Origin of the sequence: Paenibacillus sp. N3.4 (genome assembly GCF_008017805.1) — a bacterium.
GTDB lineage: Bacteria > Bacillota > Bacilli > Paenibacillales > NBRC-103111 > Paenibacillus_E.
The window spans coordinates 1-57,671 of record NZ_VRTT01000032.1; the positions used below are offsets into that span (position 1 = coordinate 1).

Annotated in this window: 51 protein-coding genes and 3 pseudogenes (1 of these 54 running past the window's edge); 19 read left to right on the plus strand and 35 right to left on the minus strand. The window is 45.8% G+C overall.

Translation table 11 applies throughout. The features are described from left to right. The coding region (locus FU659_RS17280; protein WP_147948718.1) for a U32 family peptidase at positions 1–2,227 on the minus strand (2,227 nt) is incomplete at its 3' end. Between the two features lie 242 nt (positions 2,228–2,469). On the opposite strand from FU659_RS17280, the gene FU659_RS17285 reads away from it, so the two are divergent. The 9 genes and pseudogenes from FU659_RS17285 (at position 2,470) to FU659_RS17320 (ending at position 10,488) form a co-directional block, all read left to right on the plus strand. Further along, complete coding sequence (locus tag FU659_RS17285) at positions 2,470–3,921, plus strand: FG-GAP repeat protein (RefSeq protein ID WP_147948719.1); 1,452 nt, start codon at positions 2,470–2,472, stop codon at positions 3,919–3,921. A 65-nt stretch (positions 3,922–3,986) separates the two neighbouring features. Continuing rightward, positions 3,987–4,121: pseudogene (locus tag FU659_RS38875) on the plus strand (FG-GAP repeat domain-containing protein); the annotation flags it as partial. 30 nt (positions 4,122–4,151) lie between these two features. Further along, positions 4,152–5,081: an FG-GAP repeat domain-containing protein gene (locus FU659_RS17290; protein ID WP_397355960.1), complete on the plus strand. Its 930-nt coding sequence runs from the start codon at positions 4,152–4,154 to the stop codon at positions 5,079–5,081. Positions 5,082–5,134: 53 nt separating this feature from the next. Continuing rightward, the gene (locus FU659_RS17295) at positions 5,135–5,698 is read left to right on the plus strand and encodes a hypothetical protein (protein WP_147948721.1); all 564 of its coding nucleotides are present in this window, start codon (positions 5,135–5,137) and stop codon (positions 5,696–5,698) included. Between the two features lie 53 nt (positions 5,699–5,751). Beyond that, a complete protein-coding gene (locus FU659_RS17300) occupies positions 5,752–6,009 on the plus strand; it encodes an acyl carrier protein (RefSeq protein ID WP_147948722.1) in 258 nt (85 codons plus the stop codon). 7 nt (positions 6,010–6,016) lie between these two features. Beyond that, positions 6,017–7,216: a hypothetical protein gene (locus FU659_RS17305; RefSeq protein ID WP_261807881.1), complete on the plus strand. Its 1,200-nt coding sequence runs from the start codon at positions 6,017–6,019 to the stop codon at positions 7,214–7,216. A 39-nt stretch (positions 7,217–7,255) separates the two neighbouring features. Further along, positions 7,256–8,167 carry a hypothetical protein gene (locus FU659_RS17310; RefSeq protein WP_315971333.1) on the plus strand — a complete coding sequence of 304 codons (912 nt, stop codon included), beginning with the start codon at positions 7,256–7,258 and terminating at the stop codon, positions 8,165–8,167. Positions 8,168–8,315: 148 nt separating this feature from the next. Further along, positions 8,316–9,470 (plus strand): MBOAT family O-acyltransferase, encoded by a 1,155-nt coding sequence (locus FU659_RS17315; protein ID WP_147948724.1) that lies wholly within the window; start codon positions 8,316–8,318, stop codon positions 9,468–9,470. Between the two features lie 49 nt (positions 9,471–9,519). After that, complete coding sequence (locus FU659_RS17320; protein WP_147948725.1) at positions 9,520–10,488, plus strand: sugar phosphate isomerase/epimerase family protein; 969 nt, start codon at positions 9,520–9,522, stop codon at positions 10,486–10,488. Between the two features lie 256 nt (positions 10,489–10,744). Here the strand turns inward: FU659_RS17320 and FU659_RS17325 are convergent, their stop codons facing one another. The 4 genes and pseudogenes from FU659_RS17325 to uvrB form a co-directional block, all read right to left on the minus strand. Then, positions 10,745–10,951 carry a hypothetical protein gene (locus FU659_RS17325; RefSeq protein WP_147948726.1) on the minus strand — a complete coding sequence of 69 codons (207 nt, stop codon included), beginning with the start codon at positions 10,949–10,951 and terminating at the stop codon, positions 10,745–10,747. 324 nt (positions 10,952–11,275) lie between these two features. Then, on the minus strand, positions 11,276–11,434 hold the full coding sequence (locus FU659_RS35570; RefSeq protein ID WP_187274208.1) for a hypothetical protein: 159 nt from the start codon (positions 11,432–11,434) through the stop codon (positions 11,276–11,278). Positions 11,435–11,717: 283 nt separating this feature from the next. Further along, a complete protein-coding gene (gene uvrA / locus FU659_RS17330; protein WP_147948727.1) occupies positions 11,718–14,600 on the minus strand; it encodes an excinuclease ABC subunit UvrA in 2,883 nt (960 codons plus the stop codon). A gap of 39 nt (positions 14,601–14,639) precedes the next feature. Continuing rightward, a pseudogene (gene uvrB / locus FU659_RS17335) lies at positions 14,640–16,636 on the minus strand (excinuclease ABC subunit UvrB). A gap of 372 nt (positions 16,637–17,008) precedes the next feature. Between uvrB and FU659_RS17340 the strand changes: the two are divergent. From FU659_RS17340 to FU659_RS17350, 3 genes are read left to right on the plus strand one after another with little or no spacing between them, the layout of a single operon-like run. Further along, positions 17,009–17,803, plus strand: coding sequence for a flagellar motor protein (locus FU659_RS17340; RefSeq protein WP_147948728.1), 795 nt, complete (start codon positions 17,009–17,011; stop codon positions 17,801–17,803). Continuing rightward, the gene (locus FU659_RS38350) at positions 17,787–17,945 is read left to right on the plus strand and encodes a flagellar motor protein MotB (protein WP_147948729.1); all 159 of its coding nucleotides are present in this window, start codon (positions 17,787–17,789) and stop codon (positions 17,943–17,945) included. The genes FU659_RS17340 and FU659_RS38350 overlap by 17 nt, the downstream gene beginning before the upstream one ends. Positions 17,946–17,947: 2 nt before the next feature. Next, complete coding sequence (locus FU659_RS17350) at positions 17,948–18,607, plus strand: OmpA/MotB family protein (RefSeq protein ID WP_187274209.1); 660 nt, start codon at positions 17,948–17,950, stop codon at positions 18,605–18,607. Positions 18,608–18,660: 53 nt separating this feature from the next. On the opposite strand, the gene FU659_RS17355 is transcribed toward FU659_RS17350, so the two are convergent. The 6 genes from FU659_RS17355 to FU659_RS17380 all read right to left on the minus strand — a co-directional run bounded on the left by FU659_RS17355 (position 18,661) and on the right by FU659_RS17380 (position 25,778). Further along, positions 18,661–19,944 carry a PDZ domain-containing protein gene (locus FU659_RS17355; RefSeq protein WP_147948731.1) on the minus strand — a complete coding sequence of 428 codons (1,284 nt, stop codon included), beginning with the start codon at positions 19,942–19,944 and terminating at the stop codon, positions 18,661–18,663. 123 nt (positions 19,945–20,067) lie between these two features. Next, positions 20,068–21,531: a S41 family peptidase gene (locus FU659_RS17360; RefSeq protein WP_147948732.1), complete on the minus strand. Its 1,464-nt coding sequence runs from the start codon at positions 21,529–21,531 to the stop codon at positions 20,068–20,070. Positions 21,532–21,622: 91 nt separating this feature from the next. Then, positions 21,623–22,813 (minus strand): murein hydrolase activator EnvC family protein, encoded by a 1,191-nt coding sequence (locus tag FU659_RS17365; protein ID WP_147948733.1) that lies wholly within the window; start codon positions 22,811–22,813, stop codon positions 21,623–21,625. Positions 22,814–22,877: 64 nt separating this feature from the next. Continuing rightward, entirely contained in the window at positions 22,878–23,795 is a 918-nt protein-coding gene (gene ftsX / locus FU659_RS17370) for a permease-like cell division protein FtsX (RefSeq protein ID WP_147948734.1), read from the minus strand. Then, positions 23,785–24,471 carry a cell division ATP-binding protein FtsE gene (ftsE, locus tag FU659_RS17375; protein ID WP_147948735.1) on the minus strand — a complete coding sequence of 229 codons (687 nt, stop codon included), beginning with the start codon at positions 24,469–24,471 and terminating at the stop codon, positions 23,785–23,787. Before ftsE ends, ftsX begins: the two co-directional genes overlap by 11 nt. A gap of 284 nt (positions 24,472–24,755) precedes the next feature. Continuing rightward, positions 24,756–25,778, minus strand: a complete 1,023-nt coding sequence (locus FU659_RS17380) for a LacI family DNA-binding transcriptional regulator (RefSeq protein WP_147948736.1) — start codon at positions 25,776–25,778, stop codon at positions 24,756–24,758. A gap of 367 nt (positions 25,779–26,145) precedes the next feature. Between FU659_RS17380 and FU659_RS17385 the strand changes: the two genes are divergently transcribed. From FU659_RS17385 to FU659_RS17415, 7 genes are all read left to right on the plus strand, one after another. Next, entirely contained in the window at positions 26,146–28,248 is a 2,103-nt protein-coding gene (locus tag FU659_RS17385; RefSeq protein ID WP_147948737.1) for an amylo-alpha-1,6-glucosidase, read from the plus strand. Positions 28,249–28,266: 18 nt separating this feature from the next. Then, the gene (locus tag FU659_RS17390; protein ID WP_147948738.1) at positions 28,267–29,562 is read left to right on the plus strand and encodes an ABC transporter substrate-binding protein; all 1,296 of its coding nucleotides are present in this window, start codon (positions 28,267–28,269) and stop codon (positions 29,560–29,562) included. A 75-nt stretch (positions 29,563–29,637) separates the two neighbouring features. After that, positions 29,638–30,540, plus strand: coding sequence for a carbohydrate ABC transporter permease (locus tag FU659_RS17395; RefSeq protein WP_147948739.1), 903 nt, complete (start codon positions 29,638–29,640; stop codon positions 30,538–30,540). 17 nt (positions 30,541–30,557) lie between these two features. Beyond that, positions 30,558–31,391, plus strand: a complete 834-nt coding sequence (locus FU659_RS17400) for a carbohydrate ABC transporter permease (RefSeq protein ID WP_147948740.1) — start codon at positions 30,558–30,560, stop codon at positions 31,389–31,391. 162 nt (positions 31,392–31,553) lie between these two features. Then, complete coding sequence (locus tag FU659_RS17405; RefSeq protein ID WP_147948741.1) at positions 31,554–33,017, plus strand: VanW family protein; 1,464 nt, start codon at positions 31,554–31,556, stop codon at positions 33,015–33,017. A 144-nt stretch (positions 33,018–33,161) separates the two neighbouring features. Further along, a complete protein-coding gene (locus FU659_RS17410; protein WP_147948742.1) occupies positions 33,162–33,878 on the plus strand; it encodes a DUF1700 domain-containing protein in 717 nt (238 codons plus the stop codon). 3 nt (positions 33,879–33,881) lie between these two features. Continuing rightward, positions 33,882–34,766, plus strand: a complete 885-nt coding sequence (locus tag FU659_RS17415) for a DUF4097 family beta strand repeat-containing protein (RefSeq protein WP_147948743.1) — start codon at positions 33,882–33,884, stop codon at positions 34,764–34,766. 235 nt (positions 34,767–35,001) lie between these two features. Here the strand turns inward: FU659_RS17415 and argH are convergent. From argH to flgK, 24 genes and pseudogenes are all read right to left on the minus strand, one after another. Beyond that, positions 35,002–36,416: pseudogene (argH, locus tag FU659_RS17420) on the minus strand (argininosuccinate lyase). A gap of 74 nt (positions 36,417–36,490) precedes the next feature. After that, complete coding sequence (locus tag FU659_RS17425) at positions 36,491–37,729, minus strand: argininosuccinate synthase (RefSeq protein ID WP_147948744.1); 1,239 nt, start codon at positions 37,727–37,729, stop codon at positions 36,491–36,493. Between the two features lie 24 nt (positions 37,730–37,753). Then, complete coding sequence (gene argF, locus FU659_RS17430; protein WP_147948745.1) at positions 37,754–38,713, minus strand: ornithine carbamoyltransferase; 960 nt, start codon at positions 38,711–38,713, stop codon at positions 37,754–37,756. Positions 38,714–38,738: 25 nt separating this feature from the next. Continuing rightward, positions 38,739–39,935 carry an acetylornithine transaminase gene (locus FU659_RS17435; protein WP_147948746.1) on the minus strand — a complete coding sequence of 399 codons (1,197 nt, stop codon included), beginning with the start codon at positions 39,933–39,935 and terminating at the stop codon, positions 38,739–38,741. A gap of 42 nt (positions 39,936–39,977) precedes the next feature. Beyond that, positions 39,978–40,268, minus strand: coding sequence for a hypothetical protein (locus tag FU659_RS17440; protein ID WP_147948747.1), 291 nt, complete (start codon positions 40,266–40,268; stop codon positions 39,978–39,980). A gap of 28 nt (positions 40,269–40,296) precedes the next feature. After that, positions 40,297–41,067: an acetylglutamate kinase gene (gene argB / locus FU659_RS17445; protein ID WP_147948781.1), complete on the minus strand. Its 771-nt coding sequence runs from the start codon at positions 41,065–41,067 to the stop codon at positions 40,297–40,299. A 45-nt stretch (positions 41,068–41,112) separates the two neighbouring features. Further along, a complete protein-coding gene (gene argJ / locus FU659_RS17450) occupies positions 41,113–42,354 on the minus strand; it encodes a bifunctional glutamate N-acetyltransferase/amino-acid acetyltransferase ArgJ (protein WP_147948748.1) in 1,242 nt (413 codons plus the stop codon). Between the two features lie 16 nt (positions 42,355–42,370). Further along, positions 42,371–43,420, minus strand: a complete 1,050-nt coding sequence (argC, locus tag FU659_RS17455; protein ID WP_147948749.1) for an N-acetyl-gamma-glutamyl-phosphate reductase — start codon at positions 43,418–43,420, stop codon at positions 42,371–42,373. 425 nt (positions 43,421–43,845) lie between these two features. After that, a complete protein-coding gene (locus FU659_RS17460) occupies positions 43,846–44,715 on the minus strand; it encodes a YitT family protein (RefSeq protein WP_147948750.1) in 870 nt (289 codons plus the stop codon). Positions 44,716–44,874: 159 nt separating this feature from the next. Next, positions 44,875–45,991, minus strand: a protein-coding gene (gene prfB, locus FU659_RS17465) for a peptide chain release factor 2 (RefSeq protein ID WP_147948751.1) whose coding sequence is annotated in 2 segments (ribosomal slippage) — positions 44,875–45,918 and positions 45,920–45,991 — 1,116 coding nt in all. Because the reading frame shifts where the segments join, the coding sequence is not laid out codon by codon here. A gap of 47 nt (positions 45,992–46,038) precedes the next feature. Next, complete coding sequence (gene secA / locus FU659_RS17470) at positions 46,039–48,555, minus strand: preprotein translocase subunit SecA (RefSeq protein WP_147948782.1); 2,517 nt, start codon at positions 48,553–48,555, stop codon at positions 46,039–46,041. 250 nt (positions 48,556–48,805) lie between these two features. Continuing rightward, positions 48,806–49,354, minus strand: coding sequence for a ribosome hibernation-promoting factor, HPF/YfiA family (gene hpf / locus FU659_RS17475; RefSeq protein WP_147948752.1), 549 nt, complete (start codon positions 49,352–49,354; stop codon positions 48,806–48,808). 161 nt (positions 49,355–49,515) lie between these two features. Then, on the minus strand, positions 49,516–49,713 hold the full coding sequence (locus tag FU659_RS17480) for a cold shock domain-containing protein (protein WP_147948753.1): 198 nt from the start codon (positions 49,711–49,713) through the stop codon (positions 49,516–49,518). Positions 49,714–50,072: 359 nt separating this feature from the next. Then, positions 50,073–50,408 carry a flagellar protein FliT gene (gene fliT / locus FU659_RS17485; RefSeq protein WP_147948754.1) on the minus strand — a complete coding sequence of 112 codons (336 nt, stop codon included), beginning with the start codon at positions 50,406–50,408 and terminating at the stop codon, positions 50,073–50,075. Beyond that, on the minus strand, positions 50,401–50,802 hold the full coding sequence (gene fliS, locus FU659_RS17490; RefSeq protein ID WP_147948755.1) for a flagellar export chaperone FliS: 402 nt from the start codon (positions 50,800–50,802) through the stop codon (positions 50,401–50,403). The genes fliT and fliS overlap by 8 nt, the downstream gene beginning before the upstream one ends. A 35-nt stretch (positions 50,803–50,837) precedes the next feature. Then, positions 50,838–51,662 (minus strand): flagellar filament capping protein FliD, encoded by an 825-nt coding sequence (fliD, locus tag FU659_RS17495; protein ID WP_147948756.1) that lies wholly within the window; start codon positions 51,660–51,662, stop codon positions 50,838–50,840. Further along, complete coding sequence (locus tag FU659_RS17500) at positions 51,662–52,699, minus strand: flagellar cap protein FliD N-terminal domain-containing protein (RefSeq protein ID WP_147948757.1); 1,038 nt, start codon at positions 52,697–52,699, stop codon at positions 51,662–51,664. Before FU659_RS17500 ends, fliD begins: the two co-directional genes overlap by 1 nt. A gap of 34 nt (positions 52,700–52,733) precedes the next feature. Further along, positions 52,734–53,147, minus strand: a complete 414-nt coding sequence (locus FU659_RS17505; protein ID WP_147948758.1) for a flagellar protein FlaG — start codon at positions 53,145–53,147, stop codon at positions 52,734–52,736. Between the two features lie 136 nt (positions 53,148–53,283). Then, positions 53,284–55,035, minus strand: a complete 1,752-nt coding sequence (locus tag FU659_RS17510) for a flagellin N-terminal helical domain-containing protein (protein ID WP_147948759.1) — start codon at positions 55,033–55,035, stop codon at positions 53,284–53,286. A 177-nt stretch (positions 55,036–55,212) separates the two neighbouring features. Continuing rightward, positions 55,213–55,440, minus strand: coding sequence for a carbon storage regulator CsrA (csrA, locus tag FU659_RS17515; RefSeq protein ID WP_147948760.1), 228 nt, complete (start codon positions 55,438–55,440; stop codon positions 55,213–55,215). A 6-nt stretch (positions 55,441–55,446) separates the two neighbouring features. Further along, positions 55,447–55,908 carry a flagellar assembly protein FliW gene (gene fliW, locus FU659_RS17520; RefSeq protein ID WP_147948761.1) on the minus strand — a complete coding sequence of 154 codons (462 nt, stop codon included), beginning with the start codon at positions 55,906–55,908 and terminating at the stop codon, positions 55,447–55,449. Positions 55,909–55,981: 73 nt separating this feature from the next. After that, entirely contained in the window at positions 55,982–56,551 is a 570-nt protein-coding gene (locus tag FU659_RS17525) for a DUF6470 family protein (RefSeq protein ID WP_147948762.1), read from the minus strand. Between the two features lie 25 nt (positions 56,552–56,576). Next, positions 56,577–57,476, minus strand: a complete 900-nt coding sequence (gene flgL / locus FU659_RS17530; RefSeq protein WP_147948763.1) for a flagellar hook-associated protein FlgL — start codon at positions 57,474–57,476, stop codon at positions 56,577–56,579. Between the two features lie 37 nt (positions 57,477–57,513). Further along, a protein-coding gene (gene flgK, locus FU659_RS17535) for a flagellar hook-associated protein FlgK (protein WP_147948764.1) crosses the window boundary here: on the minus strand, positions 57,514–57,671 show its end. It continues 1,288 nt past the right edge of the window; only the last 158 of its 1,446 coding nucleotides appear in the window; the start codon falls outside the window, past its right edge; the stop codon is at positions 57,514–57,516.

Sequence of the window (57,671 nt, forward strand, 5' to 3'; positions counted from 1 at the left end):
TGGTGAAGTCCGTACCTTCGCTCAAGAACGTACAGTACACGCAGTGCTCGGTGTGGAACATCGGCATATGCTGATGGATGACCACCTCAAGCTTGGAAGTTTCAGCACGGCGAAGCAAATCGACCATTTGCTGAATGTTCAAGTCGTACGAAGGTGTTATTTTGGATAAACCCGCCTCCAAGAAGAGCGCGGCCGTTTTGTGGTTAGCCACATTGAGCGAGAAGTCTCCGATGAGCTGCGGCTGCGGCGCATCCGGATGCTCCAAGCGATGCTTCAAGAAGAAGTAAGCCGCGCCTGTGTTACGAATCAACACCGCATCAGGTTTAAGCTTCAGTATATTGTTAAAATAGCCTGTTTCCCCAGGCATGTGAATCCGCGGTGTCGCCAAGGCGATTCGGCGGCCGGCAGCATGGACAGCTTCAACTGCCGCAGGGAACTGCTTAATAAATTCAAAATCAGCGTAAATGAGCTGTACATCATCAGTCGTTTCTAGTACAGCCTTCACCTGATCCAGGTTGCGGCAGAGTGCGGTTAGCTCCACAGCGCGGCGATCCGCCAGGGATAGCGCAGGCGTATGAACGGCGGCTTCATGGCGCTCCGTCACAGACGGGAGCACGTCGTCGTAAACGCCGACGTCACGCTTGATGTAAGCGCGCGGCTTCTGCCGCTCGTCTTCCATCAACTCAACAGCACTGCGTCGCATGCTGTTCAGCTCGCGCATCGGCACGATAAGCTCACCCACAAGCTGGACTTCCAGCTGGCTGAGTTCGTAAATCGTGCCGCCAAGGCGACCGAACTGCTCGGTGAAGAGCTGTTCGTCCATAGGTCTTTTTTCCGCACGAACCAGCGGAAGCTCGGACTGAACGAAGACGGTATGCCCGCCTCGGATATCTGTCCACCAGCTTTTGAGCGTCTCGCCTTCAACACCGCTAATCTTAATGCTGACCGGGAATGTCCGGTAAGGCTTATCGGTCTCGAAGGTCTGGCGCAGGCGCTTGTCGAGATGCGGATCGTTCGTCTTCCAAATGCGGTCACCGACATGCAGACGACTTAACTCAACATCGTTGCGGCCCATAATAATTTCGATGAGTCCGCCCTCGGCTTCGCCTTCGAGCTTCTCACCTTTGCGGCGCAAGTCATAGATTCGCCCGCCTTCTTCTTTCTTCGTGGGATCTCCTGCATCGAAGACGACACCGTCTCCACGCTTAATCGGCGCCTCGAGCTCGCATATCACGCCATCGCGCAAAATTTGCTTGATACGGCCAACGAAAACCCCGCGGCTTTTGGGAAACGTCCCATCGACAAGCTGCTTATTGTTGGTTCCATTCAAGAAGCCAACGGTAAATCCACGCGAGAAGCTCTGCTGCAGCTCACGAACCTCTTCTTTCGACGGACGAGCATCCTCTCCATCGAAATAACGGTCAATCGCTCGGCGATATTTACTCACGACATTCGCCACGTATTCAGGGGTTTTCAAACGCCCTTCAATTTTAAAAGAACGCACGCCAGCTTCAATCAATTCCGGCACAATCTCAATGGCCGCCAAGTCCTTAGGCGAAAGCAAATAAGTCACGTCACCCATCGGTTTTTGGACACCATCCACCATCAGGTCATACGGCAGACGGCATGCCTGCGCGCACTCCCCACGGTTAGCGGAGCGTCCGCCCCACATTTCGGAAGTCAAGCATTGACCGGAGTACGAAACGCAAAGCGCGCCATGTACGAACACTTCCATCGGAAGCTTGGCTTGATCACCGATTTGCTTGATCTGTTTCAGGTTATTCTCACGACCGAGAACAACGCGTTCAATGTCGAACGGTTTCGTAAATTCAACTGCCTCCGGCGATGTAATCGTCATCTGTGTCGATCCGTGAATCGGGAAATCCGGAGAAATCTCGCGAATCATTTTAACCAAACCAAGATCCTGCACAATAACCGCGTCAACACCCGCATCCACACAAGCTTCAATTAACTGCTTCGCCTCATTCAACTCTTCCTCGAAAACGAGAATGTTAAACGTTAGGAAGCCTTGAACCCCGTACAAATGAAGAAACGACATAATGTCCGGCAATTCTGCCATCGTAAAATTATGCGCTCTAGCTCGTGCATTAAATTTCTCCACACCAAAAAACACGGCATCTGCCCCATTGGCAACAGCCGCTCGCAAACAATCCCAGTCCCCCGCAGGAGCCAGCAACTCTATATCTTCTCTGCGTATCGTACGCATGGCAGCAAATCCTTTCAATAATAGATCCTCAGGTAACCCTCAAAGTCTTCTCTTTAGTGTAACAGAAAGGATAGGTAGGAATCTAGGGCTTAGGTGTTTTGCAAAGTTACCCAAATTCCTACAGCTTTCGCTCTTTTCCAAACGTTTCCTAGAAGGAAGCGGCCCTTTTAAAAGTTAACAAACGTACCTATGAATGCTATAATGGCAAGGATAGTGACCATCTTAGTAATTGAGGGATACCTTTGGCTTTGTCGAAAATTCGTTATGCGAAACTACTTATTGGACTATTCATTGGCATCCTGTTGCTTCTTGCGCTTCTTTTCTTTTTGCCTAAAGTGGACCAAACGAAGCTTTTGTATGCCACGAGCGGAGAAAAGTATGACACGGCAGCCTATGGTAATTTTCAGCAAACCTTACAAGCAGGCGTTCGTATTGAGAAACAAAACCTGCATCTCCTATCTGCAAGCAAGCTTCGCGCTTACGATGCTATTTATCTAGATCCCGCCCTCGGAGAAGACGCCGGGTGGGCAGAACAATCAACGAAGCTTATAAACTTCGTGAAGCAAGGCGGACATTTATTGTTGGAAAACGGCTTTGCTGCCAGCTTTCCAGCCGATTTCCTCGGTGCTGGGCAGATCGTTGACATGAAAACCGTGAAAGCCGCTGCGAATGCTGCTCCCAACACAGGCGGATCACCCGATTTTAGTTACCCTGAGGTACCTTACAACCTGCAAGGCGTGCAGCAAGCTTTTCGATTATTTACGCAAAGTTATTTTAAACACAATGCCCTTGATAGTTTGCCAGACATGAACTGGGGCTATGGATTTATGCCAACCACTGGCCAAACCATTGTCCAAATGAATCAAGTTTCGCTTGCTATGCTCAATCGTGTAGGTAAGGGCGCTGTGTTAATCAGCAGCAATTTCTTACCTAATCGTTATTTTCCAACCGGCTATGATATGCAAAGCGGCATGGACCCGAATCAAGGTTTCGCTCAGCTGGCTGCCAATTATCAAGCAGAGAATAATAAACCAATTCCGGGAACGACTTATTTCAATAAGAAAGCTTTGCCCATTGAACCTTATTTTAACTTCTCTTTTGCCGCAGCAAACATGCAGTATCGTAGTGAACTGCTTGCTTATGTAGCGAAAGATACACTCGGGTACAGTGTACGCAAAATACTTGGCCCCTATGGACGGCCTGCTATGGCTTTCCAGAATCATTTTGAGGCCATGCCGGCTATTCAACAGAAGGATGGCATCGCTTGGGCGGAGACGCTCAAAAAGTATGACGAGATCCCGTCGTTCACTCTTGTGCGCAACGCCTTCTATTGGGGGCAGTGGCGCGAGAGCATCACTGTGCAGCTCAATATGGGAACGAATGCGCAGCCGAAGTTCGTCGGAGAGCTGCCTGGCTCCGGCTACGCGAGCGGTTTGCACGTGATGGCTGACGGGAAGCCGCTGCGGCAGGCATTGTTTCCGCAGTATCGCGATCTAGCCAGCGCGATTGAACTGCCTTACCGCGCGTACCCGGCCGCTGCGGATTTGAATGGCGACGGCCGCATGGATATCGTGGCCGGCAGTTCCGACGGATTCGTGTATGTGTACACGAATCTAGGCAGTAACGCTGCGGCCTATGCGAGCGAGCCGCCGCCTGAGGGCCTGGCGCTGCCGGACACGTTCGCGCGCCTGTGAAGCTGCTGCTGGAGTCCGGCGCGCCGCTCCAGCTTGGGGCCTACACCACCGTTCACGTTGCAGATGTGAACGGGGACGGCCGTCCGGACCTCGTCGTCTCCGACGAGTCCGGGGCTGTTCAGTTCCTGCCGCAGCTTGCTGACGGCAGGTTCGGGAAGCCCGCGCCCGTGCTCGCGGGCGGAAAACCGCTGCAGCTGCCCGGAGGGCCTGCAGCGCCGCTCGTCGCCGATATGACCGGCGACGGTAAGCTCGACCTCGTCCTGGGCGCAGCCGACGGACGAGTGCTGCTCTACAAGGGCCGCAGCGCAGCGGCCCTTGATCTAGAGCCAATGGGCAGCGTACTGTTCAAGCTGCCCCATAACGCTACACACGCCGCGCCAAGCGCGCGTGACATGAACGGCGATGGCCGACTCGATCTCGTGGTCGGCAGCAGCGACGGGGACCTGCAAGTGTACCTCCAAAGCGCCGATGGCGCTTGGACGGCACAAGGTCCCCTTGAGGGGACAAACCTCAACCAAGTCGGGAATCATGCCTTGGTTGCCGGACACTACTCCGTTCCGCTGTGGCTGGATCTCAACCACAACGGCAAAGACGACTTAGTCGTCGGCGGCATCGAATTCGGTTCACCTGTAGCCATCGACGATCCGCAGTTTCCTTATAAGGAACAGCTTAACGCATTCATTAAATACGCAGCGGATAATCACTTGGATCTGAATCCGCATGTGTTTGTACATAATTTTAAAAGTAGCTCTGAAGAGCGCACCGAAATCGCCCTGCATAAGCAAGCTTTTGACAAGCTGGGCATTCCATGGCTGCATCCTGGAACGAATCAACATACTTGGCGCATCAATAATCAAGATCATGAGATGACCTTGCGCAGCGAACAGCAGCAGTCCATGTGGTACAATTTTGGTTTCTTGCCATCCGAGTCGCCCGTTGTCTCTCGTCCTGATGCCATTTGGTCACTTCCCTTCCTGCTTATGGATAAGCAAGGAAGCACAGACTCAACCATGTTAATTCATACGCCAACACCCGTGCTCCGGACAGGAGACTACGCGACAACAGACGTTTTTGAATCCATGGTTCAATTGGATATGCCGATTGATTATTTCGAGCACATCGAGTACCATTTCCGGTACCGGCCAAAATTGCCGATTTAACCGATTTCGCCGACTATTTTGACAAGCTTCGTACGAAGCATGATTATAATTTCATGACGGAAACGCAGATGGCTAAGTCTTTCTTAACCGCATTGAAAAGTGAAGTGCGTATCAGTCAGTCATGGGCGTCCTATTTATGGGACAAGCTGAAGGATCGTTTGTCCAAAGGCAGCCCCCACTGGCATTCGACTTTGACCCCACTTACTAACAACGTACCAAGTTTGGCGGATGATTACACGGATACGCTTGGTGTCGTTATTGAAAAAGGCGAGAAGTTAGCACAGTACTCCTTACAAAGCGATTCAACGATTTACACGACATTAAATAATCGATTCTATATAGGTCTGGCCAAGTCTTCATCGATTAGTATTGGACCCACACAAGATCAACTGCATATGGTTCGTTCCAACGTGCCCTTTGTCCTTACTCAACAAGGTAAGACTCATCAACTAGAACTGAAATCTGCTGGCTTGCAGCAAATTAAGCTGTACAGTCCTGATGAGCTTGTATTTGAAGGATCCGATGTGAAGACCACCTACGATGCCCAAACGCATATGTATACCATCACCAGGTATGGGGATTTAACAACTATTTCTTTTACCAAAAAAGCGAAATAACCCAGCACTAACTGAATTGACCACTCTTACAACAAACCAGGAGGCTTTCCATCATGTCTAATGAAGATCTATTAGCGCAGCTCGAACAGCATATTCGCGAGCGTTACGAAATTGCTGAGGATGACGATGACTTCGACATTGACGTTCATCTGTTTGATTATGGGTTTATCGATTCCATTGGCGCTACTGCGCTAATCGCCCATATCGAGAAAACGTACAATCTCCAAGTAACGAATCAAGATCTAATGCTTTACTCTATGAACACCGTTCGTGAAATTGCCGATTTTATTTCGAAGAAGACTGCGAGGTAACCCACCCATGATGGCATGTAAAATTTCTTTAGCAGGTTTGGCTGAGAGTCAGCATGGTCAAGTCAAATATGCTTCCGCCTTTGCTGATGAGCACATCCAGGACATTTCTCTTGAGGATGGACACATTCATATTACCCATAACTCTCCGGGTGGTAACGAGCGCATTATTGAGCGCGTAGAACGTCTCATTGAGCGTTTCTCCCACGGTGATTTCGGCTTTAAAGAGAATATTCTGTTCGAGCATAAAGTGGATACGCCGTACGAAGGAGATATTATCGCTGAGTTAGTCGAACGTAAGGCCATTAAAGTGCTGGAACCGGGACTCTTCATCTTCCGTGAACCTTTCTCCAGCCTGATGCGCTTCTTGGATTACTCCTTTGTGACCAAAATTGCCAAGCGTTTCGAAGGCATGCAGGAAGAATCTTATCCTGCTGTCATTCACAGTCATACGCTGAATAAAACCAATCATTTTACTTCATTCCCAGAGCACATTCACTTCGTCACGCATTTGCGCGAGGATTTGGACGTCATCGAGTCCTTCTCACAGTCCATTCGCGAAGCTGGCGGTTGGAACCAGAACGAGCCTCTAGCACTGGATACCAACATGGTGAAGCCGAACTTCATGATGAATCCCTCCACTTGCTATCACTGTTATGAAGGCTTAGAGAATGAAACGCTCGAAGGAGATGGCATCGTCGTCACAGCTATTGCGAAATGTCATCGTTTCGAATCCAAAAACCATACTGATTTCGGTCGCTTACTTGATTTCTCGATGCGTGAAATTATTTTCGTTGGGAAGCCTGACTTCGTCAAAGAAAATCGCTTGAAATCGATTGAATATCTCAAAGAGCTAGCCGTAGAATGGAACGTAGACAGCATGATGGAAATCGCCAATGATCCGTTCTTCACGAACGACTTCCAAGTGAAAGCTTCTTTCCAACGCAATCAAGAAATGAAATACGAGCTGCGCCTAAGCATTCCGCATGTGAAGAAGTCCATCGCCTGCTCCTCTGTTAATTTTCACAGCAATACATTTGGAAATGCCTTCAATATTAAAATGGGCAAACGTAATGCCGTTACAGGCTGCGTAGGCTTTGGCATAGAGCGCTGGGCATTCGCCTTCTTGGCACAATACGGTCTCGACGAGCAGCAGTGGCCTGCGGCATTCCGTGAGCAATACCATGCATGGCAAGAAAAAGCACTTTAGTTTAAAATGTTCCGTGTTAACCCAATACATTGATAATGAGTGATACCCTTGAAAGCAGCCGCATTTCTCAAAAAAAACAGCTTCGTGCTCGGCCTCCTGCTGGCTCTCGTTGTCTCCGACCTGCTCATTTCCTGGTGGAACCCGATGGTCAGCTCACGCCGGTTTTACAAAAATGATTTTACCAAAACGCTCTACCATCATGGCTGGTCCCAATCGGGACCGGTTTTCTTTGGTAATTCGTCTGTAACGGGTGCTTATATCGAAGACAAGTCAGACGCTCATTTGGTTGAAATGGGTCTTTCCTATGGGAAGCTGACTGACCTTAAGGGAATTCTCGCAGATCATCTCTACCAGGTTCGTGATGAGCTTGTTATCGGAATCGATGTCCATACGATGTTGGATCCCTTGGAAACAGACCCCACCTACCAATGGTTCAAACCCTGGTACCAACCTTACGTCTACACGTACCGCGACTATTTCCGTGACTCCGGTGAGGAATTTGCAAGAAATTTACGCAAAGGCAGCCTCGCCTACGAGCCTCGTTGGATCGATAAAGAGCTATATCCCGGACGCAAAGATGATGCCTTCCTAAAGACGAAATGGGAGGACTATGATAAACGCTTCGGCGCTATGACGTTGAAGGATTTTAAAGACAATCTCGATGCTCTGCAATGGGTAATCGGTTATGCGAAGGAGCACAAGCTCTCGCTTCGTGTCATATGGATGCCATGGAACAAAGGCTACGCCGATCCTCCCTATGTGGCTTCTCTCAAACAAGAAGTGAATAGCCAGCTCCAAGCTGCGAATGTCCCTACACTTGATTTGATGCATACGTATGAACCGCGCTATTTCCATGATCTTGTCCATCTCAATCGGGAAGAGGGCGCTCCGCTGTTTACGAAGGAGGTTGACACATGGTTAAAATCCTTAGGAAAACCATCGAAGTCTTAGTCTATCTCGTGATGTTATATCTGATTTTTATTTATTTTACCGGCAAGGGATTATTTATCTACGAAAAGTTCTAGCACCTGAGTATGGTCATCTAGATTTTCTGAAAAATGAACCGTTCAAGCTTTTTGAAGCGAGGAGTTCTATAGCTATGTTTTATATGCACATGAACGCAATAGTCGCTATGGCTGGCATGATTGCGGTTCTCATGCTCACCCGCAAGTGGGCCGATAACAAACGAATTTTGATGATTGTATTTAGCCTTTGCTTTTTACTGTTTTTCAGCAAAAAACTATGCTTGTTCTACGCTGCCTTCACCATTATTAATTACGGGGGCTTTGTTTTTTTATGCAGAACAAAATTATGGCGGAAAGCGGCCTTTATTTCGGGAATTGCCGCTAATATTATTGGTGTTTTCCTTGGTGTTCGGCTGTATGTCATGGATGTGTTCCACAATCCACTTTTCGATGCCATCATTTACTTAGGACTCATTTATAACGTCTTGAAGGTAATCGATTCTTATTACTTCGCCTACTTCTTTGGAAAAGAAGGTCAAGTGCCGGCAATTGATTACGCCAACTATATTCTGTTCATCCCCACGTTTACATCGGGACCGATTTTAAAGTTTCGCGATTTTATGGCGGACACCAAGAAGCCTTACTCCGTCGATGCTGCACTCTTTGAAAATAGTATAAAGCGAATTATTGTAGGCATGTTCAAAAAAATGGTTGTGGTCACATGGATGACAGGTATTTTCGATCAAGTTCTCAAACAGGACCTTCATACTCATCAATCCTTGTTCCTGTTAATTTGGTTCTATGCGCTCATCTACTTTGATTTCTCTGGTTATTCAGATATGGCGATTGGTTTTGGCCGACTGATGGGATACACGATGCCTGAAAATTTCAAGCGCCCTTTCATGTCTCCGTCTATGACTCAATTTTGGCGAAATTGGCATGCCACACTCGGCGATTTTTTCCGTGATCATATCTTTATGTTCTTCTCTCGCTCCGTACCGTCGCGCTGGGTAGCCTCTAGTTTATCGGTGCTCATTATGGTATTAATGGGCTTGTGGCACGGGTTCACGTGGCTCTATCTCTTTTATGGCCTTTATCACGGTATTATTTTGGCGATAGAAAATCTGCTGAAAATGACGACCGTCAATAAAAAGAAAGTATCCAAAACTTATTTCTATTTCCGCTGTTTCGTCACACAAGCCTTAGTCACGATTTCGGTTATCATCTATAGCTCCAACTATGAAACGGTCCTTCGCATTTATAAAGGCTTGCTTCATTTTACTGGATAAGAGTGGTATAATTTCTAATAGTTCTTACCCATTTACGGAGGTGTACTTAATGAAGTTAGGCGTATTTATGGTTCTGTTTGCTGGAAAGCCTTTGGAGGAAGCATTGGATTACGTTGTTTCCAAAGGTCTTGATTCCGTCGAAATCGGTACAGGCGGCTATCCTGGCGATGCACATTGCAAGCCCAAGGAGCTTCTTGCTGATGAAAGCAAACTGAAAGCCTTCAAACATGCAGTTGAATCCCGTGGTTTGACAATCAGTGCGCTAAGTGTTCATGGTAACCCTTTGCACCCGCAAAAACATATTGCTAAAGAATTTCACGATGCCATTATAGACACGATTGATTTGGCGCAACGTTTAGAGGTTTCTGTTGTTAATACGTTCTCCGGTTGCCCAGGTGACCATGAGGATGCCAAATATCCGAACTGGCCTGTTGCTCCTTGGCCGAATGATTTCCAAGAGATTTTGGACTGGCAGTGGACGAACAAAGTCATTCCTTATTGGACTGAAGTTGGTAAATACGCATCCGATCGTAATGTGAAAATCGGTTTGGAACTACACGGTGGTTTCTCCGTACATACACCTGCAACCTTGCTTCGCCTTCGTGAAGCTGTAGGTGATGTAATCGGCGCGAATTTGGATCCTAGCCACATGTGGTGGCAAGGTATCGATCCTGTCCAAGCTGTTCATATTCTGGGCCGCGCTGGCGCCATTCACCATTTCCATGCCAAGGATACATCCGTTGATGTGAACAATGTGAATCGCCATGGGGTTACGGATATGCAGTCTTACGCCAATATGCTGGATCGCGCTTGGCAGTTCCGTTCCGTTGGTTACGGACACGATCTTAAAGTTTGGGCGGATATCATGAGCGCTTTGCGTCTGGTTGGTTACGATTATGTGGTGAGCATCGAGCACGAAGACGGATTAATGTCCGTTGATGAAGGTTTCACTAAAGCTGTACAAAATCTCCAACAAGTCCTCATCAAGGAACCTCTTGGTGAGATGTGGTGGGTGTAAGTCCTATAGTCACAAGGATAAACGACTTCGTCGTCCTTTAGGGACGAGAGAGTTTGTCAAGGTAGATGCGAAGCAAATGTATAGACATATACTTTCTTATCTACTAATGAAAGACCTAGCCGAATTCGGGTAGGTCTTTTTTGTACGACAGCCCTGGGTAGTGGGAATTTTCTTTTGTATAAATTCCCAAAAAAGCCCACAGTCTGCGATCTAATGATCACTTTCTGTAGGCTTTTTATCTGTTTCATTCTGAAATTTACCAGCCTTTAATCATAATTACATCCATAAGGCCGAACACAACCAATGACACACCTGCAAATCCTAGAGCAAAGAAATTCTTTTTAGGGGTGATTACCTGTCTGATGAATGCAATCGCAATCACTGCTGTGAAGATCAAAACATAAATATCAAAGCTAGTATACGTGCTTGTTGATGCTTCTGCTGCTGCTTCCGCTAATAACATGGTGAAACCTCCTTATGTACTCGGTGCAAGGCACACGTCCTGCTATTTTAATTCTATGTTAGCTTGATTGGAGACGAGATGCAAGTAATTCCATTGATGTGTAACAAGTTTGTCACCTTTTCAGAAATTGTGAGCCTCAATTCCACCATATAACACATATCAGCAGAGATTTTAATAACTGCTTATGTATGTTTTGACTTGCCTCGTACATATAAATTGTCCATCTCCTCACACATTTATAACTCCAAATGCACGAAGATTGAAAGAAAAACCCTCATTTTCCTTTTTGGAAAACTTGGGTTCTATGCATCGTCTTATGCTGTTTTAAACGACGAGTCCAAAAAATATAGTCGATTCTTTTTGCTCATCCACAGACTCGGCTAGTAGCTTCTGAGCTACTTCTTTCTCCTGCCATGCTAAATATCGAAAGGGATCTATCCCTAAATATGTAACAATCTGTTGCAGCTCTAATGTTCGTTTCATAACAAGCCTCCATAAAATAGATAGATTAAGAATGCTTATATCTCTCGACCATTGATAGTCAGCAAGGGATATTATCCTGTACATCTTGTACTCTAATTATAGGACTAAACTCCTGAATTAGGATAGAGGGTTAAATTGTCGAAGCTTGTATGATTCAATTAAATATTAACAAAATCCACGGTGGACTCGTCGGAATTCATTGTAGATCTGATATTTCATCAAAGAATGTATATGAAATTAGACTCATGATCGTCGAGATCATGAGTCTAATTTTACTTAACAGCTATCCTACCGATTCTTCTAATAATTCAAGACGTTTCACGTAATTCTCAGAACGCTCCCGGTCCCTTTCGAGGATTGGCTTCAAGTATTGACCGGTATAAGAGCCAGACACTTTCACAACATCTTCGGGTGTGCCTGAAGCAATGATCAGTCCGCCGCGGTTACCGCCTTCGGGTCCTAGATCGATAAGGTGATCGGCCGTCTTAATCACATCGAGATTATGCTCAATGACAAGTACAGTTTCACCGTTCTCCACGAGACGGTGGAGAACCTTGAGCAGACGATCGATATCGTGGATGTGGAGGCCCGTAGTGGGCTCATCCAGGATGTAGATCGTCTTGCCTGTACTGCGGCGATACAGCTCAGCTGCGAGCTTTACACGCTGAGCTTCACCGCCGGAAAGTGTCGTAGCAGGTTGACCAAGGGTCATGTAGCCCAAGCCCACATCCAAAAGCGTAGTTAGCTTGCGATGGATTCGCGGCAAATTCTTGAAAAACTCGCAGCCATCTTCAATTGTCATCTCGAGCACTTCTGAGATGCTCTTGCCTTTGTACTTCACTTCCATTGTTTCACGATTGTATCGTTTGCCCTTGCACACTTCACAAGGCACGTAGACGTCAGGCAAGAAATGCATCTCGATCTTAATGATGCCATCTCCACGACATGCCTCGCAGCGACCTCCCTTGACGTTAAAGCTGAAGCGGCCCTTCTTATATCCACGAACTTTAGCTTCATTCGTATTGGCATACACATCCCGAATATCATCGAAAACACCTGTATACGTTGCTGGATTAGAGCGAGGTGTTCGTCCGATCGGAGATTGGTCTATATCTATGACTTTATCAATCTGATCCAACCCAACAATTTCTTTATGTTCACCGGGACGAACCTTTGCTCCGTTTAAATCACGCGCAAGCGTTTTGAACAAAATTTCGTTAATTAATGTACTCTTGCCGGAACCGGACACTCCAGTTACGCAGGTAAACACACCCAGAGGTACTTTAACAGAAACATTGCGTAGATTATTTTCTTTGGCACCCTTTACTTCAATATATTTGCCATTTGGTTTGCGTCTTGTGGCGGGAACAGGGATGAACTTTTTACCACTGAGATACTGTCCTGTTATGGAGTTCTCATCTTCCATTAATTCTGAAGGCGTACCTTGAGCAATGATTTGTCCACCGTGAATACCGGCACCTGGTCCTATATCGATAATATAGTCGGCCGCCATCATCGTATCTTCATCATGTTCGACAACAATGAGCGTGTTGCCCAGATTCCGCATATGCTCTAAGGTTTGAATAAGTCTGTAGTTATCCCTTTGATGAAGTCCAATACTAGGCTCGTCCAGAATGTATAGAACTCCCATCAAGCTTGATCCGATCTGTGTAGCAAGGCGGATCCGCTGCGCCTCTCCTCCAGAAAGAGAGCCTGCTGACCGATGCATGGTTAAATAGTCCAAGCCCACATTCACTAAGAAACCTAATCGGGCTCTGATTTCCTTCAGAATTAAATTAGAGATCATCTGTTCTTTATCTGTTAGTTCCAGACTCTTGAACCATTCCTCTGATTCACCGATAGAAAGGGATGTGGCATGGGCAATATTTTTACCATTAATCGTCACGGCCAATGTTTCCGGCTTCAAACGCTGCCCTTTGCATTTCGGACAAGGCTTCGTACTCATGTAGGTCTGAATATGCTCACGAATTCCTTCAGAGAACGTATCCTTAAATCTACGTTCCAGGTTGCGTATAATACCCTCAAAAGGAACTAGCGCTTCCTTCGTAGCCCCCATGTCATTCTCGTAGCGGAAGCGAATCTTCTCTCCACCCGTTCCGTAAAGAATGACCTTCATCTGATCGCTGCTGATCTCAGAAACAGGAACATTTCGCGGAATCTTATAATGCTCGCAGACAGCAGCCAGAAATTGCGGATAATAATTGGAGGTACTTCCCGCCCATGCTTCAAAGGCCCCATCTTCAATGGTTAGCTTATTGTCAGGAACCAGCAAATCAGGATCAACGATCATTTGACTGCCTAATCCGTCACATTCGGGACAGGCGCCAAAAGGACTATTAAACGAGAACATTCTCGGAGCTAATTCTTCAACGCTAAAGCCACACTCGGGGCAAGCTAAGTTTTGGCTGAAAAGCAATTCTTCTTTGTCCATAATATCAACGATTACGCGTCCATTGGCTAATTTAAGTGCGGTCTCAAGTGAATCAGCAAGACGAGTCTGCACGTCCTCTTTAACCACGATACGGTCAACAACCACTTCAATCGTATGCTTTTTGTTCTTGTCCAGCTCAATTTTTTCTGAAAGATCAAGCGTTTCCCCATTTACACGGACCCGTACGAAGCCCTGCTTCTGGATATCTGTAAACAGCTTGGTATGCTCGCCTTTACGTCCTGATATAAGCGGTGCAAGTATCTGCAGTTTTGTCCGCTCGGGGTATTCCATAATACGGTCAACCATTTGTTCGACCGTTTGTGAAGTAATTTCAATGCCATGAGTCGGGCAGTGTGGACGACCAATACGCGCATATAGCAAACGCAAATAATCATAGATTTCGGTGACCGTTCCAACTGTAGAACGCGGATTACGGCTTGTCGTCTTTTGGTCAATAGAAATAGCCGGTGAAAGACCCTCAATCGAATCTACATCCGGCTTATCCATCTGTCCGAGAAATTGTCTGGCATAAGCAGACAGAGATTCCACGTATCTGCGCTGTCCTTCTGCATAAATCGTATCAAAGGCCAGTGACGATTTCCCTGAACCGCTTAAACCCGTAAGAACAACAAATTTATCACGGGGAATCGTGACATCAATATTTTTCAGATTATGAGCTCTCGCTCCTTTAATGACGATTTGATCTCTGGACACGAATGATCCTTCCTCTCTATGTGAAGAGGAAGCCGTTTGCTAGGCTTCCGTTTTCATTTCCATAATGGCATCACGCAATTGTGCTGCTCGTTCAAACTGCAAGTTCTTGGCAGCTTCTTTCATTTCGCCTTCCAAACGCTCAATCAGTGAAGCCCGATCTTTCTTCGACATCTTCGCGCCTTTTACATCGGACAAATAATCCGCTTTCTGTTCGGCGACTTTGGTAGCTTCAATAACATCACGAATTTTCTTGGCAATCGTTTGCGGCGTAATGCCCAGCTTCGTGTTATGCGCCTCCTGCAGGCTCCGACGACGACCGGTCTCATATATCGCTTTTTGCATAGAATCCGTTATCTTATCTCCATACATAATAACACGACCGTCCGAGTTACGCGCGGCACGACCAATCGTTTGAATCAGCGAGCGTTCCGAACGCAAGAAACCTTCTTTGTCCGCATCTAAAATGGCGACAAGCGAAACTTCAGGTAAATCAAGTCCCTCTCTCAGCAAGTTAATTCCCACAAGTACGTGAAAGGTTCCCAAACGCAGATCGCGAAGAATCTGCATACGCTCAAAGTCTTAATATCTGAATGCAAATAACGCACTTTAATGCCTATTTCTTTAAAATAATCCGTTAAATCTTCCGACATTTTCTTAGTCAAGGTAGTGACGAGCACCCGCTCATCTTTACTAATCCGGTCATGGATTTCGGCAATCAGATCATCGATTTGCCCTTTGGTCGGTCTCACTTCAATAATCGGATCGAGTAGACCGGTAGGACGAATAATCTGCTGCGTCATCTCCGGACAATGTTCCAATTCGTAAGGTCCCGGTGTTGCTGATATATATAAAATTTGACTGACTTTGTCTTCAAACTCTTCGAAACGAAGAGGGCGGTTATCCAAGGCAGACGGCAAACGAAAACCATGATCTACCAGCACTTCTTTCCTTGCGCGGTCACCATTGTACATAGCCCGAATTTGCGGCAATGTGACGTGAGACTCGTCGACCATAAACAGCATGTCGTCAGGGAAGTAGTCCAGAAGCGTATAAGGGGTAGCTCCGCGTTCACGGAACGTCAGTGGTCCGGAATAGTTCTCAATGCCGGAACAAAAGCCCATCTCTTGCATCATTTCCATATCATAACGAGTACGCTGTTCCAGCCTTTGTGCTTCAAGCAGTTTCCCCTGCTCGCGAAGCTCCGTAAGGCGTTCCTCCAACTCTCGCTCAATATTGACAAGTGCTCGCTTCATGGTGTCTTCGTGTGTTACGAAGTGAGAAGCCGGGAAAATCGCGATATGATCACGCTCTCCGATAATCTCGCCCGTAAGCACATCGATCTCGGTTATCCGCTCGATTTCATCTCCAAATAACTCTACTCGCACAGCTTGCTCGCCATGTGAAGCCGGGAAAATCTCTACGACATCGCCGCGTACGCGAAAGGTTCCACGAACAAAGTTCAAATCGTTCCGCTGATACTGAATATCCACAAGCCGATGCAGAATCTCCGTACGTGACTTCTCCATCCCTACACGCAAAGAAAGCAGCATAGAGCCATATTCCAATGGCGATCCCAGACCATAAATACACGACACGCTGGCCACGACAATCACATCACGACGCTCGAATAATGAACTCGTCGCAGAATGGCGAAGCTTATCAATCTCTTCATTAATGCTGGAATCTTTCTCGATGTAAGTATCAGAGGAGGCAATGTAGGCTTCTGGTTGGTAGTAGTCATAGTAACTGACGAAGTAGGAGACGGCATTGTGAGGAAAAAACTCTTTGAACTCGCTGCACAATTGTGCGGCCAGCGTTTTGTTGTGTGCGATGATCAGTGTCGGACGATTCAACTTAGCAATGACCTGCGCCGCTGTAAACGTCTTACCTGTTCCTGTTGCGCCAAGCAATGTTTGGTGCTTATTGCCTGCTTGAATGCTTTTAACAATTTCTTCGATCGCTTGGGGCTGATCTCCTTGTGGAGAAAAGTCGGATACAAGCTCGAATTTCTTAGAACTGACTTCAATATCACTCATCATTTATCACCCACACTATGGAAATAAATCGAACTTTTATCCTATTAACTTTCAGTTTACAATTTCCGATAAAGAAGTAGAACTTTCGCCAATTCTTTCCTGCTGCTGCAGAGAGAGCACATTTACGACACTCGAAAAAGCTCACCATTTGGTGAAAACACCTGATTACGAAAGGCATTTATTCATCTATGACGAATTTTATTGAGAAATTCATCATGAGAATGTTTGTTCTGATTTTCCCATTATACCTTTTTTAAATCATTGATGCAAACAGCAATATCTGTTAAAGCCTGTGCAAGATGCTTGCACGCTAACTTCTCAGGATGCTTTTGTGATCCCTATTCTTTTATGCTAATTAGGAGTGGTACAGTCATGGATTTGACAACAGTTTTAGGCTTAATTTTGGGGCTTGCAGGTTTAATAGGCGGCTACATGTGGGATGGCGGACATATTAACTCCTTGATCATCCCCAGTGCCATGCTGATCGTATTCGGTGGAACATTTGGAGCGGTTGCCGTCAGTTTCCCAGGCTCTACGCTGGCCAAAATACCCAAAGCCCTCGGCATTGCTTTCAAACAAGTAAAAAGAGATCCAGCAGCTACCATTGATGAAATTGTGGATATGGCCTCTGTGGCTCGAAGAGAAGGCGTACTTGCCCTTGAACAGCGTGCTCAGGAACATACAAACCCTTTCCTTAAAGACGGTCTGCTCATGGTTGTCGATGGAACGGACCCTGAGTTAACACGGCAAATTCTCGAGCTTGAGATGGATGCGATTGAACATCAAGTTGAGAATATGTCCAAAGTATTCGAAGCTGGTGGCGGTTATGCGCCCACGATGGGGATTATCGGTACAGTTATGGGACTCATTCACGTGCTTGGCAATCTGGATGATCCCTCCAGCCTCGGCCCCGCTATCGCTGTTGCCTTTACGGCTACTCTGTACGGTGTTATGAGCGCTAACTTGATCTATCTCCCGCTTGCTAACAAAATTAAAGTTCGCGGCAAAGAAATGGTTTCCGAAATGGAACTGATGCTGGAAGGCATCCTTGCGCTGCAGGCTGGTGAAAACCCGCAATTAATTAAGAAAAAGCTAAATTCCTTCCTCCATGACAAATCTGCGAAGAAACCGATAGAGGAGGATGCCGATAATGGCACGGAGAGGTAAGAAGCAAGAAGAACACGTAAACCATGAGAGATGGCTCATTACCTATGCCGATTTAATCACCCTGCTGCTCGTTTTTTTCATTATTATGTATGCAATGAGCAAAGTCGATGTTCAAAGTATGCCGTTTTGGCCCAAGTATTAAACATGCAGTTCCAGAAAGCCGACTCTGTCCTTGATAAGGGCAAAGGCATCAGCGGTCAGATGACACCTAAACAGGGTGACGCTGACAGTAAGGATAAAGATTATACGCAACATAATCAGGACCTTCAGAAAGAAGAGAATACGAAGACTAAGCCCAATGACAATGAAAAGGAAAAACGAGAAAAAGAACTTCAAGATCTCTTAAGGCAAGTACTGGCTTACATTAAAGATCAGAATTTGGAGGCTCAAGTGTCCGCCAGTGATACGGAGCGCGGTGTTGCCATCACACTGAACGACCTATTCCTCTTTGATCTCGGTAAAGCGGACTTGAAACCGGCATCCTTTCCCATCCTGCAGAAGCTGGCATCCTTGTTCCCTACACTGAACAGTAAAGTTAGTATCGAAGGCCACACGGACAACTTGCCTCTGGCCACAGGGTCCCCCTTCAAAGACAACTGGGGCTTATCCTTTGCCCGTTCACTCTCTGTTCTTCGCTATTTTAGCGATACCGCCAAGCTGGATGACAAAAAATTCATCGCTACCGCGTATGCAGACACCATGCCCAAGGTCAGCAATACAAGCGATGAAAACCGCAGCAAAAACCGCCGCGTCGAAATCATCGTTTTACGGGACGGATTAGCACCTATTGCAACGATTAAATAAATTAAAAACCTACTTCCCTTGAATGTCCGAGAAGTAGGTCTTTTCGATTGCCGTTACATGGATTTGGTTGAATCATTGGACAAGAGACCTGTTAATTTGTTCCGCAAGTAGGAAAACAGATGCACCGGTCGATGCGCTACGAAATAAAGCGCATCTTGGTCCGGCGCTAGAATAATACCGAGCTGATGATGATCACCCGAGAATATAGCACGTTTCAGAAACCGCACCTCGCCTTGCTCATTCAATACTTCCAGTCTGCAAAACGCTGAATTCAAATTCATCGCCACATGCAGATCTGTTTTATTTATGATTTTGTGACCATTTACTTTGTGTATGAGCTCACCCGGTTGAATACCTATCTCCGCAGCCGGACTGTTAGGAACAACAGCCAGCACCAGTAGGCCTCGCGGCGAATGCACATAAAAAGGGATTTGTCTTGTCTCTGACCATTGGTTATACCTAATCAACCCTTCATGCAAACCAATACTGAGGATCGCTGCAACGATAATAATCGGACTCCAGTAGTACGCGGCAATAGCCGCAGCGAAAATAACTAATCCGTACACATACAGTAAACTAGCACTCAGACGCGCTTGTTTCCGCGGCAGCTTGGATATCGTTAACTCTGTGAAACCGATCATGGCTGGAAATGCGAGCAATGTCCACCCAGCTGCGAGATTAGACCCGAATAACGTACCCCAAGGCAAGCCTTGCAACTCGCCGCCAGCCATAGGAACTAGCAGAAACAGGGGTACTGGCCAAAAGCCCTGCAGCTGATAGCCGCCAATAATTTGCCCTCTTCTTCCTTCCACAAATAACGGACTCGCCATTCTAGCTCCTTGAAGACCTGTCAATACCCCCTCCAACAGATGGAGAATAGCCACGATAACAAGTAAAGAAGGAATATCCGCATTCATCACCGTATCCACAAAAGGCACAGATTCCTTTAATCCGTCGATATTCGGTATCCAAGATAAAATCGCTTGAGCTATGCCCAGAATACCTACGGCATAAGCCAGACAGAGGAACCTGACCCTTATGCTGACCAAAACAATCGAGAGCACCCACAAAAGAATAACAGCGTCCGTCTGGACACTCACACCTACAAAAAGTAGGATGACTGAGGCGCATAGACCACCTATCCATCCCCACAGCACAGTTCGCCAGGTTTCATTCAAAAGTGAATGCAAACGCGTATGAAATAGCTTTCGTTCCATTTGTATCTGTTTACGATACTGCAAAACAATAAATAAAATGCCTATATAGTAGAAAGGATTCACAAACAATTGACCTATAGCCTGAAGCAGTCTGTCCAAGAGTTGAATCAATAAATCCATACGATTCCGGGCTCCTTGATAAAAAGAAATAGGAAGGCTGCCGATGCAACCTTCCTATATGAATTCGACTAACAAGCGCTTATTTCCTGCTGCCACTAGCTAATTTCCATTATCTAACCAAGATTATTTCCCAAGCTGCTTCTGGATTTGGCTAATAGCCGCCTTCAATTGGGCATCATTCTTTGGTTCACGAATTTGCGCCATAATGGCTTTCTCTATCTTATTGGCTGTTTCCGTATCTACCTCACCTGTCATCGGCAAGTCGTTCGTACGTTGGAAAGCTTTCACAGCCGTGACCGTTTTATCGTTGAAATATCCGTCAGAACGTTCCGTCGAGAAGCCAAGGCCCGTCATCATTAACTGCAGATTTTTCACATCATCGCTTGAAATATCTTGCTTGAGCACTGTTTTCTTGGAAAGAGGTGCTGCCTTAAAATACGCGGGTTGATCCACCGCGATATCCGGCTTAATCCCCGTTTTGTGAATCCAGTTGCCATTTGGCGTTAACCATTTGTAAACCGTCATCTTTATATTGCTGCCGTCGCCCATTTCTTTCTCAAAAGTCACTTGGACGGTTCCCTTGCCATAGGACGTTTCGCCAATAATTTTGCTTCCAACCGCTTCTTGGAATGCTCCTGCCAAAATCTCAGAGGCGCTGGCACTTCCTTTATTGATCAGAACCGTAACCGGATAGTTCTTGCCTTTACCCGTCGAAGGTGTTGGCTCGCGCTTCCCATCACGGTTCTCTACTTGAACAATGGGCTTACCGCTCTGTACGAAAGGATTCACAATGTCTACGACTACGTTCAACAAACCGCCTGGATCATTGCGCACGTCGATAACAAGACCTTTCATACCTTTAGCTTCTAGACTTTTAAGCTCTTCCGCAAAACGTACAGCTGTATTCGAGGAGAACTGGCGGATCTCAATTTTGCCGATTTGATCTTGAAGCATTTCACCGTATACCGTTTCCACATCAATCGTATCTCTGACTACAATAACTTGAACAGGTTCGCCCGCGCCTTGGCGCAGCAAGTCCAGCTTCGCCTGTGTTCCTTTCGGACCGCGAATCTTCATAACAGCCTGGTTGAGAGTCAGCCCGTCCAATTTATCACCGTTAACCGATACAATGACATCTTTGGATTGAATACCCGCTTTCTCCGCTGGAGAGCCTTTAATTGGTGAAACAATAACAAACTTGCCTTCCTCAATGGAAACTTCTGCACCTATGCCTTGGAAGGAGGAAGTAATGCTCTCATCGAATTGCTTCGCTTCCTTCTGATCCATGTAAACAGTGAAGGGGTCTTCTAAGGATTCCAACATGCCATTAATCGCACCGTTTACCAGTTTATCATGATCAGGCTGCTTTAAATACTTGCTCTCAATCAACTGAAACGTTGTCGATATTTTGCTCAGATCCTTACTGGAAAGTCCTGTCGATGTTGAGGTAGAGGTTGCCGTGCCGCCAGCAGCCTGCTCTTTCCGACCCCAAGATACCGACGAGTCCGCAATCGTAAGTGTCACGATACTGGTTGCAAACATCGTTAACAATACAAAAACAAGCACAGTGCGTCCTTTAAATTGCACAGCGTGATCCACCACCTTTTTCCTTAAGCCCATTTGAGTTCGCTTGCTTGTAGTATATGACAAGCTATTCTCGTTTTATAACCAAGTCTTTCTATCTTAAAAATGGTTTTGGATCCGTAGGCACTTCGTTCATTCTAACTTCAAAATGCAAATGGTTGCCCGTAGACTGCCCCGTCGAGCCAACACCGGCAATTTTCTGCCCACGCTTTACCACGTCCCCAACCTTCACATAAATGCCATCATTCATAATATGTCCGTATACTGTCCATAAGCCATTACCGTGATTCACTATTACACAATTCCCATAGCCATTCATCCATGAGGCATAAATGACAGAGCCATTCTCAGCTGCACGGATTTCCGTACCTTTGGGAGCACCCAGATCAATTCCCTTATGATTCTCGGATTTTCCTGTGACGGGATTGATTCGATTTACAAAGTCCGATGTAATTGGCGCCTGAACAGCTAATGGGTAACCAAGCTTACCACCCGCATAAGTAAACGGCGACTTTTCCCTACTGGCGGCACGCTTCTTTTCCTGTAAATCCGCCTCTTGCTTAGCAAGCCGTGTAATTTCCTTGTCGCTTTCTTCGGAAATATTTTCCAATACTTTCTCTTGCTTAGAGAGAGAAGCGATCTTGACTTCCTTAGCTTTCTCCTTCGTCTGAAGATCGTCCCGGAGTGCATCCGCATCGGCATACAACCCTTTCACCTTCTCCAGTTGATGCTCCGTCTCTACTTTTTTTAGGGCGACTGTGTCTTTATCTTTCTTATTCGACTCCAGTATTTCTTTATCTTGATTCACAATCGATTTCAAGGCTTCAACACGGTTAATAAAATCAGAAAAACTAGTCGCACTAAGAAGCACGTCCATGTAGGAAACAAACCCGTTCATGTACATCAAGCGAACGCGAGATTTCAAAATTTGATCCCGGCCTGCCACACGCGCAACCGCTTCATCCAATTGTTTCGCGTCAGCCTCTAATGTGTCCGAAACTTGATCAATCTGTTCATTCAGCAGCGTTAGCTTCTTACTTGCTTCATTAACCTGTTCAAGGAGCGTTTTCATATCCTTTGTCGTTTGGTCCTTCTCCGTTTGCACCTTTGTGATTTGATTCTGTGCATCATTCGCCTTTTGCTGCGCTTCGGCCTTCTGTTTCTTAAGCTGAGTCAACTGCTGATCGATCTTATCCGTAGTCGAAGCGGCATAACCCGCATATGGAATTGCCAACGATGCGGCCATCCCAAGTGTCAACACCAAGGGTAGAATCTTCTTCTTCAAGCACGTAGCCTCCCTATATTCAAACCTGAACTTCTTTTCGAAATCTTTCAATCTATCAAAATCGTTAAACGCGGAGGAATTTACGGACGGAAATAAGGGAACCCCATATCCCTATGACCATTCCAATTCCAAGCAGCAATGCCGTGAGCGTATAGCTGATTTTTCCGAAAGGCGTCAATTCAATCATCATCAGATTCAAATTAAGCGAACTTGTATTCATCAACTTCCAATAACCGCCCAAAATCAGGGCAGTCGGAATAACAGACCCAATAAACCCTAGCAGAGCACCTTCTATAAAAAACGGCCAACGAATAAATGAGTTCGTTGCTCCCACCATTTTCATGATTGAAATTTCTTTACGTCTGGCTAATATTGTGATTTTAATAGTGTTCGCGATAAGAAACACCGCAGTAAATGATAATAAAACAACGATCCCGATTCCGATCCAACGAACGATTTGCGTCACTTTGAATAAGGCTTCAACCGTTCCTTTTCCATAATTCACTTTATAGATGGGTTTAGGATCTTTACCTATATTGAGGGCGCTAATTTGATCAGCAACAACAGCAACATTCCTTGGCTCATCCACTTCAATCGTGAATGCGTCATTAAGTGGATTGTTGTCTCCCTCAAAGCCGTCAAGCAGAGCTTTGCCGCTCTCACCGAGCTTTTGCCGTAAATAAACGAGTCCCTCTTCTTTAGAGACAAATTTAATATCTTTGACTTCATGTATAGCTTGTATTTGAGTTTGTAAAGATTGCACCTGATCTTGAGGGGTGTTCACTTCCAAGTACACATTAATTTCGACTTGCTTCTCAATTTGACTTGCGATGTCATTCACATTTAGCGTAATAAGCACGAAAATGCCCAGAATAAATAATGAAATGGAAATTGAACTAATCGAAGCAAACGTCATCCATCCATTGCGAACGACATTTTTCGTCCCTTCGCGCAGATGACGGGCAACCGTACTAATCTTCATAGCCGTATTCCCCCCGTAACTGGTCACGAGCAATAAGGCCCTGCTCAATTGCGATGACTCGTTTACGCATTGTGTTTACAATTTCTTTGTTGTGCGTGGCCATAACAATGGTCGTACCTCGAAAATTAATTTCTTCCATCAATTTCATAATCCCCCACGACGTATCGGGATCGAGATTTCCTGTTGGCTCGTCTGCGATGATCACCGCTGGGTTATTAATTATTGCCCGGGCAATGGCTACCCGCTGCTGCTCGCCGCCTGAAAGCTGTGATGGCAAGGAATTAGCCTTATCCTTCAACTTTACAAGCTCAAGCACTTCCATCGTGCGTTTCTTAATTTGCTTCTTTGGCGCCTCAATAACTTCCATCGCGAAGGCTACATTTTCAAAAATATTAAGTTTCGGCAATAAGCGATAATCTTGGAAAATAACGCCGATATTACGACGTACATAGGGAATTTTGCGTTGTTTTAGCTTTTCTAAATTAAACCCGTTTACGAAAATTTGACCTTTGGTCGGTCTCTCTTCTCTATACATCAGTTTCATAAATGTAGATTTACCTGCGCCGGAAGGTCCAACAACGTAAACAAACTCGTTGCGGTCCACTTTCACATTAATCCCTCGCAATGCATGAGTGCCGTTGGAGTACGTTTTCCATACGTCCTGCATTTCGATCACAATATCACATCCTAATATAGGGATCTTTGAGCTTGCTCAAAGTCTCTCCGCTTCGGGCTCTTTGAGCGGTGCTTAAAGTCTCTCTGCTATATAGATAGCCTTTATCCATTCGACACAAAAGTAGAAATTCCTTTTAGAAATGTTCTGAATTTCGTCCGAACTACCGACATTATATCATTTTCTGAGAGATTATGAGAATTATGGCGCTTGTAGAGACGACAACGGGGATTTGACTACATGAATAAAACGCAAAAAACCGCCCAAAGAAGGCGGTATTGGTTATCTTATCGTTTGTTTTTAGGAGCCCCTACACTAGACCTGACAAGCAGCTCCGTTGGAAGCACTAATTGTTTAGTGACCTGACGGCCTTCCAGCATGTCGATAATCATCTGGGCGGACTGGTAGCCAATTTCATAAGGATTTTGGCTAACGGTGGTTAATGTCGGGGAGCAATAAGCGGAGATGCTAATGTTGTCGAATCCAGCCACCGAGACATCATCCGGAATCGTAAGTCCAAGCCCCCGAAGTGCTTGCATAGTTCCTAGAGCCATTAAATCGCTTGCGCAAAAAATAGCAGTCACATCCGGACGCTGAGACATCAGTCTATAAGTGGCATCACGGGCACCCTCATCCGAGAACCCCCCATCCAGTACCAGATCTTCCTCAAAGGGAATGCCTGCTTGTTGTAAAGCTTGCTTATACCCTTCCAAGCGCTTGATGCTGACATCCGCTTGTGCATGACCATTCACCAGCGCTACCTTCCTATGACCCTGTTCAATCAAGTAGTGCGTCATCTTAGAAGCACCTTGAATATTATCCGAGGTTACGTAACCCACATTGCTATTTTTAAAAGGGATATCTATGAGCACACAAGGCAAACTAGACGCGACGATTTCTTTTAAATAAAGGTCATCCAATCGAATACCCATAATAATGACACCGTCTACCCCTCGTTCCTGACAAAGCGCTTTATAAGATTTCGCGGCTTGCTTCTGGGGCGTCGTACTGAATAAAATCAGATCATAATTCAACTCACCGGCCCGGTCATTCATACCGCAAAGGATTTCAAACGCAATACTATCCTTCGTACTATTCCGCGTAATACCGGATAAGAGCAAGCCGAGTGTCTGCGTTTTTTTGGATATGAGGCTACGTGCCGCCATATTTGGACTATAACCAAGCTCATTGGCAATGAGTTGAATCTTTTTTCGGGTTTCATCATTGACATCATTGTAACCATTAAGCGCGCGTGATACTGTCGTGACGGACACGCCTGCTTCTTTGGCAATATCTTTAATGGTAATCATATCGTTAGCGTGTTCGCCCCCTCTATCCAAAACGTTTTGGAATAAACGAATCAAATTTTATATAATTTCTATTCTAGTCTATTCCCCCCCTAGTTTCAATCCTAATTATTCGTTGATGTAAACGCTTAAAAATTTTATTTAGGGGATTGAAAATGGTTACATGGTTATGTATAATCAAAAATGTGAGTTACCAAAACGTTTCGGGAACATGAAAAGAGGCATTTTACACAATTTAGGAAAATAAAATTTAACGGGTTCATACCTATTTAATTTTGGTTTCCTTTTCTTTTTGCTTACACCCGAAACGTTTCGGTAAGGATGAATTTTGCACTATCATCAAGAATAACAGAGAAAAGGGGTGGCCCGAATGGATTACCGAGTCATTAAGGAGAATGATCTATTCTTCATGACCGATAAAACCGGCGATATTCCAGCTAATAATGAGGCAGGACACGGTCTATATACGAAAGATACCCGCTTCCTAAGCGGGCTTGAAATTCGCATAAACGGCATGACGCCGATTCTGCTTAGTTCATCCGCAGGAACGAACTATATCGCCACCATTCGTATGACTAATCCTCATATGGAGTCGGATGGGCAGTTGATTCTTTGGAGAGAATCTGTCGAACTGGAAAGACAACGATTTATTTACGAAGGTGCTTTATATGAAACCATCGCCTTCACGAACTATTTCCCAAAAGCTGTTGCTTTCGACTTTACAGCTAAATTTGAAAGCGACTTCGCTGATATGTTCGTTGTGCGCGGCTTTCAGAACGGGACATTCGGCGAAATGCTTCCCGATGTTCGGGAAGATCAGAAGCTGATCAAGCGTTACAAAGGTACAGATGGCGTTGGACGTCAGACGCATATTGCTTGGGATCGTAAGGAGACTACTGTTCAGGAAGACGGTACAGTAGCGTTCAACTTCGAGCTTGCTCCCAAGGAGCGGCAATCCGTCACTTTCTTTATCGCCCCTTATATCGATGACCAGGGACCTGAACAAGTACCAGCTGAGCAAGCGATTGAGCAATTGAAAGCATCCTACCAAGAATGGGATACGAATACTACTTCCGTAGAAAGCGATCTCCCTTTGTTCAATCATTTGTACGATCGCGGGCTGCAAGATTTGCGCGTGCTTCTTACGGACCTCGGGCATGGTCACTTCCCCGTCGCCGGACTACCTTGGTATGCCGTCCCATTTGGTCGCGATAGCTTAATTGCAGCGCTGCAAATGCTGTCTGCAGAACCCAATGTAGCTAAAGGCACATTGCTTACAATGGCCTCCTACCAAGGAACCAAGCAAGATGTTTGGCGTGATGAGGAACCGGGTAAAATCATGCATGAGATTCGCTATGGCGAGCTTGCATTAACGAACCAAGTTCCATTCACACCTTACTATGGAACGATTGATGCAACCCCCCTTTTCCTACTCCTTGCAGCAGAATATGTGCAATGGACAGGCGATACGGCTCTAATCGAGCAATTGATGCCGAACATCGAGCAGGCCTTAAACTGGATCGACAAGTATGGCGATGCAGATGGTGACCGTTTTGTGGAATATTATCAGAAATCCTCTAAAGGGATTGCCAACCAAGGTTGGAAGGATTCCGGCGATTCTGTCGTCCACAGTAATGGCGATTATGCCAAAGCTCCAATTGCACTAGCTGAAGTACAAGGATACGTCTATCATGCCAAAGTGAAACTAGCTCCTATTCTTCGCAAGCTGGGCAAAGAATCGATGGCGGACGAGCTGGAAAGCTCTGCGGAAGATCTGCGTCAACGCTTTGAAGCAAGCTTTTGGATGGAAGAGGAAGGGTTTTACGCTATTGCCCTAGATGCTGACAAGAAACAAGTTCAATCCGTTACAACCAATCCAGGCCATGTTCTCATGTCCGGTATGCTGCAGGCGGATCGCGCTGAATCCGTGGTGCGGAGGCTTGTAGCTCCTGACATGTTTAGCGGTTACGGCATTCGGACCATGAGTACAGAATCTTCCGGTTACAACCCAATGAGCTATCACGACGGCAGCATTTGGCCGCATGATAACTCACTTATCCTGCTGGGCATGAGCCGCTCCGGTTACAAAGCAGAAACGATGCAAGTGATTGAAGGCTTAATGAAGGCAGCCGAAAGTTTTGAGTACCACAGATTGCCTGAATTATATTGCGGATACGACGCTGCCATAGGCGATCCGGTACCATACCCGGTAGCATGCTCACCGCAAGCTTGGGCAGCAGGCACTCCGTTGGTATTCTTACAGACGATGCTCGGTATCGAGCCTGATACACTGGGCGGTACCATCCAGTTGAATCCCGTACTGCCATCTGGCATGACGGAACTTACTGTCCGCAATATGACGGTAGCGCAAGGCAAACTGAGCCTTCACGTTCAGCTTAACCCACAAACGCAAACTACTGTTGTGAACGTGCTGCATAATTCGACTGGGCTTCAATTGATTCACCACATATAAAAAGGGAGGCACTATCACATGAAAAAATGGTTTACTGGCATTTCCATAGCTGCTGTATCCTCAATGATCGTCATTTCCGGCTGTGGCAGTCAAACGAACAACGCATCTCCTTCACCTGCAGCAACGAACCCTGCTAAATCGACAGAGCCGGTCACAATTACATTGAACGGTTGGGGCTCCACACCTGAGGAAACCGCATTATTTCAACAAGTTTTAAAAGATTTCCAAGCCAAACATCCGAACATTACCGTCAAATTTGACGTGATCGCGGATCAATACATGGATGTCATCAAAACTCGTTTGGTCGGTGGTGAAGGCGCGGACGTCTTCTTCCTGGATGCCTTTGAAGCTCCTGCCCTCATTGCCAAAAACGTTCTCGAACCGCTTGATAGCTACGTGAAGCCTGACTTCGACGTTGCTGACTTCGAAACGCCGCTTCTGAACGCTTTCAAAGGGAAAGACAACAAAAGCTACGGTTTCCCGAAAGATACTTCTACGCTAGCGCTTTTCTATAACAAGAAAGATTTCGCGGAAGCTGGTATCACGAAGGTGCCTACAACTTGGGAAGAGCTTCAAGATGCAGCCAAAAAGCTGACAAAAGCTGACGGCGGTAAAGTATCCCGTTACGGATTCGGCTCTGCGCCTGAATTGGCTCGTCAAATGTTCATGATTCAAGCCGCGGGCGGTAAAGTGTCCGACGATAACGGCAATGCCGCTTTCTCTTCTCCTGAAGCGTTAAAAGGTTTACAACCCGTTGTTGATATGCACTTGAAAGACAAATCTGCAGGTGAACCGAAGGATCTTGGCGCAGGCTGGGGCGGCGAAATGTTCGGACAGCATAAAGCTTCGATGGTTATCGAAGGAAACTGGGCAATTCCATATCTGCAAAGCACATTCAAAGATATTGACTTCGGAACAGCTGAAGTACCAACTACTTTCGGTAAAAAAGCGACAATGGCTTACACAGTTGCTTACGTGATGAACAAAAGCTCCAAGCACAAGCAAGAAGCATGGGAACTTATCTCTTACCTGACAGGTAAAGAAGGCATGAAAACTTGGACTAGCAAAGGCTTAGCGCTGCCTACCCGTAAATCGGTAGCCACAGAACTTGGCTTCGACAAAGATCCGCTGCGCGCAGCACTAGTAGCTGGTAACTCCTACTCCATTCCATGGCAAGCCAAAGAAACATTGCCAACAATCATGAACAACTTCAACAATCAGTTTATTTCCGCCTACCAGGGCAAAGTAAGCTTGGAAGAAGCGCTCAAAAAAGCGCAAGATACCGCTAATAAAGAAATTGCCGCAGGGAAATAATCACATATAGCAAAGTCACCGTAAAAGAGGATTAGCTTCCTCTTTTACGGCATTTTACGGAAAGGGGGGCTTTTGATGAAAAAACAACGCTGGAACCGCCGCAAGTGGCGGGACGCGATCTCTGGATATTTGTTCGTTTCTCCGTCACTGATCGTGCTTGGCGCCTTCTTTTTACTGCCTATTCTGTATGCTGTCTTCCTCTCTCTTCATAAGGTTGAGCTGCTCGGTGGAGTAAGTTATAAATTCATTGGGCTTCGCAACTTTGCTCGCATCGCCGATGATGATCGTGCCTGGATCGGGCTTCGGAATACAGTTGAATATGCCATATATGTAGTTCCCATACAAACCATAATCGCCATGTTGATGGCCTCCGTCCTCAATTCCAAAATTAAGTTCCGTAATTTTTTCAGAGTTGTCTACTTCATGCCGACAATTACTTCATCCGCGGTACTTACACTTATTTTCATGTGGCTTTACAAATCCGACGGATTACTGAATGATATTCTCAATTTCATAGGCATGGACAGCTACAATTGGCTGGGAGACCCTAGCGTCGCCCTCAAAGGTATTATGATTATGAACATATTTTCCACAGCGCCTCAATTTATGGTTATTTACTTAGCCGCGCTGCAGGATATTCCCGATACGCTATATGAAGCGGCTGAACTGGATGGCGCCGGAACCTGGCGCAGATTCATTTCCATTACAGTCCCCATGCTCAAACCAGTTACATTCTTCGTGGTAACGATGGGATTAATCGGAACCTTCCAACTTTTTGACCAGGCTTATATATTGTCCAGCGGCTCTGGGGGCCCTGATAACTCTACATTGACCCTCGTGCTGTTGATTTATCAATATGCCTTCAAGAATTTGGACATGGGCTATGCTTCCGCCTTGGCCTTCATGCTAGCCTGCGCCATCATGGTTGTTACGTTGATCCAGCGTAAGCTATTCGGCGGCGAAGAGAAATTGAACTAAGAGAGGAGAGACCCACTATGGGAGCTTCCAAAACCCGCTCCATTGCGCGCGTATTGACCTATGTTATGCTTTTGCTATATGCCGTCATCACCGTTATTCCGTTTTTCTGGGCGCTCTCCGCTTCGTTCAAAACGCTTGCGGAAATCTCCACGACCGGATTATCGTTTATTCCAAAGCATTTTACGCTTGATAATTACAAGTACATCTTCACTAGCGAGCAGATGTTCCCTCGCTGGTTTCTGAACAGCGTATTGGTTGGTGTCTCCGTGACCCTGCTCAATTTACTGCTGAACTCTTTAGCTGGGTATTCCTTAGCCCGCTTTGACTTTCCCGGCAACAAGCTGATTTTCTTCTTCATCTTAAGTATTCTGATGGTGCCGGACAAAGTTACCCTCATTCCGCAATATCTGATTATTAAAGATATTGGATGGCTAAACAGCTTCAGCGCTCTGATTATTCCGGCGGCGGTGCAAGCCACTTATATTTTCATGATGCGCCAGTTTTTCATTAGTTTTCCCAAGGAATTGGAAGAAGCCGCTGAAATGGATGGCATGACGCGTTTAGGCATGTTCTTCCGAGTCGCACTCCCGCTAGCTGGACCACCGCTTGCCGCGATGGCGATTTTCACCTTCATGGGCTCATGGAACGAATTCCTCAAACCGCTTCTCTTTATGTCTGAGCGCGCCATGTTCACACTTCCTTTAGGTTTAAACACATTCAAAGGCCAGTACATCTCCTATTGGAACTATATTATGGCAGCATCTATGATTTTCACCCTGCCAGCTTTACTTGTGTATGTATTCGGCAATCGCTTTTTCATCAAAGGGATTACATTTACAGGAACCAAATAATACATGCAGAGAACCGTCGGAACTTTTTCGGGCGGTTTTTGTTTATTGAATAACCTGTATACATGGGCAAGTACTAAAATAGCTTCGCTAACGATACATATGGTAGTACAGGCATTCGTTTGCCTGAACTACTCATAAGTAAGCGTAAAGGAGTCCTTCCTCATGCCATCAACCTCCTCCAACTTATCGCCTATTCGTAAATATATCCTGACTTTAACCCTAATCACCTCCTTATCAGGCATTGGAGGCGGAACACTCTATCTGTACGGAACCGGACAGACCCTGCCTTCAAAGATTCAGGTTGCTGGCTGGAAGGTTGGCGGCATGTCTTATATGCAATTTCAACAACAATTGGACCAGAAGCTGCAACGTTATGCCTCTATAAAGGTGCAACTCTCCTCACCGGATACGGAGGTTGCTGCTAAAGACATGACGCTTGAGCAGCTGGGGCTGGTTATTCAAAGAGAACAGCTGGATGACACCTTGAAACACTTGTTCCATGCTTCCATCGAGGACAGAATTGCCGCCAGATGGTCTTTACGTAAAGCAAAAATCCCTTTATCGGTTTCCATAGACGCAAGTAAACTTAATGCTGCTGTAAAACAAGGCTGGAAAGAAATCTACGATCGCCAACCTGTTGCCGCAAGGCGTATCGTGAAACCGGATGACTCCATCCAGTACGAACCCGAACGCAGTGTCGTTCGTTTAGATACAATCACACTACTGAAAGAGCTTGAGGCGCAACTGCCATCCATTGCAACGATATCCGATGAGCAGACGACACTAAAAGTATCCCTGCCACTTTATAAAGAGCAACCAGCTATAACGGTTGATGCTCTGACTAACCAGGGAATTGAACGCAAAATATCAGAGTTCACGACCTCCTTTCCCCTCTCGGGTGCAGGCCGTATTCATAATATCCGTTCTACGGCTACTTCCATCCAAGACATGCTGCTAGCTCCCGGAGAGACTTTTGATTATAGTAAAATCATCGAGCAAACCGAGACGAAGTTCGGCTATCAGGAAGCACCTGTCATTCTGAACGGCAAGCTTGTCCCCGGCATCGGTGGCGGTATATGCCAAGTGTCTACCACTTTGTATAACGCCGTGCTGAGAAGCGGACTTGCCATCGTAGAGCGGCGCAATCATTCGCTGCCTGTCAGTTACGTACCGCTAGGGCAGGACGCTACCTTCGCTGGCGGGTACATTAACTTCAAATTCCGCAATACTACAGATGCCTATTTGCTTATACGTACTCTAACAACAGATCGAGATGTCACTGTAAAGCTTTTTGGCCGTATGCCGTCATCTACTACTTATGATGTCGAGTCGAAAATTATTGAAACTATACAACCAACAATCAAATATTTGCATAATCCCAGCATAAGCCGCGGCTCTATCAAGCCGATCAGCACGGGTAAAGAAGGATACGTCGTCGAAACTTATCGGTATAAAAAGGAAAATGGTTCTGTCGTTAGCAAAGAACTCATCTCCAAAGATCGCTATTCTCCCGTTCCTGCTCTCGTGGCTTCAAACCGCAGCGATATTAAACCGGATGAAGGCAGCCAAGGCGAGAACGGTAAACCGATCCTGGAAGATGGCGTAAAGGGACCTAATTTCCGATGACATAGGCTTATAGATCTAAAAAACCGAACTTTTTCCCTTTTTCATATCAAACAATGACAGGTCATATGACTCTAGATACTAGGTCACTATGACTTTTTTCCATTATGATACTCATATAAGGTTAGCACTCAAGGAGGTTAGGCGATGAGTAAAATGGATTATTTTAAAGAATTAAATCACCGATTACGCGGACTTCCGGAGAAGGAACGCCAAAATATATTATCTGTTTATGAAGAACTATTTCAAAAAGCAATTGAAAACGGCAAACAAGAAGATGATGTAGCCCAGTCACTTGGCTATCCGAGAATTCCAAATTGGGATGCCTCCAAAGAAACACCCAAAGAGACACCTCGTGCACAGCAGGAGCCTGTAAAAAGTCCAATTCATGTAAACATCGAGAAATCTTATGCAAATCCGGAACCGTCTCGGACATCAGCTCCAACTCAAGCTCGCCCTGATTACCCGCCCTTTGTGCCAAATAATCACCCAAATCCGCATATGCATGCAAATCCGTACCCTTACCCTGTTAAACAAGAGTCAGGCATTAAAGCGATTATTGTTAGCATTGCACTGGGATTTTTCAACTTGATCTTCATCGTCGGGCCATGGTTTGCTGTCTTCGCAACATTGATTTCCTTATTTGTTTCCGGCTTTGGGCTTCTCATAGCGCCAATTATAGGGATTCTGGGCAACTTGTTGGGAGGAACCGGAGGCGATCTACAATTCACAGGATTCGTGCTGCTTGCTTGTTTTGGCCTTGGCATTATCCTGACAACACTCAGTACATGGCTAATTAAAGTTTTCTTTAAACTAAGCCGAATGTACATTCAATTTAATGCCAAATTGATTAAGGGGGCTTAAGCCATGAAACGTGGAGTGAAATTTTTCTTATTGATCGGCTTAGTCTGCTTTGCAGTTGGCATTATCGGAGCTGCGCTATCTTTTAAAACGTGGGATATGAATGAAGGACTTGCCAATGTGGATGTGGAAAAGAAAATTTCCGCTGCCAATATCGATACCTTAAGTATTCAAACTGACATTTCCAAAGTTACCTTTATCCCCAGTGACACGAATGAAATTAAAGTGCACTTAGTGGGGATGCTTAGCAAAGATCGGGCCAAGGATTGCACCATTGAGGCCGTAACCGAAGGCTCTAACGCATGGCGCGTTGATGTTTGTAAAGATCGGAAAAAAATTCATATTAACTTTGATTTAACGGAATTAAAAAGTTTGATCCTGAACCGGGGTCCCGGTCTAAGAACCGAAGTAGCCCTTCCGGATAAAATGTTCAAAGCGATCACTGTTGCTTCCGATACCGGATCCATAAATTTCAAAGAAGTGAAAGCCGAGAAGCTTACTGCAAGTGCAGACACGGGTTCTATTACCATAGAAAGTTATATCGGAAAGCAGCTTAGTGCTCAAACGGATACCGGACGTATCACAGTGGGCGAAGGTCAGGGCGAGGTAAAGCTGAAAACAGATACAGGCAGTATTTCGGCTAAACTTCATGATATCGGTGACTCGGTCACATTACAATCCGATACAGGCAGTATTCGCCTTCAACTAGATCCACCGCCAGCCGGAGCGAGCTTTGATCTAGCTACTGATGTCGGCAGCGTTCATCTAGACATACCCGATGTTACGATGACTAAACAAAGTCACAATTCGATTAAAGGCACTATCGGGGACGGCAGTAAAAAAATATTTCTAAGAACAGATACAGGCTCGATTAATGTTAGCGGCAAATAAACGCATGATCATTTTATCGGTCAAATTCTATGCTTTCTTCTTTACATGAAAAAATGGGGTTTGTCCCAAAAGGGTAAACTTGAGTGAGTTCATCTCATAATATGTCAAAAAAAACCTTCAAAACCACTATAAAAGTGGAGTTGAAGGTTCTTTTTTTCCCAATATTACGTGAAACGTGAGGCTAAACTTTCCGGAAATGACTTTTAAGACAGTCCCTTTTTCACATAAACAGGACTTATTTACTTTTGTCCAAATACTCCTGTAACCACTCGTTTGACTGCTCCAACACTTGCTCTGCGCGGGCAATAGCTTCCGTAACTTGGTTGCTGGCTGTTCCGCCGTAAACGTTACGAGCATTAACCACCTGCTCAGGCTGTAACACCTGATATATATCGGACTCGAAGAGGCTTGAGAACGTTTTGAATTCATCGATACTCATATCAAGCAGATATTTTTTGTTTTGGATGCAATAGAGTACGGTTTTGCCGATGACTTCGTGAGCTTGACGGAAAGGAAGCCCTTTGTTCACCAGGTAGTCCGCGATATCCGTTGCGTTTGAGAAGTCCTGATTCACCGCTTGTCTCATTCGCTCCGTATTCACTTTCATCGTGGAAACCATCGGAGCGAACAACTGCAGCGCCCCCTGTAACGTGCGCACGGTATCGAACATGCCTTCTTTATCTTCCTGCATGTCTTTGTTGTAAGCAAGCGGCAGCGACTTGAGTACGGTCATCAGACCGAACAAGTTGCCGTAGACGCGGCCTGTTTTACCACGAACGAGCTCAGCGACGTCCGGGTTCTTCTTCTGCGGCATAATCGAGCTGCCGGTGCAGAACGCATCATCGAGTTCGACGAACGCGAACTCCGTGCTGGACCAGAGCACCATCTCCTCGCTGAAGCGAGAAAGGTGCATCATGATCATGGACGCGTTAGAGAGGAACTCCAGAATGAAATCACGGTCGCTGACCGCATCCAGGGAGTTCTCGTACACGCGTTCGAACCCAAGCTGCGACGCCACGAAATGGCGGTCGATCGGGAACGTTGTGCCAGCTAGCGCGCCAGCGCCCAGCGGCAGGATATTGACACGCTTGTAGCTGTCCTGCAAGCGCTCAAGATCACGTTGAAACATGCTGACGTAAGCCATCAGATGATGCGCAAACAGGATCGGCTGCGCACGCTGCAGATGCGTATAACCCGGAACAATCGTATCGATATTGTTCTTGGCTTGCTCAAGCAATGCTTCCTGTAATTTGATCAAAAGTCCTACAAATTCTACTACACGCTTACGCAAGTAAAGATGCATATCTGTCGCCACTTGATCGTTACGACTGCGTCCCGTATGCAGCTTGCCGCCAACAGGACCGATCAGGTCGATCAACGTTTTCTCGATATTCATATGAATATCTTCATTATGCACGGAATACTCCAGCTCGCCGCGGCGAATCATCCCCTGCACAGCATGAAGGCCATCCTTGATCTTCTCAACGTCATCCGCAGGCAGGATCCCGCATTTGCCAAGCATAGTAACATGCGCTAGGCTACCTTGAATATCCTCCTCTGCCAGCTCTTTATCAAAGTAATCGATGCTGTATATTCTTCAACCAATTGGTCGGTTTGTTTTGTGAATCGTCCACCCCAAAGCTTTGACACGATAGATGCTCCTCTCATAATTACAACCTAAAGGCTTTCCACAGAGGAAAGCCTATTTCACACTGGCTATGAAACTACTTCTTTGCGTTTTGTTCCACGCCAGAAGATACTTTCAGACGAAGGGCATTCAAACGGATGAAGCCTGTAGCATCGCCTTGGTCATAAGCTTTTGTCGGATCTGCTTCCATCGTAGCAATTTCCGGATTATATAAAGATACTGGGCTCTTCACGCCAGCAGCCATTACGTTGCCTTTGTACAATTTCAAGCGTACTGTTCCCGTCACATTTTTCTGGCTTTCTTCCACAAGCGCTTGAATAGCCAAACGTTCAGGAGCGAACCAGAAGCCGTTGTAAACAAGTGTTGCATATTTCGTGATCAAAGAGTCACGAAGGTGCATCACATCACGGTCCATCGTGAGGGATTCCATTTTGCGGTGAGCCGTGAAAAGGATCGTACCGCCCGGAGTTTCGTACACGCCGCGGCTCTTCATGCCAACGAAACGGTTCTCAACCATGTCCACACGGCCAATACCGTGCTTGCCGCCGATTTCGTTCAGTGCTTCCATCACTTGAAGCGGCGTCAGTTTCGCACCGTTCAGAGCTACGCAGTCGCCTTTTTCGAATTCCAACTCGATGTACTCAGCTTGATCCGGCGCATCCTCCGGAGCCACGCTTAGTACGTACATGCCTTTATTCTCATCTGCCGCTGCATCGAACCAAGGATCTTCCAATACGCCGCTCTCAAAGGAGATGTGCAGCAAGTTACGGTCAGTGGAATACGGCTTCGCCGCAGATGCCTGAACCGGAATGCCGTGTTTCTCGGCATAAGCGATCATTTCAGCGCGCCCAGGGAACTGTTCGCGGAATGCTTCCAAACGCCAAGGCGCGATGACGGACAGCTCAGGCGCCAACGCCGCTGCTGTCAGCTCGAAGCGCACTTGGTCATTCCCTTTACCGGTTGCTCCGTGAGCAATCGCTGTTGCGCCTTCAGCGCGGGCAATCTCGACCATGCGCTTCGCAATCAACGGACGCGCAATGCTTGTGCCGAGCAGGTATTGCCCTTCATACAAAGCACCCGCTTGGAACATCGGGTTGATGAAATCCTTCGCGAACTCATCGCGCAAATCGTCGATGTAGATCTTGGAAGCACCCGTTTGGAGTGCTTTTTCCTCCAGACCGTCCAGCTCTTCCTTTTGCCCGATATCCGCTGTAAAAGCAATAATTTCCGCATCATACGTTTCTTTTAGCCATTTCAAGATAACCGATGTATCCAACCCGCCGGAATAGGCGAGTACGATTTTTTCCTTAGCCATGTTTAATAATCTCTCCGTTTCTATTTATATCATTGTCGCGGCCATGATAGCCTTTTGCGCATGAAGACGATTTTCTGCTTGATCAAAAATGATGGAATGTGCGCCGTCGATCACACCCTCACTTACTTCTTCCCCGCGGTGTGCAGGCAAACAGTGCATGAACAGGTAGTCATTTTTCGCATATTTTACAAGGTCTTCGTTGATTTGATAGTTCTTAAATGCAAGTTCCCGCTCCTGCTGCTCGGCTTCAAAGCCCATGCTTGCCCACACGTCCGTGTAAACAATATCAGCATTCTCGATCGCTTCGCGTGGGTCACGAGTCAGGAGTACACTGCCACCTGTTTGTGCGGCATTCTCTTTGGAAATTTGGCAAACTTCCTTATCCGGATCGTAACCTTCCGGTGATGCAATCGCGAAATGCATACCTAGCTTACTTGCACCCATCATAAGGGAATGAACCATATTGTTGCCGTCCCCGATGTAAGCTATCTTGAGGCCTTTTAAATGGCCTTTTTTCTCCAAAACCGTCTGATAATCAGCCATAACCTGGCAAGGGTGTGCGTAATCTGTCAGTCCGTTAATGACCGGAACTGTTGATCCACGTGCAAGATCAATCACTTTACGGTGTTCAAACGTACGAATCATGATACCATCGAGATAACGAGATAGTGTCTGTGCTGTATCCCAAACCGTTTCACCGCGTCCAAGCTGCAGATCATTTTTGCTTAAAAACAGTGCCTGACCTCCAAGCTGGTACATGCCCACTTCAAAAGAAACACGCGTCCGCGTCGAAGATTTTTCGAAAATCATGCCTAATGTTTTACCGGCAAGCACCGCATGCGGCTCCCCGGCTTTCTGTTTGCGTTTAAGCTCAATCCCATAATGGATTAAGTATTCAATTTCTTCCGTTGTATAATCAACCAAAGCAAGAAAATCTTTGCCCTTCAACTGGGCAGCCAGTTCTTCCTGTACGGCAATATTCATTTCATTCAACCTCTCTACTTGTAAACTAGACGCTGCTTGCTGTTGATGCCTTCTGGGAAAGCACAGCGCACACGATGTCCAAAGCTTGATCCAAATCCTCTTGCGGGATTGTCAAAGCCGGCACCAAACGAATAACATTAGGTCCTGCAGGAATGACAAGTACCCCTTGTTTATGAATTTCACTAATGATTTCGCCAGCCGGTTGCGTGCATTCGATACCGATAAGCAGACCTACACCACGAATCTTGGCGATCAGCGGATTACCTGCAAGCTTGCTTTCCAGCTTCTCAACCGTGTACTTGCCAAGCTCTGCCGCACGTTCCGGGAGTTTGTTAGCTAATATGGTTTCAATCGACGCAATTCCCGCTGCCGTGGCAATCGGTGTTCCACCAAATGTTGAGCCATGACTGCCTGCGCTGAAGCCTTCAGCCAGAAACGCTTTGCCCAGCATTGCGCCAATCGGGAAACCTGCGCCAAGACCTTTGGCCAACGTAAAAATATCCGGTTCCACGCCGTAATGCTCATAGGCAAAAAGCTTGCCTGTACGTCCTACACCCGTCTGGATTTCATCCACGATCAAAAGCAGGTTCTCTTGCTTACACAATTCACCGATTTGCTTCACGAACGCTGGATCCGCCGGCAGTACACCGCCTTCTCCTTGCACCATTTCGATCATAATAGCACAGGTTTTATCGTTCACGAGAGCGCGAACTGCCTCAATATCGTTGTAAGGCGCGTAAACGAAACCGCCAGGAAGCGGATGGAAGCCTTCCTTTACTTTATCTTGTCCGGTTGCCGTCAACGTCGCTAATGTCCGGCCGTGAAACGACATGTTGAACGTAATAATCTCGTACCGACCGTTGTTCAGCACCTTCTGGGAGTAGCGACGAGCTAATTTAATCGCTGCCTCATTCGCTTCCGCTCCTGTTGAGCAGAAAAATACCGCATCCGCGCAGCTATTGTCTGTAAGCAACCCAGCCAGCTTCTCCTGATTCGGAATATGGAACAAGTTGCTCACATGCCAAAGCTGATCCAACTGCTCGACCAACTGCTCTTTAACCGCTTGAGGAGCATGCCCAAGATTGGTCACCGCAATCCCGCTCATTAAATCGATATATTCCTTGCCCGTATCGTCCCACAGTCGGCTGCCCTCTCCCTTTACCAGCGTAATTGGATATCTGGCGTAAGTTGGAAATAGCGAGCTTTTTCCCGTTTCACTCATGTAGATTCCCTCCTTAAAAGTTTGTAATTAGATGGAAGCAGGTTACCCCGCCCCAAAATACGCGATTTCAAAACGATGCCAAGATAAATAGAGGCATAATAATGCTCCTATACAAAAGAGAACAAACATCATGCGATTTCTACGAAATTTCATACCATAGGCAAGAAAGAAGATCGCTGCCGCTAATTTAGAAATACTTTGATAATAAGGCTGCTCCGTAAAAGAGGAACTGCTAAAAATGAACGAGATCAATAAGGTTATGATGACCAGTGCTTTAAACCATAGGGGCTCTCTCAGGAATTGTTTGTACATGAATCTAATCCGCTGCATCATGGTTAACTCCATTCAAAACCCTAGATTCTTATCGCACAATACGAGTTCCGATTCCCGTACCCTTCAGCACTTTACTAAGCACATTAGGCTCCGCACCGTTCACGATGACAACTTCCTGCACTTTACCTTGTATACAAGCAATCGCTGCACGAACCTTCGGAATCATTCCCCCGTAGATATCACCGCTCACGATCATGTCTTCGATCTCAGCTACACTCACAACAGGAAGCACCTGCTTCTCGCCGTCTACGGTCTTCATAATGCCAGGAACGTCGGTCACAACAACCATTTGCTCCACACCGAGGTGAGAAGCAACAGCACCCGCTGCCGTATCCGCATTAATGTTGTAGCGCTGCCCGCCATCAGCCCCAAGTCCAACTGGCGCGATAACCGGAATGTAACCCATGTTCACGATACCTTGTATCAGCTCCGCATTCACCTTCGTCACATCGCCGACAAGTCCCACTTCGTGACTGTTCGCTACAGGCTTCGCTTCAATCAGATGTCCATCTACACCAGACAGCCCTAGTGCTGCTGCTCCGGTTAATTGAATACGTCGCACGATCTCTTTGTTGATCTGGCCGGACAGCACCATTTCGACGACATCAAGCACCGCTTCATTCGTTACCCGCAGGCCGTTCACGAAGCCGGATTCAATGCCCAGCTTGCCTAGCGTTTCTGAGATTGCAGGCCCGCCGCCGTGAACGATTACAGTTACGATCCCTTCATCCTGCAGCTGTCGCATATCTTCAAAAAAACTGGCCGGCAATGCCGCAAGCGTGCTTCCGCCGCATTTCATTACAAAGCAATTGTTCTTCACTGCGTCCGTTTCCCCTTTGCTCCCTTATGTGCGGTATGCTGCATTGATTCGCACATAGTCGTAAGTCAAATCGCAGCCCCAGCCCGTTGCCGTGCTAGTGCCCATATTTAAATTCACATGAATTTGAATGGTGTCTGTTTTCAAATAGGCAAGCGCCGCTTCCTCATCAAACTTCACCGGACGCGACTGCTCCAAAACCGCGATATCGCCCAAACGAATATCGACTGTATCCACGTTTACCTGCTGTCCCGAGTAACCTACTGCCGCAATGATCCGACCCCAGTTCGCGTCAGCGCCGTAAACGGCAGACTTCACAAGACTGGAACCGATGATCGACTTGACGATCTTGCGTGCTGCGTCGACACTCTCGGCACCGCTCACTGTCGCTTCGATCAGCTTCGTCGCGCCTTCTCCGTCGCGCGCAATCGCTTTGGCGAGGTATTCGCCAACGTATTGGAACCCTGCCGCGAACGCTTCCCAATCCGGATGCTCCGGATTCAGCGCTTCTCCGCCGGCAAGTCCGCTCGCCATCGCCACGACCATGTCGTTGGTGCTTGTATCCCCGTCAACGGTAATCATGTTGAACGTGCTATCCGTAATCCTGCTCAGCAGCAGCTGCAGGTACTCGCTCTCAATCGGAGCGTCGGTTGTCATGAAACCGAGCATCGTCGCCATGTTCGGGTGAATCATCCCCGAACCTTTGGCAGCCCCGGCAATGTGAACCTCTTTGCCGCCAACGACAACACGGACGCACGTCATCTTCTGCACAAGATCCGTTGTCAGGATCGCCTGGCAGAAGTCGTCTCCGCCGTCTGCCTTCACTTTAAGCGGCAGCTTCTCGATGCCGCTAAGCACCTTGCCCATCGGCAGTAATTCGCCGATTACGCCTGTGCTCGTCACGCCGACTTGATGCTCCGCCAAGCCTAGCGCCTTCGCACTTGCGGCGCGCATCGCACGCGCGTCGTCCTCTCCCTGCTGGCCGGTGCACGCGTTGGCGTTGCCGCTGTTGACGATCATCGCCTGCAGCTTGCCGCCTTGGGCGATGCTTTCCTGCGTCACGCGCAGCGGTGCCGCTTGGAACGCGTTCAGCGTGTACACACCCGCTGCCGCCGCCGGCACATCGCAGACGATAGCGCCAAGATCAAAGCGCTCCGTTTTCTTCAAACCGCAGTGTAAACCGCCTGCGCGAAAGCCTTTCGGCGTCGTTACTGTCCCTTCGGGAACGACTGTAAATCCTTGCTTTGAACTGACATGTTCGTTCGTCACCTATCCTATCATCTAGTTATGGATAAACCGGTGCGAACAACAGCCCTGTCGATTCGTCCCAGCCTTGCATAATATTTAAATTCTGAATCGCCTGACCCGCAGCACCCTTAACCACATTGTCGATAACCGACACGATGGTCACACGTCCGGTGCGCTCATCCACGGCAAATCCAATATCGCAGTAGTTCGAAGCGAAAACTTCCTTCGTAGAAGGCAGCTTGCCTTTGTTGCGAACACGAACGAATTTACGCCCTTCATAATACTGACGATACAAGTCAATAAACTCTTCTTCGGTATGCTCGCCAATAACAGAAGCATACATCGTCGCCATAATCCCGCGTGTCATAGGTGTAAGATGTGTCGTAAACGTTGTAACAACCGGTTTGCCTGCAATACGGCTAAGCGCTTGCTCGATTTCCGGAATATGCTGATGCTTATTTACTTTATACGCTGTAAGATTTTCGTTTACTTCGGCATAATGCACACCGAGGTTAACCCCACGCCCTGAGCCGGACACACCGGATTTCGCATCGATAATAATCGTCGATGGGTCAATCCAACCCGCTTCAACGGCAGGAATTAAGCCTAATAAAGTGGCCGTCGGGTAACAACCCGGATTAGCGATTAAATCCGCGCCTTTCACTTCATCTCCGAACACTTCGGACAACCCATATATAGAACGCGCCAGATCTTCTTCGCGAGCAGGCGCTTTTTTATACCATTTCTCATAATCAGCACTGGATTTCAATCTCAGATCTCCTGAAATATCAATGACCTTTAAGCCAGCTTCCAAAAGCTTCGGCGATAGCTCTGCGCTGACACCCGCTGGTGTCGCCAAGAACACGACATCTGCTTTACCTGCAATCAAATTAACGTCCAACACATCTAAAACATCCAGAACAATCTCCTGCAAATGCGGAAAATGCTCCGCGAGCGGTGCTCCTGCATTCGAAGTTGATATGACTGAAGTGATTTGCACCAACGGATGTGCTTGCAAAAGACGAATTAATTCCGCTCCGCCATAACCCGTTGCACCTATGATAGCCGCTCTTATTCCATGACTCATTTGAATTCCTCCAGACGTCCCCAAAATATATGTATTATTATACAATCGTATACATAATAATTCAATGAAATTTTTCAGACTGCTTTGTGCCTATTTCTAGTGTCCTCACAAGGACTTTCAAGGGTTTTTCATGTCCATTACAGCTTATTTAAAGTGGATCACTTTTGTTCTGTTCTGAGCAAAAATATACATATTATGCATCCAAATACCCAATCATGTGAATGAAAAAACAGATATGATGGTCGTCAGTCGGAACTACCATTTTATTATCCCAAAGAGAACGGTATACAAGCAAATTCTGCGTTTGAGCCCATTTTAGCAGCCCTATTTCTCGGCAACTAAATTTTGCTTAGCTGTGGATAACGAGATTATTTATCCACAAAATATGCACAAGTTATCCACAGTCGGTGGATGGTTTCTAAATTTTAGGCATGTTTCTTGAATCCTTCCCCTAATACCTCATTCGTTTCGCTCAAAATGACAAAAGCCTGCGGATCAACAGATTGAACCAGTGTTTTCAAACGGCTGACTTCATTCTGCTTGACCACAACCATCATGACCGTTCTTGATTCACCGGTAAATCCTCCTGAGCCGCTAAGTTCGGTTAGTCCACGATCCAAGTCATACAAAATAGCCTTGCGAATGGCCTCTGTATGATCGGAAATAATGAATGCTACCTTTGCATAATTGAACCCAAGCTGTACTACATCAATCGTTTTTGTTGTGACAAACAGTCCGATCAGTCCATACAGCGCATTTTCCGGTGTGAATACAAGCGCAGAGCTTAAAATCACGAAACCGTCAAACACTGCAACCGAAAAACCTAAACTTAATCCTGAGTATTTATGTAAAATTTGCGCGGCTAGACCCAACCCACCTGTGGAACCACGTCCTTTAAAAACAATACCAAGTCCAAGTCCGACGCCTATTCCGCCATATACGGCTGCAAGCAAAGGATTGTGCGTAGGTGTACCTAAATGGCTTGTCAGCAGCACGCAGAGCGGAAATATAACAGATCCAACCGCTGCCTTCACACCAAAATGTCCACCCAGCAGCCAAAGTGCCAATAGGAAAATAGGAATATTCAGTGCCCACTGTATGAGGGCGGGGTTCCATTGAGTTAGATGTTGAATAATGGTAGAAAGACCTGAAACCCCACCTGTGGCAATCTGATTCGGGTTCAAAAAACAATTAAAGCTAGCCGCCATAATCAACGAACCTATAACCATCAGCGTATATTCAAATACCGTATGTGCAGGACTTCCTATCCGAATACGCGGTTCTTTTCTGGCCATACAAGGCCCTCCTCTTCACAAAAATCCTACACCTTGTAGGTGTAGGATGATCGTCCAATTCGTCATCTATGCGTTTGACCTTATCCAGAAGCTAGACCCCTGAGGCTAAACAGGCTCTCCATTTCAGGCTCCCTGAGATCCTAGTGAGTTTACGCTCCCCTAGGATTCCTCCGGCTTGCGGATCTGAAGACGCAAGTACGCGTCGATGAAAGGATCGAGATCGCCGTCCATCACGGCTCCAACGTTACCCGTTTCAGTTGAAGTCCGATGGTCCTTAACCATACTGTAAGGATGAAACACGTAGGAACGAATTTGGCTTCCCCATCCAATGTCAGACTGCTCGCCGCGAATTTCTGCGAGATGCTTCAATTGGGCTTCTATTTTCTTCTCGTACAGCTTGGAACGCAGCATTTTCATCGCTTTCTCGCGGTTCTTGATCTGCGAGCGCTCTTGTTGACAGCTGACCACGACACCTGTTGGCATATGCGTGATCCGCACCGCCGAGTCCGTCGTGTTAATATGCTGACCGCCGGCGCCGCTGGCGCGATACGTATCGATCTTGAGATCCTCGGTGCGGATCTCTACCTCTGTATCGTCCTCAATCTCCGGCATGATGTCGCACGACGCAAAAGACGTGTGCCGTCTGCCCGAGGCATCGAACGGCGAAATCCGCACAAGCCTATGCACGCCCTTCTCTGCTTTCAAGTACCCGTAGGCGTTGAAGCCTGTAATCTGCAGCGTGACACTTTTCACGCCGGCTTCGTCGCCAGGCAAGTAGTCGAGCACATCCACTTTGTAGCCGCGCTTTTCCGCCCAACGGCGGTACATGCGCAGCAGCATCTCGGCCCAGTCCTGCGACTCCGTGCCGCCTGCTCCTGGATGCAGCTCCAGAATGGCATTCAATCGATCATAGGGTTGATTGAGCAGCAAGCCAAGCTCGAAGGTTTCGAGTTTCTTCATAAGAGCCGAGATGCCGGCCTCAATTTCTGTCGCCAGACCTGCGTCGCCTTCCTCTTCTTCCAGTTCAACCATCAGCTGCAAGTCGTCAAAATCGTTGGAAAAACCTTGGAACTGATCAACAACACTTTTGATCACGTTCAGTTCAGCAATGGTCTTCTGGGCACGTTCATTGTCGTCCCAGAAGTCCGGCGCCCCCATTTTTTCCTCAAAATCTCCGATAGCTTCAAGTTTATGATCTAAGTCAAAGAGACCCCCGTAATTCGGATAGTCGCTTTGCTGTTTCTCTTAAGTCTTGCTTTACTTCTGGTTCCAGCATGTCTTACACCTCATTTATTCTGGTTGTGCACAGGTATGCCTTGCTATTTAGCTGCCTTGTCCGTGGCAGTTTTTGAACTTTTTGCCACTGCCGCATGGGCACGGATCGTTTCGACCTACGCGCTCTTCGTCCCGAACTAGCGGCTTCTTACCGCCAGCTTCGTTCTTCGGATCAACCGCTTGGCCTTCGGCTACCGCTTGACGCTCCAGATTGCTTTGTACGTGAGCTTTCATAATGTACATCGCTACTTCTTCACGAATGCTGTCAATCATCTCTTGGAACATCTCGAAGCCTTCAAATTGATACTCGCGAAGAGGGTCCGTACCGCCATAAGCACGCAAGTGGATACCTTGACGCAATTGATCCATGGCATCAATGTGATCCATCCATTTGCTGTCTACCGCGCGAAGAGCAACAACTTTCTCGAATTCACGCATGAATTCTTCGCCGATCTCCTCTTCACGTTCCGTATAACGTTTGCTAACCAAAGCCTTGATGTACTCAATAATTTCTTCTTGCTCTTTGCCCCAAATATCTTGATCCGTCATTTGAGCTTCTTCATGAAGCAAATTGTTGTTCACGAAGTTAGCAACCTCATGCAGCTCCCACTCTTCCGGAATTTGGTCTTCCGGACAGTGTGCTTTCACTACGCGTTCGATAACCGAATTGATCATACCCTCGATAACTTCGCGGATGTTCTCGGATTCCAGCAGCTCGCGACGCTGTTTATAAATAATTTCACGTTGTTGGTTCATCACGTCGTCATACTGAAGAACGACTTTACGCACATCAAAGTTGTTTCCTTCAACGCGCTTTTGGGCCGATTCTACTGCACGAGAAATCAGTTTGCTCTCGATCGGTTGATCTTCTTCCATCCCCAGGCGGTCCATCATCGCCATAATATTTTCCGCGCCAAAACGCTTCATTAATTCATCCTCTAAAGAGAGGTAGAACTGGGAGGAACCTGGGTCACCTTGACGGCCTGCGCGTCCGCGCAGTTGGTTATCGATCCGTCGGCTTTCATGACGTTCTGTACCTATGATATGCAGTCCACCTGCCTCATGTACGCCTTCACCAAGCACAATGTCCGTACCGCGTCCTGCCATGTTTGTTGCGATTGTCACCGAACCCGGTTGGCCAGCGCGCGCGACAATTTCTGCCTCTTCCGCATGGTACTTCGCATTGAGCACTTTATGTTGAACACCTTTACGCTTTAACATCTCTGACAGCAGTTCGGAGTTCTCAATGGAGATCGTACCTACGAGCACAGGCTGATTGGATTTGTTGCGTGCCACAATTTCTTCCACAACCGCGCCGAATTTGCCCTTTTCGGACTTGTACACGATATCCGGCATATCTTTACGAATCATCGGACGGTTCGTTGGCACCGTGATAACCTCAAGACCGTAAATTTTCTTGAGCTCTTCTTCTTCCGTCTTCGCCGTACCCGTCATACCCGCCAATTTGCGATACATCCGGAAATAATTCTGGAACGTAATCGTCGCCAGCGTCATGCTCTCGTTCTGAACCTGCAGCTGCTCTTTGGCCTCAATGGCTTGGTGCAGCCCATCACTATAGCGACGGCCTGTCATAATACGGCCTGTAAATTCATCAACGATCATAACTTCGTCATCTTGTACCACATAATCTACATCGCGCTTCATAATAAAACGCGCTTTGAGTCCTTGTGTCACGTGATGATTAATATTTACATTCTGATGATCGAATAAGTTCTCAATGCCAAATGCCCGCTCCGCTTTCGCCACACCTTCCTCAGTCAACGCGACGGAACGTACTTTAATATCAATCGAATAATCCTCTTCTTCTTTAAGCTTCGCCACAAAACGGTCAGCCGCGTAGTACAAGTCCGTTGATTTGGCAGCTTGTCCGGAGATAATAAGCGGTGTTCTCGCCTCATCGACGAGAATGGAGTCAACTTCATCTATAACCGCAAAATACAGCGGACGTTGAACCATCTGCTCTTTATACAGCACCATGTTATCGCGAAGATAATCGAAGCCATACTCATTATTCGTTCCATAGGTTATGTCGCAAGCATAAGCCGCTTGCTTCTCCTCATGAGACAGGTCATGAAGATTGACCCCAACCGTTAAACCAAGAAACTCGTAAATTTGCCCCATCTCGCCGCTATCGCGCTGCGCCAAGTAATCATTGACCGTAACCACATGCACGCCTCTACCCAGCAAAGCATTCAAATAAACAGGAAGCGTTCCTACGAGCGTCTTCCCTTCACCTGTTCTCATCTCAGCGATACGGCCTTCGTGGAGCACCATACCTCCAATAAGCTGTACGTCGTAATGACGCTTGCCTAGTACACGTTTAGCTGCTTCTCTGACTACAGCAAAAGCTTCAGGCAACAAATCATCCAGTTCCTCGCCCTTTTCCAAGCGGTTTCTGAACTCTACTGTTTTGTCCTTCAGCGCTTCATCGGACAACGGCTGAATGCCGGCTTCCAGACCATTGATATAATCAACGGCTTTGAGCATCCGTTTAATTTCCCGCTCATTGGAATCACCAAAAATTTTCTTCACAAGTCCTAACATCGGTGAACCCCTTTCCCTTACATTCGTATCCTTAAATTGTACCACCTTTGACGGTCCTGCCGCAACAAACGCTAACGTTCTCCTACCTATAAACTGTCCAAATCCTGCAAAAAGATCACGTTTCCGCTTATTTTTGTAGGATTGAATCGAAGTCTCCAAAACATATATAGAAAAAAGCTCAATTCGACGGATTCGAATCAAGCTTTTTCATTCTTGCTATAGGGATGCCTGTTAAAGCTTTACTTACTTGTTATACAGTCGGTTCAATCAAACCATACTTGCCATCATCACGTTTGTATACTACGCTGACTTGATCCGTGTCCATGTTCGAGAATACGAAAAAGCTATGACCTACCATGTTCATCTGTAAAATGGCTTCTTCCACATCCATCGGCTTCAATGTGAAGCGTTTGTTGCGAACCAGTTCAAAATCTTCTTCCTCTTCCACATAAGTAACAGGTGATGTCTCAATTTTAAATAAGTCCCGTTTGCCGCCTTCTTGGCGAATTTTGCGATTTGTTTTTGTTTTAAATTTGCGAATTTGGCGTTCCAGCTTGTCTACTACCAAATCGATCGACGCATACATATCGGTATTGCGTTCTTCGGCTCTTAGCAGTACGCCTGTGAGTGGGATGCTAACCTCGACGGCCTGCATACCTTTAATCACATTTAATTTCACTTGTACATCGGATGTAAGGGGAGCTTCAAAATACCTCTCTAGTCTGCTTAATTTCTTGTCGACATAGTCCCTGAGGGCCTCAGTTACTTCAAGGTGTTCTCCGCGAATGCTGATATTCATAGTTAAACATCTCCCTTCCTGCTTACATTATACTACATTCCACTCCATCTTCATAATTCCTTTAAATTCCGAGCTATTTTTAGACAAAAAGAAACACCCTAAGGAGATCCTTAGGGCGCCAGTTCTTAGGTGTATTCAAGCGGCAATCACCTGCCGGATGATTAAATTTTGTTTACATTAGCAGCTTGCGGTCCGCGGGCACCTTCAACAATATCAAACTCTACAGGCTGGCCTTCGTCCAACGTTTTGAAGCCATCCGTTTGGATCGCTGAGAAATGCACAAATACATCTCCACCATCTTCACGTTCAATGAAACCATAGCCCTTTTCTGCATTGAACCATTTCACTTTACCTTGCATAACGTACACATTCCCTTCGTTTTTAAAAATGTAAGCCCTTACTTTTTGACTATATCACCCTCCTGCTTGACCTGTCAATTTATAACTTAGTTGTAAAGGAATTTTTTGAAAATTCCGGTATATACACCTTATGGATAACTGCGAAATTTGTAAAACCTTGTCGCATCAAGCATCTTTACAACTTATTAACAAAGTTATGCACAGTTTTATACACATTATCCACAGGACGGGAGAGGGGATATTCACAGGGTTGGGGCTCATTGTGTTTTGTTTATGCACAATGAGGTTCATGACGGAGACTCGAATAATCTTGGAACAAATCAAAGACCTCTCGCCGCGCGAGAGGTTCTGTGAATACACTATTTTTTCCTATCAAAAAAAAGACTTTCGGGTTCGTAGTGGTGATCATAGGCGTTTCTTTGGGTTTTGCCAGCATCTAACTTGGTTAATTGCGAACTAGCTTCATCACGATATTGTTCAAGCTTACGCAGAAATATAGAATCTAAGCTTACAACAGCTTGAATTCGTTCCTTATAGACTTCCTTATTATGGACAGTTGGTGTTACTTGCAAAAGTGCATGCATGACCCTACCACGCTGTTCCATAAATTCCGCAAGACGATCAGCATCCATTGTAACAAGTTCCGCTAGTCCCTGCTGCGTAAGTCGTTCCAGTTCAACAACCAGCTTATCCATTCATCGCTCCAGCGGATGTTGTGCCACCATTCGCTTGCTTAGCTGCTTGCATCCAAGTTTCTTTCAACTGCATAAGATAGCCAAGCACCTCTTCCGCAGGCTCAATCGATTTCTTCATATTAGCTTCAATCAGCCGATGGTTAAAGTACTCATAGAGCTTCAAAAGATCACTAGCTACAGGAGCATTACGATCAATTGTAATAGCAAACTCGCTAATAATATCTTGTACTTTGACTAGGCTGGTGTTCGCGTCTTGGTAGTTGGTTGTTTTCAAGGCCTCTATACCTGCCCGGCAAAAACGAATGGCCCCATCACAGAGCATAATCAATAACTGTGCTGGACTTGCCGTTTGCACCGTATTTTCCAGATATCTATTGCGTTGGGCTTGAAGCATGGTTATTTCCCCCCAGTTTGTAATACCTACATATATTAACGGCCTAATTGCGAAGTAAGTTGTGAGCTTTGTGCTTGCATCTGCGATATATATTTTTCCATAGCGGTAAATTGTTTATAATAGCGTGTTTGCAGTACATCTAAGCTCGTAGTCAAGTTGTCAATGCGGGTATTGATATCCTTGATATTTTTACCCATTACATACGTTGTATCTACGCTTGTGGTGGCTCCAGCCCTAGCTGTAATGGAATCCATTAGGGCGTTTGCTCTATCGTATAAACGTGTGGCTAACCCGTCTCCTAAATCTGAATCTTTAATACCATCATTTGCATTAAAAAGAGCCATAACTTCGTCTGGTTTATCAGCAATTGCTTTTTTTAATTTGTCCTCATCTAGATATATTTTTCCATTATCCATATAACTGCCTGAAACAGAGGAGCCTCCCATAGAACTCGAGGAAATCCCAATTTCAGATAAACTTTTTAATGCACCTGTCGGTAAACCCTGCACGATTTTGGAAAAAGAAGACCGGAAATTAGTAAGTCCATTGGAAAGCAAGGAGTCGTTATGTAACGTACCACTCTTCGCTTTCTCTTCCCAAGCCTTTATTTGGTCATCCTTCATGGATGACCGCTCTTCATCTGTTAACGGCTGGAAATCCTTGTATTTCTTTTCGCTCATTTTCGTATTAATTGAAGCAATTAAGTCATTATATTTATCCACAAAAGACTTAATCGTATTAAAAACAGTATCCACATCACGGGTTGTTGTAACACTTGCCTCTCCCAATTTCTTAACGGTAATGTTCGTTCCATTGAAACTAAAAGTATTGGAATCATATTGTGCTGAAATATTATTAATTAAGAGGTCTGCGTTTTTCCATTATTGACGGAAAGCATTGAAATGGCAGTAGTCGCAGGAGAGACATCCAAAGCAAATCTGGAAGATAAATCCGGTGCACCCGCCGTTTTATCTTCTATAGTTATTGCAGTTCCTCCACTAGGATCAAAAATGGCAAGATGGTTATCAGCTGTCTTATAGGCATTCACGCCTGCTTTACCGATATCAGAACTGTTAATAGCATCTATTAAATTACTAAGCGTTGTTGTTTTATTAATAGTAATATCTGCCGTTTTACCTCCAGCTGTCAAACGAATCATTTGTGGTGTCGTGATCGTGCTGTCGATAAGTGTATTAAATCCTTCTGAAAACGCTGAGCTTATTGTATATGTCTTTGCCGGAGTTGCTGGCACAGTTGCTGTTGATAATCCAAAAACATCTTTCAAATAATTAGTTGAGCTGTTGGCGCCCTTCATCGTTAAATTAAAGTTGCCTGCTTCACCTGTAACTGAGGCAACGAAAAAGAATCGCTTCATATTTGTATCATAATTCATGCTAACGCCAGTCATATTGGTCTTGGCATTCACCTGCGCTACAATACTTGATATCGTAGCTGTCTCATCGACATCTATCTTAACAGACCCCTTTTTTCCTGCTATTGTAAGTGTGGTTGGCCCTGTTAGACCTAGGCTTTCACTATCACTTTTTGCATTGAGAGGGGTATCCGAGTTCACATTTGCAGCTTCAGCTAGACGATTCACTTTAATCGTGTACGCACCATCAGCTGCCAATGCTGTTGAAGTAGCGGACAGAACAGTGTCATCCGACGAGGAACCTTTTTTGCTCAGGAAGGATGACTGCAATTTCATGTTAAAAGCAGTCTTTCGAAAATCCATAATCTTGGCATTCATCGCACGATAATCATCACGCTGCCATTCAAGAGATTGCTTCTGCTTCTTTAATTTATCCTGAGGCATACGAGCTGCTTTCATTAACTTACTAACTGTATCATCAATATCAATTCCCGTTCCTGAGAATCCATTTAATCGCATTACCATAGGTGTAGTCACCGCCCTTTACATGATGTTAAACTTATCTCCGCTCATCAATGAGGATTCCAGCCATTTCCCAAAGTTTAGCTACAAAGTCCAAACTTTTTTCCGGTGGGATTTCTCGAATCGTTTCACCCGTATCTTTATCAAGAACTTTTACAGATATGAGCTTCGTCTTCTGATGAATGGAGAATTCCAACGAAGTTGTTCTCCCCTGAACGGCTTTAATCGCATGTTCAAGAGCTTTCACCACTTGAGCATCACTTATTGTAATATTATCACCCTGAAGTTCCGCCTTCTTCAGCTCATGTGCGTTATTAATTGTAGGGGTATGATATTCAGTACCAACTGCTGTGCTTATCTCCTCAGTTTTATGAGGTTTCGTTAGAGGCTCTATTAACTTGTCTGAACCTGATGAACCGCCCGTTCCGCCCAAAGGGTAATTGATGCTCATTTGTATAAACCTCCATCTGAAGTTATATGTATACCCTTATTATCGGTTAAATAAGCGATGAGTGTTATAGCTATTTTAATAGCAAAACAAAAAAGAGACCCTAGAATAAATCCTAGGGTCTCTCTTATGAATAAGATTAACGAAGCAATTGCAGAACGCCTTGTGGTTGTTGGTTAGCTTGTGCAAGCATAGCTTGTGCAGCTTGTGCAAGGATGTTGTTCTTCGTTTGCTCCATCATTTCTTTTGCCATATCAACGTCGCGGATACGGGATTCAGCAGCAGTCAAGTTCTCGGAAGCAGTTCCCAAGTTGTTGATTGTGTGCTCAAGACGGTTTTGTACCGCACCAAGCTTGGAACGCTCGCTGGAAACAGAAGCAGTCGCTTTATCAAGAACTGCGATTGCTTTAGCAGCATCATCTTTAGTGGAGATGTTTAAGGCAGCTTCGCCTTTAACATCGTTTGTTCCATCAGTTACAGTGTTAGTAGCTGTGAAACCTGCAGTTCCAGCTTTTGCTGTGATACCTAGTGCGTTTGAACGCATATCGGCAACTGAAAGGGACATGGATTGTCCTGTATTAGCACCAATTTGGAAGGAAGTTTCGAAGTTCTTTTGTACTCCACCATCTTTGAACTCAATATTGTTACCAGCAACGCCACCCTTGTTGGCAGTAACTACCACTTTAGTACCATTGTTCGTAACAGTAACATCTGCGATTTTGGATGCTACAGTATCAGCAATTGTTTTTGCAAGAGCTTTTGTTTGGTCGCCTGTTGCAGCCCATTTAGTCTGCAATGCGGCATTAATATCAACTCCAAGTGCTTTACCTGTATAAGCACCAGCAGTTGAATCATAGAACTCAACCTGTTGTCCGTTAATAGTCATTCCTGTTCCAGCAAGTGCTTTAATGTTTGCAGTTTCCTTTACTGCAGTCGTGCCATTCAAGGAAGCCAAGTCAATGTCAGTGCTTGCTTGTTTTGCGTTGTTTGTCTTACCAGTATCTGCGGTAGCAGCCCCGGCTCCTGCAACAGTACCTGTTGAAGTTGCAATAACACCAGCAGCACCTTCAAACGCCCCACCTTTTACTGCTGTTACTGTTATTTTACCAGCACCATCATCTGTAACTGTCCAGTTACCTTTTAACGTATCGTTCTTATCGATAATCTGTTGAAGTGCTTTGGCAGCTGCTGTAGCATCTGTTGCAGCACCTGGAGCTGTCGAGTTGATAGCAATATCAGCGGTAGTCGCTTTTACATTCGAAATCGCAAGGTCATTAGCAGCAACAGCATTAGTATTAAATGTTGCTGTAATATTTATTCCATTAAGATTGAGATCAACCGTTTGACCATTGGTAGCAGTCGCTGAAAGAGTAAATGATTGAGTCGCCTCAGTTGTTGTTCTATCTGTTCCAGCTGTAGTAGCTCCAACTTTACCAGCAGTTACAACGCCTGTGTTCGTCAAGTTAGCTTTACCATCACCTTGAAGCAATTTTTGAGTGTTGAACTCAGTAGTGTTACCAATACGGTTAACTTCAGAAGTCAATTGGTTCATCTCGTCTTGAAGCGCACCACGGTCAGCATCAGTGTTCGTTCCGTTTGCGGATTGGTTAGCAAGTTCGCGCATACGTTGAAGAATGCTGTGAGTTTCGTTCAATGCACCCTCAGCTGTTTGGATCAAAGAGATACCATCTTGGGAGTTCTTAGCAGCCATGTCCAAACCACGGATTTGGCCACGCATTTTTTCGGAGATTGCTAGACCAGCTGCATCGTCACCTGCACGGTTGATGCGAAGACCGGAAGACAATTTCTCGATGTTCTTAGCAGTTGCTGCACTGTTAGCACCTAATTGACGGTGTGTGTTCAAAGCTGTGATATTGTGATTAATTCTCATTGTTTTCTTCCTCCTGAAGGTTCAGTTGATCCACGTCCATGTGGATGTTATTTAAGGCTTTCTAGCAGGTCGGCCGTCCTGCTAGTTGGCCCGTTGATATATATATCGTCGGTACTCCTTAGAAAGTTTATAGCAAAAACAAAAAAATGTCGACTTATGGTCGACACCTTGATATGACTACGATTTATTCATTAATTTGCTAATATTCATAGGGCTAATCTTATGTTCGGCAGCAACTTTATTCGACTCCTGTATCTGCAAATAGACTTCCTTACGGTAAACTTCAACTTGCTTAGGAGCCTTAATACCTATACGAACTGTATCACCATCCGTACTTAGTATAACGATTTCAGTCTGGTCCCCAATCATGATGGACTCTCCCTTTTTCCTGGCCAGTACAAGCATTCTTTGTCACCCCTCTACTTGCTCTTGCATGGTTTTGTTCAAATCACTGATAATAAGCTCATGCTTGACTTGATAGTCAGAATCATGCAAAATCACTTGTTTGGCTAATTGCTTTATGGTATTCCATACGATCGGCGCGAGTAGATTCGCAGTAATCTTTGTATTATCGTCACTCACCGTAACAACTATCCGTAGCTGAACATCTGTCGGCTGTTCAATCTTTAATTCTTCCTGCACAGATTCCGTAAGGCTTATCTCATAATCTTTGAAAAACAAGAAAGGGTCTGTTACTAAAAAGGAAAGTTCTCCTTGTTGAATAGATTGCATGTACGAGAAGGGAGCACTTTCAGCGGACTGTACCAACGTAAACTGTGTAAACTCCTCAAAACCAGGAATTCCATTCGGAAATGTGATGATCTCCGCTTCTTCGACCTGAAGTTCCCCGAAAAACAACGTATTTATTTTCATAAGTCATGTCTCTCCCTTATCCTTTTCATACAAAAAAGCTATAGAGTAAAATCTATAGCTTGATTATACCGTTTTATGTTTTTAAATCAATTTGGGGTGGAATAATTTCAAGGTTGGCATATTGTCGCACGTAAATGTCCAGTTTTCCCCGATTGTAAGAAATTTCAGGAGGATTAACCTGCACATTCACATTGACTTTACCATCCGTCACATTAATTTCAACTCTATGAGCCGTATATGTAATATCCACGTTATCGTAAGCTGCTTCTCCATAATAATTAAATTCTGGATGTTCAAAAGTCAACTGCTTAGCAATCTCAGCAATTGGATTGCCAGGCAGGTGAATGGCAGCCATTCTGTTCCCATTCTCAACAATACGGGCAATTCCTTGTAAAGCGATCTCTTTACTTTGAGAGTAAATACGCGACATGGATTCAAGTATAGGCCCTACACCTAAAGCATCCCAAGCTCGACTTTGATCAATTTGCAGTTCCCCTTGAGTCTGATGCATCTCTAGCGTAGGACGTTCAGTTTGCATCTCATAAGCTGCCTGTGGCTGCCTAATATCCTGAGTCCCTGGATCAGCATCGATGCCGATAAGAGCCGGTTGCTGACGAATTTGTATTTGTGGAATACTCGACAAATCAACCGCCTCCTAACTGTTACGATCAATGTAAGAAATCAACGAGTGTGGGAACAATGACTTTGGATCCTGCCGATAAGGAAGCTTGATAAACATTCTCTTCCATTTTGAGATTAGTAATAACTATAGACATATCTGCATCTTCCGTTTTCGATTGTAAACTTTGCAAGTTAATTCCTATGTCTTTAAGGCGGTCCTCAGCAAGTTGAATACGGTTAGTCTTAGCACCAATGTCAGACCTTGCTGCTAGTACAATAGACATTCTTTCATCCATTTTACCGATTGAATCTTGAATTTCTTTGCTGTTACCCGTGCTCAATGCAACAGACAGATCTTTAAAAATCTGAAAAACATTATTCTTGTCACCAGATTTACCAAAAATATCCGTTGCTGTTTTGTTCATTGCGATCTGAACACCTGCACCAATCTCAAACTTAATTTCACCATTGTCCGTAACTGCATTGGCTGCATCATTAGGATCCGGAAAAGGAGCCTTATCTGTAATTTGTCCATTAAAAACATACTTACCGTTAAACTGACTGTTTCCTATATTGGTTAACTGATTATACAATTGATCAATCTCTGTCTTTATAGCATTAAGGGATTCACTCGGATTAGTACCATTAGAAGCCTCTACAGCAAGTTCACGTCCTCTTTGCATTACTTGCCCCATTTGCCCTAACGTGGTGTCACTATAATCAAGAAAAGAGACTGTAGCATCTACGTTTCTCTGGTATTGATCATTCACACCAAGCTCACTACGGTATCGCATTGAGGAACTGATCCCTACTGGATCATCAGAAGGTTTATTAATTTTTCGACCCGTCGAAAGCTGATCTTGCAACTTATCCATGCGAGTCATATTACCATTCAAATTGCGCAACAATTGTGTGTTTAGCATTCCTTGTGTAACGCGTAATGCCATCGCAATTTCACCCCTTTATCGAAAGTATACTCTTCTATTATCTGCCAACTGTACCCATTGAGTTAATGACTTTATCCAGCATCTGATCGAATGTCGTTAAAGCGCGTGCAGCTGCATTATAAGCATGTTGGTATTTAATCATGTCGGCCATTTCTTCATCTAATGAAACACCGCTAACGGATTGACGTCTTGCAT

Coding starts and splice junctions, on each gene's coding strand:
- flgL (WP_147948763.1), bottom strand. CDS start 57,476: ATGGCATTACGCGTTACACAAGGAATGCTAAACACACAATTGTTGCGC.
- csrA (WP_147948760.1), bottom strand. CDS start 55,440: ATGCTTGTACTGGCCAGGAAAAAGGGAGAGTCCATCATGATTGGGGAC.
- argC (WP_147948749.1), bottom strand. CDS start 43,420: ATGAGTCATGGAATAAGAGCGGCTATCATAGGTGCAACGGGTTATGGC.
- FU659_RS17315 (WP_147948724.1), top strand. CDS start 8,316: ATGTTTTATATGCACATGAACGCAATAGTCGCTATGGCTGGCATGATT.
- FU659_RS17395 (WP_147948739.1), top strand. CDS start 29,638: ATGAAAAAACAACGCTGGAACCGCCGCAAGTGGCGGGACGCGATCTCT.
- FU659_RS17300 (WP_147948722.1), top strand. CDS start 5,752: ATGTCTAATGAAGATCTATTAGCGCAGCTCGAACAGCATATTCGCGAG.
- FU659_RS17410 (WP_147948742.1), top strand. CDS start 33,162: ATGAGTAAAATGGATTATTTTAAAGAATTAAATCACCGATTACGCGGA.
- FU659_RS17305 (WP_261807881.1), top strand. CDS start 6,017: ATGATGGCATGTAAAATTTCTTTAGCAGGTTTGGCTGAGAGTCAGCAT.
- FU659_RS17350 (WP_187274209.1), top strand. CDS start 17,948: ATGCAGTTCCAGAAAGCCGACTCTGTCCTTGATAAGGGCAAAGGCATC.
- hpf (WP_147948752.1), bottom strand. CDS start 49,354: ATGAATATCAGCATTCGCGGAGAACACCTTGAAGTAACTGAGGCCCTC.
- FU659_RS17325 (WP_147948726.1), bottom strand. CDS start 10,951: ATGTTATTAGCGGAAGCAGCAGCAGAAGCATCAACAAGCACGTATACT.
- FU659_RS17405 (WP_147948741.1), top strand. CDS start 31,554: ATGCCATCAACCTCCTCCAACTTATCGCCTATTCGTAAATATATCCTG.
- FU659_RS17320 (WP_147948725.1), top strand. CDS start 9,520: ATGAAGTTAGGCGTATTTATGGTTCTGTTTGCTGGAAAGCCTTTGGAG.
- FU659_RS17480 (WP_147948753.1), bottom strand. CDS start 49,713: ATGCAAGGTAAAGTGAAATGGTTCAATGCAGAAAAGGGCTATGGTTTC.
- FU659_RS17390 (WP_147948738.1), top strand. CDS start 28,267: ATGAAAAAATGGTTTACTGGCATTTCCATAGCTGCTGTATCCTCAATG.
- fliT (WP_147948754.1), bottom strand. CDS start 50,408: ATGGATAAGCTGGTTGTTGAACTGGAACGACTTACGCAGCAGGGACTA.
- FU659_RS17510 (WP_147948759.1), bottom strand. CDS start 55,035: ATGAGAATTAATCACAATATCACAGCTTTGAACACACACCGTCAATTA.
- FU659_RS17435 (WP_147948746.1), bottom strand. CDS start 39,935: ATGAGTGAAACGGGAAAAAGCTCGCTATTTCCAACTTACGCCAGATAT.
- fliW (WP_147948761.1), bottom strand. CDS start 55,908: ATGAAAATAAATACGTTGTTTTTCGGGGAACTTCAGGTCGAAGAAGCG.
- FU659_RS17380 (WP_147948736.1), bottom strand. CDS start 25,778: ATGATTACCATTAAAGATATTGCCAAAGAAGCAGGCGTGTCCGTCACG.
- FU659_RS17340 (WP_147948728.1), top strand. CDS start 17,009: ATGGATTTGACAACAGTTTTAGGCTTAATTTTGGGGCTTGCAGGTTTA.
- FU659_RS17295 (WP_147948721.1), top strand. CDS start 5,135: ATGACGGAAACGCAGATGGCTAAGTCTTTCTTAACCGCATTGAAAAGT.
- FU659_RS17500 (WP_147948757.1), bottom strand. CDS start 52,699: ATGGTAATGCGATTAAATGGATTCTCAGGAACGGGAATTGATATTGAT.
- FU659_RS17385 (WP_147948737.1), top strand. CDS start 26,146: ATGGATTACCGAGTCATTAAGGAGAATGATCTATTCTTCATGACCGAT.
- secA (WP_147948782.1), bottom strand. CDS start 48,555: ATGTTAGGACTTGTGAAGAAAATTTTTGGTGATTCCAATGAGCGGGAA.
- FU659_RS17355 (WP_147948731.1), bottom strand. CDS start 19,944: ATGGATTTATTGATTCAACTCTTGGACAGACTGCTTCAGGCTATAGGT.
- FU659_RS38350 (WP_147948729.1), top strand. CDS start 17,787: ATGGCACGGAGAGGTAAGAAGCAAGAAGAACACGTAAACCATGAGAGA.
- FU659_RS17425 (WP_147948744.1), bottom strand. CDS start 37,729: ATGGCTAAGGAAAAAATCGTACTCGCCTATTCCGGCGGGTTGGATACA.
- FU659_RS17460 (WP_147948750.1), bottom strand. CDS start 44,715: ATGGCCAGAAAAGAACCGCGTATTCGGATAGGAAGTCCTGCACATACG.
- fliS (WP_147948755.1), bottom strand. CDS start 50,802: ATGCTTCAAGCCCAACGCAATAGATATCTGGAAAATACGGTGCAAACG.
- FU659_RS35570 (WP_187274208.1), bottom strand. CDS start 11,434: ATGAAACGAACATTAGAGCTGCAACAGATTGTTACATATTTAGGGATA.
- FU659_RS17400 (WP_147948740.1), top strand. CDS start 30,558: ATGGGAGCTTCCAAAACCCGCTCCATTGCGCGCGTATTGACCTATGTT.
- FU659_RS17415 (WP_147948743.1), top strand. CDS start 33,882: ATGAAACGTGGAGTGAAATTTTTCTTATTGATCGGCTTAGTCTGCTTT.
- argB (WP_147948781.1), bottom strand. CDS start 41,067: ATGAAATGCGGCGGAAGCACGCTTGCGGCATTGCCGGCCAGTTTTTTT.
- FU659_RS17290 (WP_397355960.1), top strand. CDS start 4,152: ATGACCGGCGACGGTAAGCTCGACCTCGTCCTGGGCGCAGCCGACGGA.
- FU659_RS17505 (WP_147948758.1), bottom strand. CDS start 53,147: ATGAGCATCAATTACCCTTTGGGCGGAACGGGCGGTTCATCAGGTTCA.
- argF (WP_147948745.1), bottom strand. CDS start 38,713: ATGAATATTGCCGTACAGGAAGAACTGGCTGCCCAGTTGAAGGGCAAA.
- ftsX (WP_147948734.1), bottom strand. CDS start 23,795: ATGAAGATTAGTACGGTTGCCCGTCATCTGCGCGAAGGGACGAAAAAT.
- FU659_RS17440 (WP_147948747.1), bottom strand. CDS start 40,268: ATGATGCAGCGGATTAGATTCATGTACAAACAATTCCTGAGAGAGCCC.